The organism is Marinomonas sp. PE14-40 (assembly GCF_051623805.1).
Taxonomy (GTDB): domain Bacteria; phylum Pseudomonadota; class Gammaproteobacteria; order Pseudomonadales; family Marinomonadaceae; genus Marinomonas.
In genome coordinates this window covers 4,118,700-4,176,370 of the sequence record NZ_CP130700.1, presented here as the reverse complement: position 1 = coordinate 4,176,370, position 57,671 = coordinate 4,118,700, and the positions used below count along the sequence as shown (strand labels likewise).

Below are 57,671 nucleotides of genomic sequence, written 5' to 3'. Positions count from 1 at the left end.
CTTGAAAAAGCGCTTAACGTGCCACATATATCCTTTAGCCTAGAATTATATTGATATAAGTCATGGCATCTAACTTGGTATTTTAACTAGTCGACCATGAAAATTAGTTAAACTGCCTCTTATTAGGACTCTTTTGGCGGCCTTTATGAACTCTGTGTCTATCATTTCTGACTTTACTCACTTGTTACCAGCTTCAACCAGTGCCAACCAACTTGCCTGTATCAAGGTAACAGGCCCTGACAGCGTTAAGTTTTTACAGGGGCAAACCAGTTGTGACTTTACTCAGTTAACTCATGATCAGGGCTTACAAGGAGCGGTATGTAATATAAAAGGGCGAGTGATTGTTAACTTCTACGCCTTTTTACAGGGTGAAGATATTCTCCTTGTCATGGGGTCCGACCTTGTTGAAAGCAGCCTTAAACACCTACAGAAGTTTGCTGTTTTTTTTAAAACGCAGCTAACCAGTGCCCAAGATAACTTTAAAGTCGAATATGTCTTTAGCCAAGATTTCCTATTGACCCAGCAAGACATACCTTTTGCTTGTGAGATGGTTGCACCTTCTCATATATTAGCTAGCCTGTGCCAAGCTGAGATAAATCATTATCTTTATATTCGCCCAAGTGATGAGCAAAGCGCAGTTCAAATCCCAAACAAGAATGATGATTTATTTGGCCTAAGTTTACTCAGTGGCCAAGCCTTGATACTCGCGGAGAATACGGAAAAGTTCATTCCACAAATGCTGAATATGCAGCATACCCATGGGGTGAACTTTAAAAAAGGCTGTTATACCGGACAAGAGATTGTGGCCCGTATGCAGTACCGTGGAAACCTGAAGAAGCACCTCTATCTATTAAGTGCAACAGGTACATTAGACCTCTCTGCAGCAATGAAACTTGCTAACCAAGACGGCAAAGAAGTAGCTGAAGTTGTGAGCTCAGTTAACTTAGGAGAAAGTACTTTAATCTTTGCAATCATTGGTGATGAGTCAGCTCTAGCGCCTTTGTTTTATCAAGACACCCCTCTTAACCTTGAGCCACTACCTTACAGTAACTAGCATCACCTATAGACACCTTATCACACTAGAAAAGTGATAAGGTCTGGCCCTGCTGAGGTTGTGCTTTACCCTCAGGCAAACACCAATCTATTTCGGTTTTACCCTGCTTCTTTAAGTACTTATTTGCTAAAGAAAAATGCTGGCAACCCAAAAAGCCTCGGTATGCAGATAAAGGCGATGGGTGAACAGACTCTAAAACCAGATGCTTACCCCTATCAATCGCTTTCCCTTTTTTCTGTGCATAAGATCCCCAAAGCATAAACACCAAGCCTTGATGCTCATTGTTTAATAACTCAAACACTTTATCGGTAAAGGTTTCCCAACCCTTCCCTTGATGGGAGTTAGCTTTGGATTTTTCCACACTTAGCACACTATTTAGCAGCAACACACCTTGTTCGGCCCACGCCTCTAAATTGCCATGTGCTGCAATAGGAATATCTAGGTCTTGTTTCAATTCTTTATAAATATTGACTAAAGATGGCGGTACTTTTATTCCAGGTTTCACCGAGAAAGATAAACCATGAGCTTGATCTGGTCCGTGATAAGGGTCTTGCCCTAAGATAACTAACTTAACCTGTTCAAATGGGGTTAACTTAAACGCATTAAAGCAGTCTTTTTCGCTTGGGTAGATTTCAACCCCATCTTGTCTTTGTGAGGCGAGAAAAGCCTGTAAGGACTGCATATAACTTGTATCAAATTCAGTCGCTAATTTTTGCTGCCACAAGGCTTCCAAAGACATAATTACTCTTACTCAATTCTAAACATATTAATGGTTAAAGCGTCTTGGCAAGATTGCTTTGAGCAATATCTTCCAGCACTTCTTGTTTGAAAGCATGATAACACTGTATCGCTTCGACATCTTGCGCCGTTGAAGCATGCTTAAGTAACAACCAAGCCATTTCTCGAATTTTATAAAGCAATTGATAGTTATCAAAATCATCAGCTAATGCGTCTAATGTCAGAGTGTCATCATAATGAGCAAGGAAAAGTACTTTTTGAGGAGTCGAAAAGTTATGGGATGAGAAAATTAATGCTAAATCAAATAAGGCATCGCCGACACCCGCATACTCCCAGTCAATAATCCAAAAATGTAGTTCATCAGCAAGACAGTTTTTCGGATTAATATCGTTATGACACATAACAGGCAGATAAGGACGTATTTTGTTCAAGTAAGAAAATGACAAATCTTGCAAAAAACTCACTTCATGTCGTAATAAATTATCTTTTGATAACCTTCTCTCACAGGTTTTTAGATAAGTTTCGATCACATTTTTAACATCATAATGCGCCTGATTAGAGGGCATTTTATGGATTAATCGTGTGCTTTTAGCCAATCTTACTATATCTAAATCCGTGTGATTCACCTGCCACTCAAAGGGCTTTTGAGAAACAAATTGGTTCACCATCAGGCCAGATTCTTGATCAAAATAAAGACAAGAAGGAGAGATTACCGCCTCTTGGGCCCTAGTTAAGGCAATTTTTTCAGAAATTCGGGAGATCTGAAAGTCTTTCTCATCTAGTCCAGGCACACGTAATACCCACCTAGGCTGTCCTTGCCAAGAGAGACAATAGGCCTGATTTGAGTAGCCGCCTTCCAAAACATCAATGCTGAGTTCAGTTGCAGGCGGAATGAGATGTTTAATTTTATCTAAATGTTCTAATAATGTTGTCATTTTCAATCATTTTATTGCCAGATTTAGATACGGCTGTCAGAATGACTAATAGTCGTATCTGAGTCAATAGACAGGCATAAGCAGAGCAATGAATAAACACGAAGACATAATTCGTAAAATCCAGGACAAACTGGACACATTAAGTAAATCTGAACGCAAAGTTGCTGAAGCAATTTTATCAGACCCTAAATCAACCATTCACTCTAGTATCGCAAAATTAGCGGCCAGAGCTGAAGTGAGTGAGCCAACTGTTAACCGTTTCTGCAGAAGCTTGATCGGTAGTGGCTTTCCTGATTTCAAAGTTGCCTTGGCACAAAGCCTTGCAACGGGCACCCCTTATGTAAACTTAAACGTTGAACCTGACGATGCACCTGGGGCTGTCACAAATAAAATTTTTGAAGCGGCTAAAAACAACCTTACTCGCGCACAAGAATTGTTACCGCCTTCTTTAATTAGCCGTGCGGTGGATATTCTCGCTCAGGCACGTCGCATTGAGTTTTATGGTTTAGGGGCTTCTGGTCCTGTGGCTCAAGATGCTCACCACAAGTTCTTCAGGCTAAATATGCCTGTAGTTGCCTACATTGATATTCTAGTGCAACGCATGGCTGCAGCAGGAACTCATCCAGGTGACGCTGTGGTTGTCATTTCTTATACAGGTCGAACCCTACCCTTGATCGAAACTGCGCGTGTTGCCCGCGAAGCAGGTGCAACCGTAATAGGCTTAACCAATCCGAACTCACCTTTGACTGAGCATTGCTCTATTGTATTGCCAATTGAAGAAACAGAAGATACGGATATTTATACACCTATGAGCTCTCGTATTGTCTATCTTACTTTGATTGATGCATTAGCAACAGGCGTATTATTAAAACGTGGTCCTGAGTTTAACGCACATCTGCGTAAACTTAAGACCAGTGTGCAGGATACGCGTTTACCTAAAGAATAAATAAAAACCTAATTTAAAGCCCGCTAACAAAATTGTTTGGCGGGCTTTTTGTCGTCTTCACGATGCATTTTTTTGCCAAAGCCTCAATAGCGAATTACTAAATTAGTATTTTGCAAAGAATAAGAGCATTTCGAAATTTCGCCCTCGTTTTATGAAAGACAGTTCACTCGTCAACCACCTAGACTAAAGATGAAGGCTTTTATCAATATGCTTAGCTGGGAAAATATATCCTTTTTTCTCTCTAGCACTTCATTTTGTAACCCACGTCGGTGCAGTGGTTTTCAACTCACATAAAAAATAATCAAAAAAACTTATTAAAAGTTAAAAGAACCAGGAAATAAAATGATAGAAAACAATTTAATAATCACCTTTACCTTTCTAGTTTACCTTGCGGTGATGCTAGGAATAGGTTTATACGCTTACAAACTTACCTCAAGTTCTGAAGACTACTTCTTAGGCGGTAGATCTTTAGGCCCTTGGCCAACAGCGCTTTCCGCTGGTGCTTCAGATATGAGTGGCTGGTTACTACTAGGCTTACCAGGCTATGCTTTTGCAGCCGGCATGGAATCTATGTGGTTAGCAGGCGGCCTATTATTAGGAACTTGGCTAAACTGGTTAATCTGTGCAAAAAGACTACGTACTTACAGTATTCAAGTCGATAATGCGCTGACTATTCCTGAGTATCTGTCACGTCGATTTAAAGATAACTCTAAATTGCTGCAAACGATTTCAGCGTTTTTCATCTTGCTATTCTTCCTTTTCTACACAAGCTCTGGCTTAGTAGCTGGCGGTAAGCTTTTTGAAACTGTATTCGGACTAGATTATTCTACTGCGGTTATCATAGGTACAGTGTGTGTTGTTTCTTACACTCTATTTGGTGGTTTTTTAGCGGTTTCTTGGACTGACTTGGTACAAGGCTTATTAATGGCAGCAGCACTCGTTATCGTGCCTGTTATTGCACTTGATGGCTCTATCTCTGACCTTAGCGCTAACCTTGAAGCGAAAAATCCTGAGCTTTTAACTCTTTGGAACAATGCTAAAGGTGAACCTTTAACTTGGATCAGCATTGCTTCTCTTGCAGCTTGGGGTCTAGGTTATTTCGGTCAACCTCATATCCTAGCGCGTTTTAAAGCCTGTCGTTCTAACAAAGACATCACCACAGCACGTCGTATTGCCGTGTCTTGGACAGCCCTTTCTATGGCTGGTGCTTTGCTGATTGGTTTTGTTGGCATCATCTATGTTGATGCGAACCTAGGTGGTAGCTTGGCTGATGGCGAAACAATTTTCATGATCTTGGTTAATGCCGTTTTCCACCCAGTTGTTGCAGGTATTCTACTCGCCGCTATCTTGGCTGCCATCATGAGTACTGCTGACTCACAACTATTAGTATCTTCGTCTGCACTTGCAGAAGACTTCTACAAGCAGCTAATCCGTAAAGATGCTAGCAGTAAAGAAATCGTGATGGTTGGTCGTTTAGCCGTTATCGCTCTGTCTCTATTAGCATTGATGCTAGCACTTAACCCAGATAGCTCGGTACTTGGCCTAGTCTCTTATGCATGGGCAGGTTTTGGTGCAGGTTTTGGTCCAGCTATTTTGTTCAGCCTATTCTGGCGCAGAATGAACCGCAATGGCGCTCTTGCAGGTGTCTTGGTTGGTAGTATTACAATCGTGGTATGGAAACAGTTAAGCGGCGGTCTATTTGACCTTTACGAAATCGTACCAGGCTTTATCTTAGCCTCTATCGCAATCGTTGTTGTTAGCTTGATGTCAGCGTCTAATGACGAAATCGAAAACACTTTCGATGAATATGAGAAAAAATTAGATACCATGGCGTAAGCCAACTTTTATCAATGGTTCGCTTCTCCCCTCGAAGCGAACCATTTTTTACCTATCTTCTTATAACGCTTTTATTCTTTTCTTCTACCTCTTTTGTCTCTTCTACTCTTAACTCGCGAATAAATACACTGTGGTTATAAAAAGGTTTCAATCACAGACTGCTGCTGTTTTCTGCCTTCTGGGTCCGCCTGAGTTTTCAACTCACAAAAACCATTAGACCAATCAGAAGTGCGTACTCTCACAGGTGGTTTAGGGTTATTAACACAGTCTAAAACAACATCTGCAACCTCATCACAAGTTTGATATACCCCAGTATCACTACGGCCTTGAACACCACCAATATACTTTTGCAAAATGGGTAGGTATTCATCTTCTAGCATGCCACCAGACTGCTCTACTTGAGCCAGCACATTGTTCCCAAATTCAGAGTTTATGCCTCCTGGCTCAACCAGTGAAAATTTAATATTAAAGCTTGGCTGAATATAACTTGCCATGGATTCGGTATAACCTTCTACAGCAAACTTTGCGGCACAATAAATTTCGTTAAAGGGTTGGCCCACCAGCCCGCCCACAGAAGAAATATTAATAATATGACCAGATCTTGCGGCACGCATAAAAGGTAAAACGGCTTTAGTGCAACGAACAACTCCCATATAGTTAACGTCCATTACCCATTGAATATCTTCTTCGCTAGCCTGCTCCGTACTTCTTACAAAACCCGCTCCGGCGTTATTCACGAGTAAATCAATTTGACCTTCTTGCTCTATGATTTCAGCCACGCAATGATTCACACTGACACTATCTTGCACATCCAATTGCTTGATGGTCACCGTCATATCTGAGGTGATTTTTGATTCTAAAACGGACCTTTTCTTTAAGTTACGCATGGTGGCATATACATGAAAACCCTGCTTTGCCAACATCAATGTAATACTTAAACCTAATCCTGTTGACGTTCCTGTCACTAATGCAATTTTTCTCATTTTCCTGCCTCTATTTTTGACTCAATCGTTTAAACACTTAAAGTAAACCAATTAGTGCACTTTAAAATCAAAAGCTAAAAAAGTAAACTCATTGGTTTACTTTTTTGACAAAAAAAACCGGCTAAGCCGGCTTAAACTCTTGCTGTGTGAACAGGTTATTTACATCCGAGTAAAATGATCTAATTGATGATGAATTTTTTTCGCAGAAACCAAAATACTATTCCCCTCTAGCAAACCATCATTTTCTAGGAATCTATTAGTACTCCCACCAGCCTCTTGCACGAGAATCAGGCCAGCAAGGCAATCCCAAGAATTTATATGAGGCTCGTAATAGCCTATCAGACGCCCCGCAGCCACATAAGCCAACATCAAAGCACCTGAGCCATTACGAATAAACATTCCTCCCTCATCCAATAAACCTTGTAGGAAGTGCAGACAATGGGTTGAAGATACGCGATGAGAGGTGCCAACCCCCATTACACCGGCTTGTACAGAATCAATATTTAGCGCTTTCACCGCTTTGCCATTCACCTGGCAACCATTACCAGACAGCGCCGTAAACAATTCATCAGCATTGGGATCATAAACTAAACCAAAGGCGATTTTATCGGCTTGCATCAATGCAATTGAGATACACCAACTTGGCATTCCGTGAACAAAACACGAAGTACCATCAATCGGATCAACGACCCAAAGGTAATCATTATCACCCTTTAAAATACCTTGCTCTTCACCTAAAAAATTATCTTTAGGATAAGCCTCTTGAATTTGGCGAAGAATAATCTGCTCTACGTTTTTATCAGCAATACTGACAACATCCTGTGGCTCAGCTTTGGTTTCAATCACTAACTCTTCACGCCGTTCAAAGTAATCTAACGCCAGCTCACCAGCCGTTTTTATCACCTGTTTCGCCAAGTCAAAACGAGCGACAACAGCATCCTCTACTAAGTGTTTTTCTAAAAACATAATTTTGCTCCAACTTAATTCGCTTTAACCAATACCAATCCACGATCAGCAAAACTAATCTTCACATCAGAGCCTGCCACCAGACCTTGCTTGAGTTGATAATCCACCACAAACAAACTGCCTAGTTCACACTCAACATCATATTGCATCTGATTTCCGAGATAGGTTGCGTGGCGAATATTCCCTGTTATTCCAACTTGATTCGCAGCGCTAGCGTCTAATCGAATAGCATCTGGTCGAATCGCAAGCTTGGCTGCCCCTAAGCTAAACTCGCGCGCAGGAAGATACTTCTGCATCCCTCCAATATCCACATTAGCCATGTCATTAGCGCGGTCAATAATCTCCACATCAACCAAATTAGCATCGCCGATAAAGTCAGCAATAAAGCTTGAGTTAGGCTCTTCATATAAGGTTTTTGGGCTGCCTTCTTGCGCTATAATTGATTTATTCATCACTATGATGCGATCAGATACTGCCATAGCTTCTTCTTGGTCATGGGTCACATAAACAGCGGTGAGGCCAAGTTTTTGCTGCAATTCACGTATTTCTTCACGCACCTGACGCCGTAATTTCGCATCTAGATTGGACAAGGGTTCATCCAATAATAGAACTTCGGGCTCCAACACTAATGCCCTTGCAACCGCGACTCTTTGCTGCTGCCCACCCGAAAGTTCACTAGGTAAACGCTGCCCATAACCATGCAAGCCCACCAGCGCTAACGCTTCTTCACTTTTAGCATTGGCTTCTTGTTTATTCACACCACTTGCCACTAAACCATAAGCGACATTTTGCACCACGGACATGTGAGGGAATAAGGCATAAGACTGAAATACCATACTCACATCTCTATCTGTGGCAGGTAGCTGAGTGACATCCTTGCCACCAATTAGAATACGTCCAGCACTCGCATGCTCTAGGCCTGCAATCATGCGTAACGTGGTTGTTTTACCGCAACCACTTGGCCCTAAGAGTGTGACTAAATTCCCCGGTTCGACACTAAAAGAAACATCATTAATCGCGGTGACATCACCATAATTTTTAATCACATGATCAAATACAACACTGCCTTTATCGCCGTTAGACTTCATTACTCAGCCTCCTTTAATTTCAATGGTGCATTAGTATTTTTCTTAATCGCATTTGAAAGACGATTACTGCGCCTTAACTTGCGCTCACCCACCAATAAATTGATCGCTAAAATCACGGTCAACATGACTAGAATAAGCACACTGCAATAGGCAATCGCGATACCAAATTCGCCATTTTCAACTAAGCCAATAATGTAAGAAGTCGCCATATTATGATCCGCGCTCACTAGAAATATCACCGCACTAACCGAAGTAATTGCCCGTACAAAACTATAGGTTAGTGCGGCAATAATGGCGGGTCTAAGCAGAGGTAAGATGACATTTTTAAAAGTACTAAAGCTATTCGCACCTAATGTTAATGAGGCTTCATCTAGGCTTTTATCTAGCTGGCTCATGGCCGCAATACCACCACGTACACCTACAGGCATATTTCTAAAGACAAAGCAGATAATTAGAATGACGCCGGTGCCGGTCAACTCAAGCGGTGGCACATTAAAGGCCAATATATAACTGATCCCGATGACAGTCCCTGGAATGGCAAAGCTAAGCATGGTGCCGAACTCAAACCCAGATTTCCATTTGAAGGATTGGCGAACTAAAAGGTAAGCGGTTAATAAACCAACCGCGGCGGTTAAAGGGGCGGCGATAGCGGAAATACTCAGCGTGGTCCAAAAAGAATCCCAAGCAGCACCTTGCCAAACAAGGCCTAAATCAGTCCAACTTAAAGCAAAGGCATCTTCATAATGCTGCATGGTAAAGCTGTGATCATAACCCCAGCTCTTCACGAATCCTCCAAACATTATCATGCCGTAAATCACTAATGTCAGAAGAGCCCATGGGAGCGCAACGCTGTAACAGCTAATTTTTAACATAGGGTTTAATCCCATATGTGCACCAGAATCAGCTTTGCCTGAGACGGTGACATAGGATTTTTTACCTAGCCAAGCTCGTTGTGCAAAGAAAGCACTTAATGTGAAGGTTAACAATAAAATAGCCAAGACTGCGGCATAACCTTGATCATTTTGAGCCCCGACAATAGCGAAGAAAATCTCTGTGGACAGCACCTCAAAGTTACCTCCAAGCACCATAGGGTTTCCAAAGTCAGCCATACTTTCAATAAAGCTAAGCAGAAAAGCATTCGCTAATCCCGGACGCATCAAGGGTAAAGAGACATTTTTAAAGGTATTCCAACGATCAGCCCTTAAGGTTTGAGAGGCTTCTTCCATGGATGGACTCACGCCTTCAACCACACCAATTAGGACTAGAAAGGAGATCGGCGTAAATGATAAGACTTGTGCAAACAGCACCCCAGGTAGGCCATATAACCAGCGGCTGGCTTCCAAACCAAATAGATCAGCAAAGAACTCAGTGACAACACCAGAACGTCCGAATAACAGAATGAGGGCTAAACCGATAACAAAAGGTGGTGTAATGATGGGCAATACCGTTAATAACCTTAATTGTTTTTTCCAAACAAAGCCGGTGCGTGTAACGATAAGCGCGAAGGCCAAACCTAGCCCAGTAGTAATCGTGGCGGTTAGTAAAGCAAGTGTCAGTGAGTTCCAAGCAATACCGCAAGAGACAGAACTTGTCGTACAGCCTAAGCCCCAGATTTTCTCATCAAAAAATTTATTAATAAAAGAGGTGCTTGAAAAAGCGCCCTGATTATCTTGAAAAGCACTGATTAGTACTTGGCTCACTGGATAAAAGACAAACACACTGACAATCGCAATAATCAGTCCTATGCTACTGGTGACAAATACATCCCCTTTCATCACGCCTCGTGCAGCAAGCCCAGTGGTTAATATCATCAACATGGAAAGGCCATATAAGAGAGCGCCGTACCCCATTCCATATTGATTGAATTCTGAATCTAAAAAGAAGCTAGTAAACAGACTCAGCTGCCAACCACTTACACCAATAGCAAAGCCTTGTAATATTAAATAAGCCAAACCTAGTGCACCTGAGCAAATCAAGTATGATCCATAAGCTTGATCAGACTTTTTTAGTGACAGGGCTTTTAAAGGTAATAACAGACTTATGAGTAAGGGTAATAACCAAGCTTTATCAGCGCTAAACACTTGAATAAATGCTGGGCTATAATCCTCATCAAAGGGATAACCATCCAATAGCCAATCAAAGGAAAATAGGCCTTCTTCGAGTAAATACCAGGGCAATATAAAGTAGCCAACCCAGCCCACAAGCAGCCATAGAATTAATGATTTTTTCACACTCTTCCCCACAAAATAAGTGCCGATTAGGTGGTAAATCATCCCACCTAATCGGTAATACATAGCCAGTTCTAACGTGCTAAAGACTTAATTTCGTCATCCCAACGTTGTAACAAGTGCCGGCGAGTGGCGACCGAGCCATATTTGGCAAAATCGTAATCAATCAGTTTTAGCTCATCAAAATTCGGCGCTTCTGGGGGAATTGTAGATGCCTGATTTGAAGGCACCTGAAAAGCATTCACCGATTGAGCTAGCGATTGAATATCAGGCCTTAATGCGAACTCAGCCCACATTTTCGCCTCTTTAAGATGACGTGCACCTTTCACGATACTCATAGACCCCACCTCATAGCCTGTTCCTTCACAAGGCGCGACAATTTTAAGTGGGAAGCCCTTTTTAACCTGCTTCATAATGTCATGCATAAAGACAATACCAATAGCAGTCTCTCCACGTGCCGCAGCCTTAATCGGTGCTGAGCCTGATTTAGTATATTGGCTTACGTTCTTATGAAGGTCGGCCAGGTATTCAAAACTATTTTCTTCACCAAACAACTGCACAAAAGTAGCTAGCGCCGTGTAAGCTGTACCGGATGAATTTGGATTAGCGATCTGCACTTCCCCTTTATAAACAGGGTCAGCTAGATCCTTCCAACACTGAGGGACAGGTAATCCCTTTTTCTTGATAAGATTTTCGTTATAACCAAACCCTAATGCACCTGCGTATATGCCAACCGTGCGATTGTCTGACACTAAGGATTGGTTTTGTGCCCAAGCTAATAAATTAGGAAGCTCTTTTGCGCGATAAGCTTGGGTGAGGTTTTCTTTCGCTGCTTGTAAATGTGGGTCACCTGTTCCTCCCCACCAAACATCTATTTTTGGATTTTTCGATTCTGCTCTTAATTGGGCATAACCTTCCCCAGAGCTTTTTCGAATTAAAGAAACCTTAACGCCGGTTTCTTGCTCAAAACGCGTTTCCATCAAACTACACCAATCGGTATCTGCCGAACAAAGTACGTTCAATTTTCCTTTCGCTAACGCGCCTGAAGACGCCGTCGTCGCGAGTAGTGCAATAGCCATACTTGTTATAAGTGGAGATTTTTTCATTTTTATATTTACTCCTAAGTCAGTTGCAAGGTTGTGCATACGTATGAACAACTTATTTCATACTACCTATAAAATTTTATTTGTAAATATAAATTTCATTTCTAAATTTTTATGGAATATTTATTTCAATAATGGAATAGCTCTTTTCTCACAATTAAACTCGTAAGCATCGAGCACTTAAGAAGTCAATGTCTCTCGGCTTACAAACTCAACAGGAACCACCTGATACATGGCACTGGTAGTCGGTTTTTCCAGCCTTTTAACCAAACTGTCTACCACAGCTTTAGACACTAATTTAGGACACTGTTTAATCGTCGTAAGAGCATAGGATTGGTAGCTTGAGAGACGAATGTCATCAAAACCAATCAGGCTCATATCTTGGGGAATAGACAATTGGAACTCTTTGCGAGCCGCATCCATGAAGCCACAGGCAATATGATCCATACAAAAGAAAATACCATCAGGCATAATTTGCTCAGCAAGTAACTGACGAGCTAACTGGTAACCCCCCTCATAATCACCTGTTTCACATTCGACCTCAGTAACACTTAGGGTTTTAACGGCGCTATGAGAACTCACCGCCTGGATAAATCCCCTAGTACGCATCAGACTGGAATAGCTACTGGCTTTTGCTCTGACGACCATTACCTTTTTACAACCTGATCCTATCAAGGCTTCAGCAGCCAGCTCTCCCCCTTTAATATTGTCAATATTAACAATATCAACGCCTGACAAATCACTTTCTTGATCCGCACGGTTTACTAAAATCACAGGTACAGAACGGCTAACAAACTCTTGTACTATGCTTTCACTTGGCGACCCTGAGGTAATAATGACACCACTTAATTGATACTGCATCAAAGCCTGAAGGGAGTTATCTATGCCTTGAGTCTGGGTAACATCTATCACCATAGGACGAAAGCCTTGTTTCTGTACTTCAATCACCAGCTGGTTAAGAAACTCAGATCGAAAAGGGTCCTCTAACCCCGCTGTCACCAAGCCAACTAAGTCACTACGTTGCTTTATCATGGTTTGAGCAGCCTTGTTTATTTGATAACCAAGCTCTTTTGCTGCTGCAAAAACACGATGCCGTGTCGCCGCTGATATACGACTGTTTTCATCAAAACTGCGTGACACGGTTGATTGAGAAACCCCGGCCAATGCTGCAACATCAGCTGATGTTGCCTGTCGTTTATTCATCATTTTCTCTCAAGATTGTGAGCCTGCCATTCTATACAAAACACACCTCATAATGACAGTTAGCATTTATTTTAAGCAAAAAAAAGGCCTACAAACGTAGGCCTAAAACACCAGACACTAACACAAGTGTTAGTCGTCAGAGGAAAAGTTATGACAAGTTAAGAGAAGGGAACAAACTGCTTGCGCCTTCTTCTGCACCTGTCACCATGGCTCTTTGCGCCATAAATAATTCACGCCCCATACCTTGATGTGATGCATCAAGGTCATGTTTAGCTTGTTCGCGATGAGCAAGGTTTTGGCTATCAATTAATAAGCTTAGTTCACCCGTATTCGCATCAAGACGAACCATATCGCCATCTTGAATACGGCCAATTGCACCACCTGCCGCCGCTTCTGGCGTAAGATGAATCGCCGCTGGTACTTTGCCCGATGCACCGGACATACGACCGTCAGTTACCAGAGCAACCTTGTAACCTTGATCTTGAAGGTTTCCTAGGTATGGCGTTAGTTTATGTAGCTCAGGCATACCGATCGCTTGAGGCCCTTGAAAACGTACTACAGCAATACAGTCTCGTTTTAATTCACCACTGATAATGGCATCTGCTAACTCATGCTGGCTGTGGAAAACTGCCGCAGGTGCTTCAATCACACGGTTTTCTTCTTTCACGGCTGATACTTTAATCACAGCGCGACCTAAGTTACCGGTTAAAAGAGATAAACCACCCTCTTTACTAAAAGGTGCAGTGATAGGTCTTATGACCTCATCATCTAAGCTGTCTGGAGTGCCATCACGCCATACTAGCTTATCGTTATCTAAGAAAGGTTCTTTGGTGTAATGCGCCAAACCTTGGCCCATTATAGTGTTCACATCTTCATGTACTAAACCGCCCGCAATCAGCTGCTTAACAAGGAAAGCCATACCGCCTGCAGCATGGAAATGGTTAATATCAGCAGGACCATTTGGATAAATACGAGTCAATAAAGGCACCACTTTACTCAGTTCTGCAAAGTCATCCCAAGTCACTATGATGCCAGCAGCACGAGCGTACGCCACAATATGCATAGTGTGGTTAGTTGAGCCACCGGTTGCTAACAAACCCACAATTGAATTGACAATGCTGCGTTCATCCACAATTTCATACATAGGACGGTAGTCACTGCCTAACGCAGTAATTTTTGTTGATAGCTGAGCCGCATAAGTGGTTAATGCATCACGTAGTGGATCAGTAGGATTAACAAACGACGATCCAGGTAGCTGCAATCCCATTAATTCGACTAAAAGCTGGTTTGAATTAGCAGTACCATAAAAAGTACAAGTACCCGCACTATGATAAGAAGCCGATTCTGCTTCTAACAGCTCATCACGGGTCGCTTCACCAATGGCAAATTTTTGTCTTACTGCCGCTTTTTGTGCGTTGGTAATACCAGAGTGCATAGGACCAGCAGGAATAAATAGGCTAGGTAAGTGGCCAAAGCGTAACGCCGCAATTAAAAGCCCTGGTACAATTTTGTCACAAATACCAAGGTAAACAGCGGCATCAAACATATTGTGAGAAAGGGCTATCGCTGCGCCTTGCGCAATATTGTCACGGCTAAATAAGCTCAGTTCCATGCCATCTTGGCCTTGAGTCACCCCATCACACATAGCGGGTACACCACCAGCAACTTGAGCGACAGAACCCATCTCATGTACCGCTTGACGAATTTTATCCGGATAAGCTTCATAAGGTTGATGTGCAGACAACATGTCATTATAAGAAGTGATAATGCCAATATTGGCTTCATTCATCAGGGTTAGCTTTTGTTTGTCACCTGAATTACAGGCAGCAAAGCCATGCGCTAAGTTACCACAAGATAATTTGCCTCTATGTGGCCCTTTAGCACGAGCCTGTTCCATATCCTTGAGGTACTGAGCTCGTAATGTCTTACTGCGCTCTATAATGGTATTGGTAACTTTTAACACTGTGGGATTCATAAGGTCACTCTTCTTTGCTCACCCTGATAAAGAGGGATTGCCTGCTTAAATTCTCAATTTCGTAACTTTACTACAAAAAAATCATAATTTCTTTATTTTTTCAGAATAAAACCTTTGTTTTTGTAATTAATTTACGAAAAGAATTTATAATTGTCACATTTAGCGTATAATATGCCCCATTGAGTATGCTTATTTGATGACAGTCGTCTTTAATTAAATAAATAAAACGACAAAATAAGCGGTTTTTGTCAGCTATTTGCTAAAAATCGATTAAAATGTTGTATTTTTACATCAAAAATCAATAGAATTCGCACATATAGTTTTCGAAATCGAATTTATTTATAAATTTCACAACAAGTTTTAGAGGTGTGTATGACGATTAAAGTAGCCATCAACGGATACGGACGCATTGGACGCAATATTTTACGAGCTCTATATGAGTCAGATAAACGAGACCAGATCCAAGTTGTTGCTATCAATGACCTAGGTGACTCTAAAATCAACGCTCATCTAACAAAATACGATACGGTACACGGCCGCTTTAATGCCAAAGTAGATTTCGATGCTGAAGCACTTTATATCAATGATGATAAAATACTAACGCTTTCAGAACGCGACCCAGCAAACCTACCTTGGAAAGAAATTGGGGTAGATGTGGTTTATGAATGTACTGGTTTCTTTGCTGAAAAAGGCAAAGCAAGTGCTCACCTTGAAGCTGGCGCGAAAAAAGTAATTATCTCAGCACCAGGTAAAAACGTTGATGCCACTGTTGTATACGGCGTAAACCAAGATGTTTTAACGTCTGACATGACAGTCATTTCTAACGCTTCTTGCACCACAAACTGCCTAGCACCTATTGCTAAACCACTTAACGACCAACTGGGTATTGAAAGTGGCTTGATGACAACGATTCACGCTTACACAAATGATCAGCGTCTATCTGATGTTTATCACGAAGACCTTTACCGTGCCCGTGCAGCAGCAATGAACATGATCCCAACTAAAACTGGTGCAGCAGCCGCTGTTGGCCTAGTTGTTCCTGAACTAGCGGGTAAGTTTGACGGCATGGCAGTACGTGTACCAACAATCAACGTTTCTTTAGTTGATCTAACTTTCTTAGCACCTCGTGAAACAACGGCAGAAGAAGTTAACAAAATTATTGCAGACGCGATTGCGAACGACGCAACTTTGGCTCAAGTATTAGCGGTTAACAATGAACCTCTAGTATCTAGCGACTTTAACCACAGCACTTTCACTTCAAACTTTGATGCGACTCAAACCCGTGTTCAAGGCAAACTTGTGAAAGTAATGGCTTGGTATGATAACGAATGGGGCTTCTCTAACAGAATGTTGGATAACACCATCGCTTTGATGAATGCTAAGTAATTAGTTGAAGGGCTGCTGACGCAGCCCTTTCCCTATCTTATAATCCCCTCTTCTAATTTTTTATCTTGGTAATATTAATATGACTCGTAGAACAAAAATTGTCGCAACATTAGGTCCAGCTTCTAGCTCTCCAGAAATGATTGAGAAGCTGATTAATGCGGGCGCAAATGTTTTCCGCCTTAACTTTTCTCACGGTCAACCTGAAGATCATATTAATCGTGCCAATATCGTCCGTGAAATGGCGGCTAAAAACGGCAAACACGTAGCTATTCTAGGTGACCTTCAAGGCCCTAAAATTCGTATTGCCCGCTTTAAAAACACTAAAGTAAGCCTTAAAGATGGTGACACTTTTGTACTAGATGTAGGTTTTGATAAGAATAACGGTGATGAAACCCGTGTTGGTATTGATTACCCACAACTTGCGACAGACTCAGAACCAGGCAACATTTTGCTATTGGATGACGGTCGCGTAGTACTTGAAGTACTGGAAGTTAAAGGCCAAGAAGTCATTACCAAAGTCATTGTCGGCGGTCCATTATCAAACAATAAAGGCATTAACCGTCAAGGTGGCGGCCTCTCTGCTGCGGCACTGACAGATAAAGACAAAGAAGATATCAAAACAGCAGCGGCACTTAAGGCAGATTATCTAGCCGTTTCCTTTCCTCGTAGTGCAGAAGATATCGAAGAAGCACGTAGCCTAGCACTCGCTGCGGGTCTTGAAACCGGTATAGTATCAAAAGTTGAGCGCGCTGAAGCCGTTGCAGATAACGAAACACTAGACGCTATTATCCTAGCATCTGACGCTGTTATGGTTGCTCGTGGTGACCTAGGTGTAGAAATCGGTGATGCTGAGTTGATCGGTGTACAAAAACACATGATCAAGCGTTGCCGTCAATTGAACCGCCCAGTGATCACAGCGACGCAAATGATGGAAACCATGATCACAAGTGCTATGCCAACTCGTGCGGAAGTATTTGATGTTGCTAACGCCGTACTTGATGGTACTGATGCGGTTATGCTTTCTGCTGAAACAGCAGCAGGCGACTACCCTGAAGAAGTTATTCAAACCATGGTGCGTGTTTGTAAAGGGGCTGAGAAGCAACCTGCAATCAACCGCTCTAAGCACCGTTTAGATGTCACTTTCACTAGCATAGATGAAACCATTGCTATGTCTGCTATGTATGCAGCTAACCACCTTGAAGGTGTGTCTGCTATCATCAGTTTGACCGAATCTGGCACAACACCACTATTAATGTCTCGCATTAGCTCTGGCTTGCCTATCTATGCGCTTTCTCCAAATCAAGAAGCCCTTAACCGTGTAGCACTTTATCGTGGTGTAACACCGATTGCTTTCCCTTCTAAGGAATACAATCGTGACAACCTAAACCAAGGTTTGGTTGATGCTCTTAAGGCGCAAGGTTTAGTGAAAGATGGTGATCTAGTGATCCTCACCAAAGGCGACCACCTAGTAAGCTTTGGAACAACAAATGCGATGAAGATTGTTCGCATTGGAGACGTTCACTAAGCACAAGACGACGTTAGTTGTTATGATAAATAGCCCAGTTTGGTAACAAACTGGGCTATTTTGCTTTTAAGAGCGGAAACCTGCTGTGTTTGGAGAATAAAGATGCAAAAGAAACAAGCGACTACTAGTGCGATTAAAAACATTGCCCTAGTTGCCCATGACAATATGAAGGCAGAATTAATTGAGTGGGCTGACATCCATAAAGAGAAGCTGGTTAGCCATAAACTATTAGCCACAGGCACTACAGGAAACCTACTCCACAAGCAGCTTGGAGTTTCGGTTACTCCTTTAATCAGCGGCCCTCTTGGGGGCGATCAACAGCTTGGCGGCATGATTGCAGAAGGTAAAATCGACGTGCTTATCTTCTTCTGGGACCCCTTTGAACCTATGCCACATGACCCAGATATCAAGGCACTGCTTAGGGTTGCTGCGGTATGGAATATTCCAATTGCCTGCAGCGTGAGTTCAGCTAACTTTTTGATCTCTTCACCATTGTTAGCGAGTGAATATGAAAGAGCCGTACCTGATTACGACGCTTATCTTGCTGCTCGAATTGATGATTAGCTTTTGATGGTTTTTAACTTTACCTAGCTAATAGTAAATAGAGTCAATGACTAGCTGTCATTGACTCTATTTACTACCTATTCACTATCACGGCTCAGTTTTAAGTACACTCCTAAACCAGCAAGTAAGCCCACACCAGAGAATAGCATCCACACCCCATTCATCAGCTGCCCATTAGCAGGATTCAGCACAGACTTAAACATAAGTAAGAGCGCTTCAATCGATACCGCAATGATAATCGCCGACATAAAGCGCATTATGGTCCGTCTGGTGGAGTTATAGTGGTTAATATCCTTACTCACCAGCACTTCCTCTTCTAATATGGTTTTACCTAGGTCAAAAATAGCCAAACCTAAGGTAATCATAACCACTACACTAAATGAGTTGCCCGTCGTATCCTCCAGCAAAGAAAACCCTTTCACTAATGACATGAAAGCAGCAACTAAAAGCCATAGAGACACCAGAATCAAAGAGCCACCAATCAAACTATAAATAGCCTGAAAAAGAGGGTGCATCCGATTTCTAAGCCCGTCTCCTAATAAATAGGACAACAGCCGCATCAGGCTGAAATTGACCACTAGATAACCCATATCTTTACCATCAGCCGAAATGACATGCTGTACAGAAGAAAGCGCCAACTGATGTGTCGCTGAAGACAAATAAGGCTGAGTCACTACTACTTTACTTTGGCTTTCTTGGGCGGCTAAAAAGTAAGGCCGTCGACTACGGTCACTGCCCTTACTAAAAGAGCGTCGCCCTCTTGCACTCACCATTGGGCTATAAACCGTCTCTTGTTGCTGAATACCATTCGCATCCAGACAATAAATTAGCTCCACAAAGGGATAAGCACGACTCAACTGAGAAATGGTTTCAGCTTGAGACTTGGGTTCATTTAACAAGGCTTCACTATCTAAGCTAGTTAATATGGAGGCCAATAGATCGTGAATTACATCCTCATATGCACGATATTTATCTAATGATCGAAAATAGTTCTGTGTTGTCATTTCGCCCTACGCTTTTGCTAAGTTATTAATTCTATTTGCAAAATATAAACATCAATAAAATAAATATTCAACATTCATTTTAATGATATTTAATTTTTTTATGAATCAGACTTAAACTCCCTGTTTCTCTCGCCCACAAGCCCATAATCGGCTATATTAGCGCCGCAATATCCTTACACCTGAGCAGCAGCCGGCATTCACTGCTTTTTAGGCGTAAAACAGCTCGACCGAACAATCTATCTATCACATATAAACGTTTCGACTCAGTGAATAGAACCCCCACCAGGTTGGAAACGTGCTATAGGAGAATTACTTTGCAAGCTAAAGTTGCCCTCATCATGGGATCAAAAAGTGACTGGCCTACTATGGAAGGCGCCGCTCAAATCATGGACCAGCTTCAGGTCCCATATCATGTGGAAGTTGTCTCAGCCCATAGAACACCAGTAAAACTGGCAGAATTCTCTGAACAAGCAGCAGACAAAGGTATTCAAGTTATTATCGGCGGTGCAGGCGGTGCAGCACATTTACCTGGCATGGTAGCAGCACACACTCACCTACCTGTTTTAGGCGTACCAGTACAAAGCAAAGCACTCAGTGGCATGGATAGCTTATTATCTATCGCTCAAATGCCTAAAGGCGTCGCAGTGGGCACTTTGGCTATCGGTACAGCAGGCGCATTTAACGCAGGCCTTCTAGCTTGCCAAATTTTAGCCATTACAGATCCAGAGCTTACTGCTCGCATTCAAGCTTTCCGTGCAGAGCAAACAGAAACAGTACTTGCTAATCCAGATCCTAGGGAGGCCTAATGTCTAAGATATGGGTATTAGGTGCTGGTCAACTAGGCGCTATGCTGAAACAAGCTGCCAACCCGCTTGGGTTAGACGTTGAAGCTGTTGATATTGAAAGCCAAGCACAGCTTAACTTAGCGGCCGACGACATTGTTACCGCGGAGAGAGAAGAATGGCCTAGCACACCAGCAACTAACCAGTTAGCAACACATGCTAATTTTGTTAATTTGCAAACTTTTCCTCAGCTTGCAGACCGTTTAACGCAAAAGCAATTACTCGACAAACTTGAGCTTGCTACTGCGCCTTGGTTCCCGGTCACGGAAGAAACCAGTGCAGAGCAACTACACCAAGATTTAGGTGAGCGCGTTTTATTAAAACAACGCCGTGGTGGTTATGATGGTAAAGGCCAACATTGGCTAAAATCGTCTCAACCTAGCCCTGTTCCAAGTGATTGGAAAGGCTGTGCCATTGCTGAGCAAGGCATTAAGTTTGATGAAGAGGTATCTCTTGTCGGCGTAAGAGGCAAATCTGGTGAAACTTTTTTCTATCCTTTGACTCTAAACCTTCACATTGACGGCATTCTTTATGCCTCTATCGCACCTTTAAAGCGCTTAGTTGAGCTACAAGCTAAAGCAGAAGGCATGTTAGCTAAGTTAATGAACGACTTAGACTATGTGGGTGTGATGGCAATGGAGTGTTTCCGTGTTGGTGATCAGCTGATGATAAATGAGCTAGCCCCTAGGGTGCATAACAGTGGTCACTGGACTCAAGCAGGCGCAAGTACTGACCAGTTTGAAAATCATATGCGTGCGGTAGCAGGCTTACCACTTGCTCAAGCTCAGATTAAAAACCAAAGCATGATGGTCAATCTAATTGGCGTGCCCGTTAACTATAATTGGTTGGCAATCTCAGGTTTAGAGCTATATTGGTATAAGAAGGAAGTACGAGTGGGCCGTAAAGTGGGCCATTTAAACTTCTGTAGTGGTGATAACACAGCTCTTATAAAAGCACTAACAGAGCTTGAAGACTTACCTGCACCCTATGATCAGGCTTTAGCTTGGTTAACAGAGCATTTGTCAAAGTAATGAGGTTGGGACACATTAATTAGTAATGTATAATATACATTAATAACGTGCTCCCTTCTTTCGCCCTACCAAGCAGGTATAAGCTTGGTAGGCAATTGTAAGTTCGCCGTAAAGAGAATAACTTTTTCACTATAGGACGCTATTGGTCTTTATCTTTTACACTAAACCAGTAGAATCAAAAATAATGGAATAACTTATTGATTACAAAGCGAAGACAGTCACTTTGCTCAATATCTCTAAGATGTTAGTTTAGGAGAGTACATGCAAGCTATAGAACTTGACCATTATGATTGGAGACTTTTAAAGGCGCTGCAAAAGAACGCACGTCTATCAAATGTCGCCTTATCAGAAACAGTCAGCTTATCCCCATCCCAGTGCTCTAGACGATTACAGCGTCTTGAACAAAGCGGATTGATAGAAAATTATATTACTCACTTAAACCCTAGTAGTCTTGGCTTTAATGTTATGGCCTTTGTGAATGTCACCTTAGACAAAAAAGGTGATAAAACCGCCATGGCCTTCCAAAACGAAGTCAATAAAATAGATAATATTTTAGAGTGTTACTCTGTGACAGGTGATACAGATTATCTATTAAGAGTAGTCAGTGCTGATCTTAAAAGTTTTTCAGATTTCATGATGGATAAACTTGTCTCTCTTTCTGGTGTTAGCCAAGTAAAATCAACCGTTATACTTGATCAAATCAAACATCAAACTGTGCTTCCTCTCCCTGCGTAGCGAACATTTATATTCGCCATAATCCAAACTTGGTGTATGGCGATTATTCCTTCTTAGCAAACCCTCATTGAAGACTATTTTTACAGCTCTTTTTTTGATTATTTCGACATAGCGTCACTTGCGACTAAAAACGACCTCTACAGGTTAAAACAGATAAATTTACGTCGTTTTTGAACATTCCCATAAAAACCACTCAAAGCGAGAATTCACGCAGTCGCACACACGCTTTTAAAGCAACCAATTGACTCAAAAACAAACGTGTCAATATACAAATAATTACTATAATCGAGAGAAGGCGACGACGCTTTACACCTTTAATTTTGCTTGAACTCTAAGTCATTCAGGCCCCTATATTTAATGAGGAAGTCGCAATGGGTAACACAATAAAACTAACAGACATCACTAACCCTTCCCTCTCTCGAGAAGACGTAAAGGCGTTAATCGAAACTCGTAAACCGAATTACAGTTTAGAAGCCCCCTTCTATAATTCTCAGGAGATTTTCGACTTAGACATGTCCGAAATATTCTGTAAAAGCTGGATTTTTGCTGGCCTGACATGTGAAATTCCTAAAACAGGTAACTATATGACCTTGGAAATAGGTCAAAACCCTATTTTCTTGGTGCGCGATAAAGAAGGCAAAATTCAGGGCTATCACAACACTTGCCGTCACCGTGGCCACAAGGTAGTTCTTGGGGATGCTGGTAAAGTCGCTAAACTCGTTTGCCCATACCACCAGTGGACATATGAACTTGATGGCCAACTTCTTTTTGCTAACTCTATGGAGCAAACAGAAGGGTTTGAGAAAAAAGAATTCAGCCTACACCCAATTTCAGTCGAAGTTCTACAAGGTTATATTTTTGTTAGCTTGGCAGAAGACCCAGAACCATTTGGCGCATTTGCGGAAAAAGCGCAAGCACACATTGGCATCCATGACTTAGAGAATGCCAAGGTTGCAGTTGAAAGCCATATCATGGAAGACGCTAACTGGAAGTTAGTTGTAGAAAATAACCGTGAGTGTTACCACTGTAATGGTTCTCACCCTGAACTATTAAACTCTTTGATTGAGTTTGATGACACCACAGACCCAAGAGCGACTGATGAATTTAAAGCCTTATGTGCAGAAAAAGAAGCAAAATGGGAAAAGCTTGGTGTTCCTTATAAGCACATTGAAGAAGGCCTAAGAAACCGTATCGTCCGTATGCCATTACTAAACGGCGTGGTGTCTATGACAATGGACGGCAAACGTGCTTGTAGCAAACTACTTGGTAATATTCCAGATGAAGATATGGGCGCAATGCGTTTCTTGCACCTACCTAACTCTTGGAACCACTTCCAAGGTGACCACCTGATTACCTTTAGAGTATTGCCTTTAGGGCCACAAAAGACCTTAGTAACAACAAAATGGATTGTTCACAAAGATGCTGTGGAAGGGGTTGATTATGATGTGGAGCGTATGCGTCACGTTTGGGATCAAACTAACCAACAAGACAGAGACCTTGCTGAACGCTCACAAGAAGGCATCAATTCTATTGCCTATCAGCCTGGTCCATATCACCCAACTTACGAGTTTGGTGTTATCAACTTTATTGATTGGTATGCAGATCAGCTTGCTAAAGACCTATAACAATCACCTAGTAGGCATAGCTCTTTAGTAAAAGACTAGAACAACTAAGTAGATTGAAAAAACCGGAACTATTATGAATGGCTCCGGTTTTTTTATTCAACCAAAAATTTTATTCAACCGCATCATAGGCCGCTATTTCCCACTCTTCTTCTTGTGCTGCTCGCAACCATTCTTGCATAGCAGGTAATGCAAACATGGCCTCAGACCAAGCATCAAACTCATCACTGACAGATAGTCCATAGTTTCTAATACGCCACATAACAGGCGCATACATGGCATCAACAATTGAAAAGGCACCACACAAAAATGGCCCTTCACTTCGACTTGCCGACAACACCTCATCCGCTTGATAAAACTTTTTCCATAGAGCGGCTAATCGAGAAATGTCCTTCAAACTCTCTGCATTAGCAGTCACCTTAGTTTGACGACGACAATTCATCGGAAACTGGCTTCTTAATCCCATAAAACCAGAGTGCATTTCGGCAGAGGCAGAACGCGCGAGTGCTCGCCACCCCTTAGATTTAGGCCATAAATTTGCCTCAGGATAGGTATCAGCTAATACCTCCATAATTGCCATTGAATCCCAAACTATTTGATTATCAACTTTTAAAATAGGCACACTTGCAGGTATCGCCTCTTGCTTAGCAAAATCTGTTAATGATGTATCGTGATAAAAAGGAAAGATGGTTTCTTCGAAGGCTAATCCTGCCACCTTCATAGCCAACCAAGGCCTTAAAGACCAAGAAGAGTAGTTCTTATAAGCAATAAACAATTCCATTTATCAAACCTCTTTATTAAGTTTGTGATTAAGTAAAGTCTCATGCTAGGCTGAAAAAACATCACATAAAAGCGAATAATACCGAACATACTGTTCGTAAAAAGCGAAACATAGGCACTTATCATGACACCTAAGCAAGTACGTAGCCTGTTAACCGTGATTCAATATGGCAGCATTAATCAGGCTTCGAAAGTTCTACACTTAGCACCATCAAGTATTTCTGCTCAGTTAAAAGAGTTGGCAATTGAATTGGAGATCGACCTATTTGAAACGAAGGGGAGAAACATTCAGCTAACTCAGGCAGGACAATCTTTATTACCCAGCTTTCAGACATTCTGTGCCCAAGAACTTCAAATAAAGCAGCTTGCTCAAACCTATCAAACAGGTCTAAAAGGGAGTATCAGGCTCTTCGCTCCGAGCTCCTTATGTATTTACCGACTACCAGCGATTATCGAAACCTTACAAGTAAGTGAACCTGAGCTTGAAATTATACTCATCCATGAACCTTATGATTATGAAACTGCATTAAAGCAAGCAGACATTGATGCGGCCCTTATCATGACAGAAGTCTCTAATCTCACCAAAATACAAAAGGAATGGTCTTCAAGCCTGCATCTTGATGAACCAATTATTTATGTGGCACACCCTGCATATTTAACAACTCAAAAACAACTCTCATTAGAAGAGCTAAACCAATACCCTCTTATCACCACAGAAGAGGCCTGTAGTTATCGAAAATCTGCTGATAAACACTTTTATAAAGCAGGGTTAACGCTCTCCCCTAGACAGAGTTTTTCTAATGTAGAGGTGATAAAACGTTGCTTGATCGCTAAGATGGGAATCGGCTTATTACCTGAATGTGTTGTGTCCGAAGAGATCACTCAAGGTCGTTTAGTAAAAGTACCCGTTGCAGGTGCCCCTTATCTATTTCAATCCCATATTATTTCGTTAGAAACGCCTCTAATAAATAAGCGCTTAGAAAAGCTTATCAGTAGAATAAAATTAAGTTAGATCGCTAAGTGCTTGCTTTAAATTAGTAAATACTAACATTCATTTTTTATAGGTTGCATGTTTTAAAGCCTTGATCATTTCTTTTGCAAAAGGTTTAATGTGCGTTTTTTAGCCACTACATTAAATAAAAATAACATTCTCCTCTTTAAGGTGAGCTAAATTCACTTTTATTTTGATCGAAAATCAATCTAAAAGCGGAATATTAAGGTAAAAATCGATAGAAACTCCTGCTTTCTCCATCTTTTATGATGAGTAATCTAGAGTACTTTATTCTTTTTTTACATCAAGCAGTTACAATTTTAAGTACTAACAAAGAAAAAATAACCTAAAATAGCGCCACAAATTAACTTCCTATTTTTGCGGTCTAAAACCGCCTATTAGGCCCCCTAACAATCACAGGAATCATAATGTCAATTTTGAAGCGACTCACAATCAAACAACAGCTTGTTTTTGGCTTAGCTTTACTTATTTCCATCGTTATTGCTCTTGGCTCATTTTCCTTTTACCAGATATCTAATCTAAGCCATTTGACTGAAGAAGTATTTGATCACCCTTTCACCGTGACGCGTTCTTCATTAACAGCAGAAGTTGAATTAACACAACTTGAGCTACTCGTTGAAAAGAATCGCCATGCATTGATTCAAACACAAGAATCAAAAGACAAGATTTATCATTTAGAAGATCTCATCATGAAGGATCTCCAACTGGTTCAAGAACGAGCAATGGGGAATGAAGCACAAAGACAAATTAAAAGCAGTATTGAGCATTTCGAAGACTGGATTCAGTTGGAAGAAGAGATTCTTGCGATCAAAGACCTTTCAACAAAGTCTGCCCAAAACAAAATAGATTTAGCAGAAGACAAACTACACGACCTTGATAAAGAGCTGGAAAGAATCATCGCCTTCTCAGTCCAAAATGCTGAAGCTTATCGTAAAAAAGCAGGTCAAACTCGCGAAAGCGCCATTACAACAGGCATAATCATTGTTGCTTTTGCAGTTTCGTTTGGCGTTTTAATTGCTATTGTTTTGCTTAACAACATATTACGCCCACTCAATACACTAACTAGCAGCATTACGCGTATCGAGACAGAATCAGACTTAACAGCAAGAGTGACGATCAATAATAAAACCGAAATTGCCCAAACAGCTGATGCGATTAACAATATGTTAGGTAAGTTTCAGAATAGCTTACATCAGGTGTCTGATGTGGTATTGCAACTTTCGGCAACCTCACAGCAAACCTCTGCAATTACAGAACAAACCACAGCAGCAGTAAAAGACCAGTCAGATAAAACACAATTACTGGCCACTGCATCTCATCAAATGAGCCAATCCATTAAAGATGTTGCTCATAATGCTAACTCAGCATCAGAGTCAACCGTTGATATTAATAGTCGTACCCAACAAGGCCTTGAAGCCATGCAAGACACGATTGAAGAAATCAGTGTTTTATCTAAAAATGTTGGCGAAGCGGGCGTGGTGATTGCGCAGGTAGAGAAGAATAGTGAAGAAATTGGCTCCATTCTTGATGTGATTCAAGGCATTGCCGAACAAACTAACCTACTCGCCTTAAATGCTGCAATAGAAGCCGCACGTGCCGGTGAGCAAGGTCGTGGATTTGCTGTTGTTGCGGACGAAGTGCGTAACCTTGCCAGTAAAACACAATCATCTACTGAAGAGATTAATCAGATGATTTTGAAACTACAAACAGATTCTAGAGAAGCGGTATCTGTCATGGAACAAAGCCAATTAACAGCAGGCACAGCAACGGATAAAGCAAAAACAACCAGTGATATCTTGATGGGTATTAACAGCGCGATTCACGACATTAACGAGCAAAACTCTTTAATTGCCAGCTCTACCGAAGAACAAAGCGCCGTGACCGATGATATTTATCAGAATGTTAATCAGATCAGTGAGATGACAAAGCAAACAAACATAGGGGCCGAGCAAACCAAAGAAGCCAGTTTAAACCTAAACCAGTTAGCGCACGAACTGAAAGACCTTATCAAACAGTTCAAAGTCTCTTAATTAATAAGATCTATCATAAAAAAGGCAGATGCATCGCATCTGCCTTTTTTATGCCTCTTGTCCCACTCTAAATAAAAGTCATCACATTAATTTCAACAAAGCCCTCATTCACCTTGTTTACTCAGAACAGTGTTGGAGATGTAGCGGCTAAATGCCTGTAATAAAATGGCATACCTTTGTGCTTCAATATGGCCTTCACTTGGCATCAAATAAGTCGCATTCACCTCTAGCTGTAAAGTCGGCACACCTCTTTTACTCGCGAATTTGGCGATTGTTTGTTGTTTGCTGGCACTAAAACGATTGTATGAAATATTAAAAATCCCTTCTTTCGCTAAGGTATCAATCAGATCTGTGACTAGACCTGCCTGCCCTAACAAAGAGTCGCCGTTCATCGTTCCTATATCAAGATCATAAGAACGCATTGGATTACTGCCATGAATATCTAGCACTAACACTGGATTAACCTGCTCTATTAGGCCAGCCAGTTCCCGCTTGAATTCATTATCATCTTGGTAATTTGGATCCGTGCCATTTTCATAATTTGCATAGATAACGTGTGCACCAACAAGTTCAGCAAGTGCAATAGCATAAGCGGCTGTTGCGCCACCATCTGAAAAGCGATATTTACCATTGCGAAATGGTCTAACGGAATGAGGGGCGGTAATAATAATGGGCTGGGTGCCAGCGACAATTTTGACGCTTTCTTCCCCTGGTGGCATAGGTACGCCTTGCCTATCATTCAATTGCTTCTCAATTACGATAGAAGAGCGCACTAGCTTAGGTTCAATAATGGCAGCTGAGTAGCTTTCAAAATGAGGGATTTGCTGCACCTGAGTTGCAGCATTACTTTGTGTTTGAAGGTGACTACAAGCCGTTAAGGATACGCTGGCAATAATTAATAGCAGTTTGAATTTAAAAGATTGGTTGGACATGATCACTTCCTGTATTCCTGTCTAAGTTGTCTATCTAGCACGTTATCACATTCCTCCTTACGTGAGAAAGCGCTTCATATTTCATTCAATACTTAACCTGTTTCAGCAGATAAAATTGGTTCGTCTTTGTATTGCAATAATTGCAACACTATAATGAGAATATATCAATATACACAAGACAAAGCTTTCTGTAGAGTGAGCCCCATATTGAGGAAAAGTGATCTTCCCCAACACAAAACATTTACCATTTTTTAAATTTTTAGGATAGTTTCATGTCTAACAACTATTTCAATACTTTGCCGCTACGCGAGCAATTAGAGCAATTAGCAAAATGTCGTTTCATGTCTATGGACGAGTTCGGTGACGGCGTTGAAGCCCTTAAAGGCAAAAAAATGGTCGTTATCGGCTGTGGCGCACAAGGTCTAGCACAGGGTCTTAACCTACGTGATAGCGGTTGTGATGTTGCTTACGCTCTTCGTCCTGCGGCAATTGCTGAAAAACGTCAGTCTTGGAAAAATGCTTCTGAAAACGGTTTTGTTGTTGGTACTTATGAAGATCTTATCCCAACAGCGGATGTTGTTCTTAACCTAACACCAGATAAGCAACACACACCTGTTGTTAAAGCAGTTATGCCTCTAATGAAAGAAGGCGCTTGCCTTTCTTACTCTCACGGCTTCAACATTGTTGAAGAAGGCATGCAAATTCGTGATGACCTAACAGTAATCATGGTTGCACCTAAGTGCCCAGGTTCTGAAGTTCGTAACGAGTATGTACGTGGCTTTGGTGTTCCAACACTAATCGCTGTTCACGAAGACAACGATCCTAAAGGTGAAGGCCTTGCACTAGCAAAAGCTTACGCTGTTGGTACTGGTGGTCATAAAGCTGGCGTTCTTATGTCTTCTTTCATTGCTGAAGTTAAATCTGACCTTATGGGTGAGCAAACTATCCTTTGTGGTATGTTGCAAACAGGTTCTATCCTTTGCTTCGACAAAATGGTTGAAGAAGGTGTTGACGCAGGCTACGCATCTAAACTTGTTCAATACGGTTGGGAAGTTGTAACTGAAGCGCTTAAATATGGCGGCGTAACTAACATGCTAGACCGTCTTTCTAACCCAGCTAAGATCAAAGCATTTGATCTTTCTGAAGAGTTGAAAGTAATCATGCGCCCTCTATACAACAAGCACCAAGATGACATCATCAACGGCACTTTCTCTCGCGTTATGATGGAAGATTGGGCTAATGATGACGTTAACCTACTAGGCTGGCGTGCAGAGACTGCTGAGACTAACTTTGAAAAGACTCCAGCTGGCGATGTTGAAATCACTGAACAAGAATTCTTCGACAATGGCATCTTGATGGTTGCTATGGTTAAAGCGGGTGTTGAACTTGCTTTCGAAACTATGACAGCTGCTGGTATCGTTGCTGACTCTGCTTACTACGAGTCACTGCACGAAACACCACTTATCGCTAACACCATTGCGCGTAAGAAACTTTATGAAATGAACGCAACTATCTCTGATACTGCAGAGTACGGTTGTTACCTATATAACCACGCTTGCCTACCTCTTCTTGCTGACTTCATGAAAGACATCAAGACTGACGTAATTGGTCGTGGTCTAGACTCAAGCGAAACGGGTGTTGATAACGCTCGTTTGATCGAAGTAAACAAAGCACTTCGTTCACACCCAGTTGAAGCAATTGGTGATACGCTACGTGGCCACATGGCTGACATGAAGAAAATCGTTTAATCGATTTCTTTAAGTAGATTAAAAAAGCCAAGACCTAGGTCTTGGCTTTTTTTTGCAAAAATTAATTCGCATCAATCACGCTTCGTCTTTCTTCTATTTTATTCCCTCTTAGACATCAGGGCTCATTGAAAATAGCCACAACGGCTATCCAGCCAATAAACAAAACGAAATGAAGCTTTCTACTTAACTCCATATAACGCCAATACTTATTCGTTAGTTGGTGCGTGGCACATATATTTTTATATTCTTGCAACTGTTCTTTCTGCTTAACAGGGCTAAAGTACTCCTGATAATCTGCGCCATACTCTTTTAATGTCGGCACAATAATTTTTTTTCGTATATAAATCACACGCCCGAATGCTGCTGCAAACAAGAGGCAGTAAGCAAAGATGATAACGTCAGTATTCATAATAAACTCGTCTTTAAATTTAACGCTATTCTAGGGATCTGCTTATAAAGAGAAAACAACTTTCACAGTTATCATCTCATAAGGCAAAAAACCACAAGCAAATAACAAAATGAGAATCCACTCAGAGCGCTAGCATAAAGCGCTCAAAAACTTTCATATCTTGATTTTAAACCACTATATGAAATCGAGATTTGGGATAAGAGTTATGATTACATACCAATTAAGACCTAGTTTCACTAAAATGAAGCCATTATTGATGAGCTGTAAAGGCTCTAAGCTAGGAGATAAAAATGCAATATAATGTTTATTTATCCGGTGAGATTCACTCGGATTGGCGTGATCAGATTAAAAAAGGCATCGCTGAAAAAAATCTTCCTGTTACCATTTTTGCCCCTAACTGCCATCATGAATCAAGTGACGAAGTGGGATCTGTCATTTTAGGCGAAGAAGATAAAGCCTTCTGGAAAGACCATAAAGCCGTCAAGATTAATGCAATTCGTATTAATAATATGATCAAACAATCAGACATTGTTGTGGTACGTTTTGGTGATAAGTACAAACAATGGAATGCGGCATTTGATGCAGGCACAGCCGTTGCACTGGGTAAGTCTTTAATTACCATGCATTCTGCGGAGTTAACCCACCCACTCAAAGAAGTGGATGCACAAGCGTTAGCGGTCACAGAAACACCAGAACAAGTTGTCAGCATACTGGAGTACATTTGCCAGCCTTCATAAGCTGATAGCAATACCTACCCATAAAAAAGGAAGCCAAGCTTCCTTTTTTATGCTAGATATCTGATAACTAGATTCTGACTAATGGTGGAGTCATAAGGCTTTAAATACTTAGGCTATATTAAAATTGATCAACAACCTCCCTTACCTCCTGATAATAATTTGATGCCAGCTCTTTTTTAAAGCTAACATTTTATATGTCCTTTATGGTCTCTCGCTATTTTTAGCGCTTTATTTGATAACGCAAACCTTTAAGCCTTCTGGCTAAACAATGATGCTAGGTAAATTGTAAATTAAGATCTGGGTTAGCCGGTAAAACGGGGTAACGACTAGAAATAGCAACTCTGTTCCAAGTATTTATAACAATACTAAGCCACTCTATTGCGGCAATTTGTGCTTTTGTTAATACCTTGGTAGCAGCTTTGTAGACAGTATCAGGCACTTGGCCTTGAGAAATTAATGTGATGGACTCTAGCAACCCTAAGGCCGCCTTTTCTTTATTATCAAAATAAAGAGATTCCCTCCATGCGGAGACTAGACTAATTCGTTCAATAGGTTCACCGCTATCTGAAGCATCTTTACTGTGCAACCGGATACAGAAAGCGCATTGATTGATTTGAGAAGCACGTAATTTTAATAGATGACTAAAGCCCTCATCTATTCCCGCATCTTCGATGAACTGAGTTGCAATGCAATCGAGCTGCACCACAGACTTATACATAACAGGACTTGCTTTACCTAAATTGACTCGATCTTCCATTTTCTACCTCAACATATTCTTCAGTTAAATAAATGAATACGAAACCATATAAAGTTAGTACTATTTACGTTAATTTACATAATCAAATATTTAAAAAAATTCAGTTAGCAGAAAAATACGTTACCACCAGCCCATTTTTGTATCAACTAACTAGCAGACATTGAGCTTTTTGCGAGTAACATCTACAAACAACCTGTAAAATTATAGTCAAAATACCGAAAGTATTTAGAAAACTATTTCTTAATATAACTCAGGGTAATTACGCTAATCTTATTATTCGTGATTTCCCTTCTTTTCAATAAAATTAGCATAGCATTCAGTTTTTATTTTTCAACTTACACATAGAGCAAGAACTAAAAGATAAAATGTATAAAAATATGTCATATATGGCTGTTTTTTTCTATTACATTCCATTATCACCGTAAGTGATTCCTATCTCAAAAAGTATAAAAACGCGAAAAAGAAGGTCATAAGGTGACTTAAAGTGAAGCCATCTAGATAAAATCTCGTTGTACCAAGAGGTATAGCCATGTTATAAATTTTTATCTTCAGACGGTCTGAAGCCTTAAGAGAAGAATCAATTACAATGTTACTTGTCACTCTTTTAATCACATCTTTAGCGCTTCCACGCCCTGTCTGGAAGAACTACCACCTGCAACAACGTCAGCGATAACCCTCTTATCGCGCAATCCTGCTCGCCTAACGAGTTGAAATAATCTTTTAGTTTTTCTATATCCCGTTAAGTTAGCGCTTTTTTTTCTTACCCCAATTTCAACATTTTTGATGTATATCAGCCTATAAAAGCATCTTAATTATGCTGTTTATAAATGGGGAAGTTACTCACAATTTTATACGGATAGACAATTATGACTTGGATAACCACCCTCTCCTTTGAAGAAGCTACTGGCAAAGTTAAAAAGCTCTACGAACGTATTAAAGGGCCGGATAATAATGTTGATAATATTATGATGGCTCACAGTTTAAGACCTCACACCATGGAAGGTCATATGGCTATCTATAAAAATGTCATACATCACCCCCGCAACACCTTACCTAAGTGGCTATTAGAAGCGATAGGAGTCTATGTCAGTTTATTAAATCACTGTGAATATTGCATAGAGCATCACTATGTTGGTATGGCCAGACTCCTTGGCGATGAAGAGCATGCCTCTAAAATACGTCACTCTTTAGAAACTCACACCCCTTCAAGTACGCTACAAGGCCGTGATTTAGCTGCATTGAATTATGCCAAGGCATTGACTCAGGCGCCCTCTTCAATCACACAAGATGATATAAATGAGCTCAGGTTGTCAGGCTTAGAAGAGGGTGAAATACTCGAAATAAATCAAGTCATAGCTTATTTTGCTTATGCCAATAGAACGGTTCTGGGACTCGGCATTAACAAAGAGGGCGATATTATTGGACTATCACCCAGTGATGGTGACGATATAGATAACTGGAATCACCAATAGCTTAATTAAATAGGACTAGCTCAATAGAGATAAGTAAGCTCTATTGGGCAACTTAATCGACATGACTGAAGCAATTTGCCTGCAATAATGACTCCCCTTGTTATTGTCTTAGATAACAAACACGTCACTATTAAAGCTCATCCTGATCTGAGGCAATTTAACAGATCACTATATTGCATCTTTAGTCTAGAGATCATTGTTTTATGGTTCCCTTCATACATCCAAGCACTTTATTTCGCCATCTAATCAATCTCTATCCTCCTTATCTTTTTACTGGAATTAAGGTGTCTTCAATTAGTCGTGACTTTCAGCTCTTACAAGTTGATATGTCACTTCGTTGGTACAACAGGAACTATGTCGGCACACATTTTGGCGGCAGTCTGTTTGCGATGACGGACCCGTGGTTTATGCTGATGTTAATGCAAATACTAGGAAAGGATTATCTCGTTTGGGACAGCAAAGCTGAGATAGACTTCATCAAACCTGGAAAAGGTAAAGTGTCTTGTCGCTTTCATATTAGCCAAACCATGCTAGATCAAATAAAACAAAATACAGATTCTGGCGCTAAGTATTTACCAGAATATGAGGTGCATATTAGAGATGAATCTGGCGAACTTGTGGCTAAAGTAAAAAAAGAAATCTACATTCGAAAAAAGCAAAGAAAGTAACCAATAAAACGTCCCTACCAAACGGCTACCTGATTAAGCAGATAGCATCGAACAAGCATTTTAGAATATAGAGATGTCGCTTTTAGATAAAACATAATAAATATTGTCGTTATTTAGTACGCCTTAATTAAAGTACTCAAATTTACACCAATAGAATTAAACCCTGAACAAACCGAGTCTACTAAAAGAAATGACTGTTATTTAAGACAAATACAACAACTGTTACTGGTAGGTTTCGGGCTACAATAGGTTATTTGAATTTTTTGATTAAAGAGAGATAAATGTACACCATTAAAGCTCGCGACCTATCTGTTCAATTCGACAATGACTTTACATTAAACACCATAAACTGGACGATAGAACCAGAGCAACACTGGGTTATTACAGGAAGCAATGGAGCAGGAAAATCAGCACTTGCAGCCAGTTTATGTGGTTACGGAGATATCCGTTCAGGTGAGCTATCAGGTTTACCAGAGAAAGTTGCGATAGTCTCATTTGAAGCACAGGCTGAGCTGATTGCAGCAGAACTAAAAAAAGATGATGCTGACATCATGGATGTCGTTGCCCTTGGTACGCCAGTTAGAGAAATATTGGAGGGAGAGCAAGCTAAGCCGACAAACCCTGTTTTAGTAGAACGCTTAGTTAATGAGTTCAAACTTGATTACCTACTTGATCGCGCGTTTCGCAAGCTTTCTACTGGAGAAAGCCGAAAGGTCATGTTAATTAGAGCTCTAGCAAGCGAGCCAGATTTACTCGTTTTAGATGAGCCTTTCGACGGTTTGGATGCAGATACATTAGAAATGCTTCAAGGTTACCTAGATCAAATTAAAGATAAAATTCAAATTGTCATGGTGCTCAATCGTTTTGACGAGTTTCCAGCCTTTACCAGCCATGTGGCCTATATCGAAAATGCTCAACTCACTCACCAAGTAAGCACCCAAGATAAAGAGGCCTATGCCGACCTTTATCAATTGATGCATTTAAAAACGACAGAACTTAGCATTCCACCCGCTAGCAGCGCTTCTCTATTAGAAAATTTAGATCCTACAGAACCTCTTGTGGATCTAAACAAAATTCAAGTGAAATACGCTGATACCACCATCCTCGACGGTATTGATTGGCGTATAAAACAACAAGAACATTGGCAATTAAGTGGCCCTAACGGCAGTGGTAAAACGGCCCTCTTATCTCTCATTACTGGCGACCATCCTCAATGTTATGTGAATGATATCTTTGTGTTTGGCTTTAAACGAGGCAACGGCGAAAGTATTTGGCAAATCAAACAGTATATAGGGTATGTTTCAACCGCCTTGCAATGGGAGTACAGAGTAGGTACTAGCCTCAGAAATGTCATTATCTCAGGCTTTTACGACAGTATTGGTTTATACAATAAAAGTAGTGATGTGGAAAAAGACATCGCCAACAAATGGTTAGCCCTTCTCGGTATGAGCCACAAGGCAGATCAGCCTTTTAACCAGTTATCCTATGGTGATCAAAGACTTATTTTGATTGCCCGTGCCATGGTTAAACACCCACCTCTACTAATTCTTGATGAACCTTGTCTTGGCTTAGATGATATCAATAGACAACTTGTATTAGCTCTCATTGAAAAGATTTGCGCAGGCAGTGAAACCACTGTTATTTACGTCAACCACCACGCTGAAGACAAGATCAAAGGTATCAACAGACACCTTAAATTAGATAAAAAGCAGAGCTAGTCTCTCAGGAAGGTACAATTACCTTGTGCCTTCCTTCTATCACTCCAGTAGCCACAAGGCACGATAACTTTCATCTCGCCGATAACTTTAATGTCAACTTTTGCGACAAAGGGGTAATCATAAAAGAGATCACCATGGCTAACGGCCAAGCAAAAGAAAACGCTTTAAACCAGCTAAACACAAAAACTTCAGTCCAGCCTAAATTGAACCAAGTCACCCAAAAACTCATTAATAATGACAATTGAAAAGACATAATTAGGGTAAAGATTAAGCGCTCTTTCATTGTTTTTTCCTAACAATTTGAACAGGCTTAAAGTATATTTATTTGCATTAATGTTTTATATAGACAAAATTAGAACTACAAATTTCATATTTGAAATCATAAATATTACCTGAGCCCCATATGTACGATGACCTCAACCTTTTTATCCAAATTGTTCAGCACCAAGGTTTGGCAAAAGCCGCGATAAAGCTGAACATGTCTGCCGCCACTATCACTAGGCGCTTACAGAAGCTTGAGCAAACTCTCAGCACCCAATTGGTACATCGTTCAGCAAGACAGTTTGTCTTAACACCAGAGGGACAAAACTATTATCAAACCTATGCCCCTTTATTCGAACAGTTAGAAGCCTCTAAAAATGCCCTTGATATAGAGAGCCAAGAAACCTTCGGCAGTTTAAAGGTATTCACGCCTACAAATATTTCATTAGGTTTTTTACAGCCCATGTGGTCAGCCTTTATCAAACAATATCCAGATATTCGATTAGAACTCCAACTAAACAACCAAAGAGAAGATTTACTCTCTGCTAAAGCTGACATAGCTCTGCGTGTTGGCCCTCAAAATGACTCACAACTTTATCAGAAAAAATTGGGAAGCCTGTCTACTCTATTTGTTGCGGCGCCCAGCTATTTAGAGCAAAAAGGTGAGCCCCAAACATTAGAAGATTTAGAAGAGCACACCTTACTTGCCACCCATACTTTACCTAACTGGCAACTAAATCAAATTAGCACAGGAAAAAGCTGTGTATATCATCCTAAAATATCCACACTGACAAACGATATCAGCCTGATAACACATTTTGTCTGTGATGGACTTGGTGTTTCACTTTTGCCCATTAATGAAGCAAGAGACCATCTAGCATCGGGACGTATGGTTCAAATATTAAAAAACTGGAAAGGACCAGAAAGAGAGTTATATGCGGTTTGGTCAACAGGGCGCTTACTTAACCCTAGAGCCAAGCGCCTTAAAAAATATATGCAAGACTATATTCAGCTAAAACTCAGTGAACTTACCTTAGAAAAATAGACAAAATACTTTTTTAGATCCGTGAGGAGGAGACGCTATTCGCGACGACTCTAGCTTGTTATTATGCGCCCACAATTATAATGGGAAGTTAAAGTGCATACTCTAGAGCAATTAAAAAATGGTGAACTAAAAGGGACTGTTCATTTAAACCTAAGTGAAAACCTAAGCCAATTCCCCAGTGAAATTTTTGACCTTGCAGATAGCCTAGAAGTACTGGACCTATCCAATAATCAACTAAGTGAACTCCCCCAAGATCTAAATAGATTAAAGCATCTAAAGATTCTGTTTTGTTCAAATAACCAATTCACTTGCCTACCTCCTATGTTATCTCTTTGCCCAAAGCTTGAGATGATAGGCTTTAAATCGAATAAAATTGAACACGTACCAGCAAGCTCATTACCACTAAAGACTCGCTGGTTAATTTTGACCGATAATAAAATCTCAGAGTTACCTGAGTCATTAGGCCAGCTTGTGAACTTAGAAAAGCTTATGTTGGCAGGAAACCTGCTCACTAAGTTACCGCAATCTATACACTCATGTCATAAACTCGGATTGATTCGTTTATCCGCAAACCAACTCACTGAATTCCCTGATTTAATCTTAGATTTACCTAAATTGGCTTGGTTGGCTTTCTCTGGCAACCCTTTCTGCCAAGGGGATAAAACTCACTCTCAAATCCAGAAAATGAGTTTAGATAGCTTTAAATTACATGAAGTTTTAGGGCAAGGGGCCTCTGGTATTATTTCTAAAGCCAGCAGCTCTGATGAGAATAATCTTCCAATCGACGTTGCTATCAAAGTGTTTAAAGGTGAAGTCACCAGTGATGGCTACCCTGAAGATGAATTAGATGCTTGTTTATCTACAGGGCTACACCCTAATCTTGTGAAGCCCTTAGCACACATTAAAGAAGTTGATTGCTCTGCCCTTGTGATGGAGCTAATACCTGCGGACTATATAAATTTAGGCCAACCACCTAGCCTTAAAACCTGCACCCGAGACACATTCACACAGGGACAAAGCTTTAGTATTAAACAGATTGAGCACATAGTGCAGCAATTAGAAAGTTTAGTAGATCACCTAATTAAGCATAAAGTTAGCCATGGTGACCTTTATGCTCACAATGTCCTTATCAATCATCAAAGCGATATCTTATTTGGTGATTTTGGCGCCGCATCAAAATATCAGATGCTTGAGGACTACCAGCAATCTGGTATCCAAGCGATAGAAAAACGCGCACTAAACTACTTTATCGACGATATGTTAAGCCTATGCCAACCACAGGATCGCGACACTCAGCCTTACCTTCAGCTAAAAAATAAACTGTCCCTTATCACAGAGTAAACCTTCCTAGCTTTAATCTTAATCGTTACTCACCAAAATGCTCTTTTGGCCTTTAAATGATTCATATAAGGCCATATGAGCTACTCTGGAAAAACAATCTGTACGGGTATCGTAAGCTTTCATCCATTCAATCAAAAAGTTTAGATTGTTATCTTGAGCTTGCTTGCTCTCATACTTATGGGGTTCCCAAGGCCTATTTTTAGCGTTTTCAATACACTCGTTCAAAGGCAAATTCAAAAAGAAAGCTTGATTCGCTTCATGGCTAATCAAAGATAATAAGTCGCTATAACAACCTTCAATTATCCACTCATCATGTTGTTCTATAAAAGTATCTATCATTTTTTTGGATTCATCGAGAGGGCGTCTTTGAGGTGTTTCTCCTCCCTCTTGCCAAGCTAATGTATCCAAATCTAAATGGGCCAATTTATCGATCACACTTAACTTTTTTGCCAAGGTCGACTTGCCCGATGAAGAGTTTCCAAACACTATAATTTTTTTCATAAGTCCCGCCTTCAAGTAAAACTTCTGTAAACATAAAAGCAAGCTCAATCGCTATCCCTTAATATAACCTTAAGCTTACGTCTTTAAGATGTTGAGAATTTCATAATGGTCTTGGTAAATTAACTATGTTTATTGCTATATGCATCCTTATCACAACTTGCTTAATCATACCCGGTTTAGGTGTGATGCAAAGCTATTCTGGTGTGCCCATGGATGCGGCTTTCAGTCAATATTTAGGACTCGTGGCATTATTAGGTATGTCCTACTGTTATATTTTAGCGACTCGCTTTAAGTTAGTGGAAAGCTTATTTGGCGGCTTAGACAAATCTTATGTATTTCACAAATGGCTAGGCCTTGGATCACTCGCCGTCATTTTTTTACATGACCAAATAGATGCTAAGATCAAAAGCCTAGGCTCCCCAAGTATGGGTGAACTGGCAGAGGATTTAGGTGGACTTGGGTTTGATGGTCTACAAATTTTACTGCTAATTACCGTGATTACTCTCATTCCTTACGCACTATGGAAGTTTACCCATAAATTTATTGGCGTACTCTTTGTTTTATCTGTTTTGCACTTTGCTTGGATGCCAAAACCCTTTGACCTCACATCTCCGCTTGGTCTGTATATTTTAAGTATATGTGGTTTAGGTATCCTATCTTATCTTTACACCCTGACATCTGGCTTTGCCAGAGGCTCAAAAAGCCAGAATCCTTTAAAGGGCACTCGTCCATATAAGGTGATCAATAAAGAGCTTACAGGAGACATAGTTAGCTTCGAGTTAGCACCAATACAAAAAGGCATTCGCCATCAGGCTGGCCAGTTTTCTTTCATTTCTTTTGATCACACTAAACTGAAAGAAATTCATCCTTTTACGATTAGTAAAGCGCCTAACAAAGAGGGAAACCTCAGATTCAGCATTAAGGCTTTAGGAGATTACACTAAAGCTCTGCCTAAGCACTTAGAAGTTGGCATGACTGCTAATGTCAGTAAAGCTTACGGCCATTTTGGTAAGAAGCTAGGAAAACGTAATGAAATCTGGATTGCAGCAGGCATAGGTATCACGCCTTTTATTGCTATGGCTCAAGCTTTATCAGAGCAACAAGATTCAAGCGATAAAGAGACTCATCTTTTCTATTGCGTTCCAAACAAGGAACAAGCAGTTCACCTAAAAGAGTTACAACAAATTTCGACTCAGTGCTCACGCTTTCATGTGCACCTCTGTGAGTCATCACTAGGCAAACGCATTAATCTTAAGCTCATTAAAGAAAGTATTAGCTTCGAGCTTCAGAAAGCATCCATTTCTTTCTGCGGTCCAAGTAAGCTAAGAAAAACCTTACAAGACTGGTTTAAAAGCGAGTCAGTACCGAGTCGTAACTTCCATTATGAAGTATTCGAAATTCGCTCTGGTATCGGATTGAACCCTATTATCAGCTGGATATTAAAAGTTCTGCTCGCACGTTTCCCAAGAGTTAAACAAGCTTGGGCTAAATTGCCTTTCACTCAACAATAATTTTTGGATGAATAACAACCTCTTTTGTTAATACTCCCTTCAGTTATTAACAGAGCATCAGCCAAAGCAGAACCTGCTTTGGCTGATTTTTTTACATCCACCCTATGACACCAATTCTTTGACACCTGACTTAGTGAATAAGTCCTCATAGCTTCGTTGACCTAAGTTAGCGGCTTAACGCCAGCTATTTAACTTCTTATGAATATCCTTTTTAGACGTCTTACAAAGTAACTGTATTTGCTCAAAACTCAAATCGAATAAGCCATAGCGTTCACCAATACTTTCAAGCATCGCCAGCCAAACTTTGGCTGTCATTTGCGCATCATATAAGGCTCGGTGAAAGTCACCTTCAACCGGAATATTAGCGAAACCCACCAAGCTTCCCAATTTATGATTAGGTGCGTCTTGAAAAATTCGTCGAGCTAATAATAATGAGCAAGCAAACTCACCTTGATAGTCTAAAGATAATCGTGCGAGTTCTGCGTCTAAAAAACGACGGTCAAATGAAGCGTTATGAGCAATGAGGTTATCCTTGCCAATGAAGTCTGTGAAGTCACTCATAACCTCAGCACATGGCGCCGCCTGAGACAAAAGACGGTTACTAATACCCGTATAGTCTTCAATAAAAGAACTCACCCTAAAGCCTGGATTCATCAGTGCTTGAAACTCAGCGACGACCTGTCCCTCAGACAGCTTTACCGCACCAATTTCAATGGCTCTGTCACCCTGATCGGGCGACAAACCAGTGGTTTCAAAATCTAGAATGACAAGTGTATCTGCGCGCATTTAGCCCTCATAAGCAAGCCATTCGGTCTCGCTATTCAAAAATCACTAGCCTAACAGACTTAGTCAATTAAAGACCAAACTATGTTGGAGATTTAAAGCCGATTTAAGAGAAGAAGTAATTACAAATACGTCGATACATAGAGATAGATTCAGGCGGGGTTATACCTTGCTTGGTAATTTGATGGCCCTTACCAATCTGCGCGTACATAAGCTTGCTTACGGCACTCATAGCGGCAACCTCAGCTTTAGTAATTGTCAGGGAACGACCCTGATTTTTAACAAGTCTTGCTATCATGATGCGCATAGTGATTAGGTATTGTCGTGTCATAGGCGCCTTAGTACCGACAAACTTAAACCAATCCTCATTCATCTTGTTCATTACTGGCTTTAGTACCTCGGGATTATTAACGGTAAACCCAGCACCATTAAGAGTGCCTTTAGGTGCAGCTCGCATTAAGTCATAAATTAAATGCTCTTTTTCTTTAGCCACCAGCATACCTTTAGTATTCAACTGGAGTTCACCTATGATGCCGTTGTCCATGGGAAGGAAGAACTTAACATCTTGATAACCCGATTTAAGTGCGCCGGAATTATGAGGGTCACTTTCATCACCACCTGATGAAGTTCCATAACGGTTCTTTAGAGATTTGGCATATTGTCGAATTTTTTTAAATTCATCACTGCCTTCTACCTTTTGACGGGCCATATTCATATCAAATTCATTATCAAATTCGACCGTCATTCTGGCGATATCTTTTAGGTCGCCAAAGTCAGACTCTCTTTCTCGATTGGTAATTTTATCAAGTGCGCCATTAAAACTTTTAAGTCCTTGAAACGCACCTGGTGGACAGGAAATACGACCGTGAAACTCAGCAGCGAGATCTTTGGATAAAGAGACAAGCTGAGCCTGTGCTAACTTCATTCGCTCAAATTGCATAAAAAGAGACTTCATTTTGAACTTAGTATTGGCCACATAACGCCTATCACGGCTAGTAAGCGCGTAACCTTCTTGTAATCGCTTGCGGGTTTCATCTGGCACATAATTTTCAATGGCACTTGGGTCCGTCAGCATAATCAGAATTTTTCGATCTGCTTCAATATCCACTTGAGGGCCAAATAAAGACAGCCACCTGGCACAAACACTATTATCATGACCACGGATCTTTTCTTGCAGCATTTTAACTGCTGAAGCATAAGCATCTTGATTAAGTAAAGGGTAACCCTGACTGAGGTGGGCACTTAAATCTAAACGCTTCATTACTTTGCCATGACTTTTACGTGCAGCCACTTCGATTTCATCCAATCTTAATGACTGTTTAATCAATTCCTCAGGGGACTTTTTTTGCAAATATGCCCTTTGCCCAGAGTATTTTTTTCGCATGGAAGCATTTAGCTTCTGCTGTAGCGCGTCCTCTTTTTGCGAGGCCAATACACTACTGGTAATTGTCATAATTGGCTGCCCTTATTACTCACTCACAGTCACCTGCAATCCTTGAATTAAATCTGACTAAATCTGGCTAGATTGTCTCTATTAAGCACTGGACTAAGCTATTAGAAAGCTTGATAAACTTGCCCATTTTCATTGTATTAGAAGTTTATGGATTAAATGTGCAGTTGACTAGGGAAGCAGAAGTTTAACTAAAGAGTTTTGTAACTAGGATGTAGAAATTTAACAAGTGATTAACTGTCAAAAGTATATTTGACCTTTGGCAGTTAATCACTTTAAGAGCTAGGGGAAAAAATAGCTCGATACTTTAACATACATTGATGCTGAGCTTGGTTTCTTGGCATCTGAGCTAGGCGGCTTTTCACCTTTACCTATAATGGCATACATTCTTGTGCTCACTATATTCATTGCTTCTAACTCTTTCTTATTAATTGTAAAGCTAGTTAATGAATTGGACATTTTCTTCATCATTGCTTGCATTATGCCTAGTTCGGCTTCAATTCCAAAGGTTCTTACTTTAATAAAGTCAAACCAACTCTTATCAAGTTTCTCTACAACGTGCTTAAGTACCGCTGGGGTTGAAATAACAATACTGCCTGTCCCCTCGTCCAATTTTCCAGCTCTTGTTAAATCATAAATGAGATGCTCTTTCTCTTTGGCAATTAACATACCTTTTGTATTTAATTGAAGCTCTCCAATAATGCCATTGCTTAACTGTAAAAAGAATTTAATATCCTGATAGCCAGAATCTAAAGCTGAAGAGTTATGTTTATCTTGAGATGGGGAGGTACCATATCGGTTTTTAAGCGATTTTTTATACGATTTTAACTTCTTAAATTCTTCACTGCCCTCTAATCTGACACGTGCCATATTCATATCAAATTCATTATCAAACTCTACGGTCATTCGCGCAACATCTTTTAAATCCCCATAATCAGAGGACCTTTCGCGATTGGTAATTTTATCCAAAGACCCAGAGAAGCTCTTTAATCCTTGAAAAGCACCAGGAGGGCAAGATATTCTGCCATCAAACTGAGCAGCAATATCCTTTGACAGTGAGACCAACTCAGCCTGCGCAACTTTCATTTTTTCAAACTGCATAAAAATGCTTTTTAACTTAAATCTAGAGTTCGCAATCAATCTTTTATCTGTATAAGTTAAGCTAGCAGGATTAGCCATACGGGCCCTAGTTTCTTTAGGAACAAAGTTCTTTATAGCACTAGGATCAGTTAGCAATTGCAGAATCTTACGATCAGCTTCAATATCAGTATAAGGACCAAATAGAGTTAAGAATTTTTTACAAATGCTACCATCATGAGCATTAATTTTTTCTTGCAAGGCTTTGACCGCTTCAGAATATGAAGCAGGGTTGATTAGTGGGTAACCTTGAGTCAAATATTTTGTTTGATTTAATCTTTGTATTGCCTCGGATTTCCTATTAACAACATCACTTCTCATTTCAGCTTTTAAATTAAGTAACTCTTTAATTTCTTTAACTGTAAGGCCTTTATCAATATCATTATTAGACATATCAACATGCCACTTTTTACCTTTATAAGTTTTCGCTTTGGATGCTTCAAGCTTCAGTTCTAATGCAGTTGGCATAATTCATTCCTCTTCAATAATGGGCTCTGACCGTAAACACCACACTCTAGATATACAGATTGAACGGTCGACTCACACCAGTTTTCATCACAGTGTCATTTTCTTAATGAAACAGACTCTAAGCCTGATTTGTGGATTTAAAGTGCAATTAGCCAAAAAATAAAAAGAATCGTTATCCATTAATTAGATAATGATTAATTAAAAGAAAATCGTTTAAAAACATTCGCTTTTTTAACCTCATTGAGAGGTCTAAAAAATATAAAAGTAAATAAAACACTTAAATTCGCCTACCAAACACCTACCGCACTAAAAAAAAGCACAAACGCCCCTCTCCCTAAGCACAAGCCATAAAGTGCACCAATAAAGCGCCATTAGTACAAACATGTTCAATCAGTTTTATTTGAAAACACTAACCTGGTGCGCTAAACACTCGCTATCGCTAACAAGGATACAAAAATTTCAAGTTTTATATATGTTGGAATATTAATTGCTAATAACAGCCTATCTAACGATTTACTTTCGCAAGGATAGTTACAGCTGAATGAGTTTAACCTTAGTAAATACAGACGATACTCAGTATCAAGATAATGCAGTTGAAGTGAGTGGAAAAAGCAGCCAGTGGCATGCCTTTCTTGACCTTAAATTGGCATTAACCCAACGAGGTGTAGCCTTAAAGTCTTGTGCACATCAAGGCCCTCTTTATGTACAGAAGCCGTTTTATCCTGAAGGAAAGGATCTCGCCCACCTTTATATACTGCACCCACCCGGTGGTTTAGTGTCTGGCGACACGCTAAATTTTAGCTGCCATCAAGAAGCAAATGCTCACTTGCTTTTAACAACACCTGGCGCAGGGCGAGTTTATCGAGCCAGACAAGATAAAAGCTTACAGTCACAAAACAATCTCTTCCATGTTAGCGAAAATGCCAGCCTAGAATGGTTACCTCAGGAAACCATTCTTTACCCCGAAGCCAATACCAAACTCATGACTCGCGTTGATCTCGCTGCTAACGCTCGCTTTATAGGCTGGGAAGTCACTTGCTTTGGTCTCCCTGCAAGCGATCAAGCCTTTAGCAGCGGGCAAGTCTGTCAAACATTCGAGATTCGTCAACAAGGCCAAATCAAGTTCAGAGAAAAGAACTTAATCAACAAAAATTCATTTCATTTATTAAGCCAACATGCAGGTTTTAATAAACAAAGCGTTAATGCCCTTATGGTGGCAGGCCCTTGTTTGGATAGCGCAATCAAACAACAAAACACAGACGCTTTAGACAAGGTTATTGCTCTATTACAGCAAGATTGTGAGCAGCTAAACCAAATAGAGAGCCATGCCATGGCAAGTGTCAGTTTAACCGGTGACTTTTTATTAATTCGTTACCTTGGCGACTCATCAGAACAAGCTAAGCAACTTTTTCTAAGCTGCTGGCAAAAAATACGCCCTTTGTTATTAAACAGAGATGCCTGCATTCCTCGCATTTGGGCCACTTAATAAGGATAACAAGATGGAATTACTTCCTAGAGAAAAAGATAAATTATTAGTCTTTACTGCAGCTTTACTGGCAGAACGCAGGCTTAACCGAGGTTTAAAACTTAATTATCCAGAAGCCATGGCTTACATCACGATGGAGATCATTGAAGGTGCAAGAGATGGACAAACCGTTGCCCAGCTCATGAGTTTTGGCAAAACTTTATTAACAGCAGAACAAGTGATGGACGGTGTCATTGAGCTTATTCCAGAGGTGCAGGTTGAAGCGACATTCCCGGATGGGACCAAGTTAGTCACTGTACATAACCCCATCAATTAGCGGCGCTGTTAACTGCACATAAAGGAGGACACATGATTCCAGGTGAAATTAAAGTCGGTCAAGACAAGATCATCCTAAATGAAGGCCGTAAGAAAATAAAAATCACAGTACAAAACACAGGCGATAGACCGGTACAAATTGGCTCACACTATCACTTTTATGAAGTTAACCCTGCACTGTCCTTTAATCGCGAGGTGACTAAAGGTTATCGCCTGAATATTGCATCAGGTACAGCAGTCAGGTTTGAGCCAAGCCAAGCCAGAAGTGTAGAGCTAGTTGAATATGCTGGCAGTAAAACTATTTTTGGCTTTCGTGGCGAAATCATGGGACCGCTTGCAGAAAGCCATTCAAACACCTTTGGGAATGAGCAAATAAAAGACTATGCCAGCGACCATGAAGCGAGTATGGATAGAGAAAGTTATGCTCAGATGTTTGGTCCAACCACTGGCGACCAAGTCCGTCTAGCTAATACCGATATCTGGATTCAAGTTGAAAATGATCTAACCACTTATGGAGACGAAGTTAAGTTTGGTGGTGGTAAAGTTATTCGAGATGGCATGGGTCAAAGTCAGGTTACAAGAGAGCATAGTGTTGATCTCGTCATTACCAATGCTTTGATACTAGATTACTGGGGGATAGTAAAAGCTGACGTTGGAGTGAAAGATGGCCGTATTTATAAAGTCGGTAAAGCAGGTAACCCAGATATACAAGACGATGTCACTATCAACATAGGCCCAGGAACAGAAATCATCGCTGGTGAAGGCTCTATTTTAACCGCCGGCGGTATAGATGCACATATTCACTTTATCTGCCCCCAACAAATAGAAGAAGCTCTCACCTCTGGTGTCACCACCATGATAGGTGGCGGTACAGGTCCAGCGACTGGCACCAACGCCACCACAGTAACGCCTGGGGCTTGGAACATGCATAAAATGTTGCAAGCAACCGATAACATGCCGATGAATTTAGGCTTTTTAGGAAAAGGAAACACCAGCCTCCCCGATGCATTAGAAGAACAACTAAAAGCCGGTGCTTGTGGCCTTAAGCTTCATGAAGACTGGGGCACAACACCTGCCTCTATCGATAACTGTTTAACCATTGCCGATAAATATGATGTGCAAGTGGCTATACACACGGACACCTTAAACGAATCAGGCTTTGTTGATTCAACCTTAGGCGCTTTTAAAAATAGAGTCATTCACACTTATCACACAGAAGGAGCTGGTGGTGGTCATGCACCTGATATTATTCAAGCTTGTGCTCATGCCAATGTACTACCTTCTTCGACCAACCCAACACGTCCTTATACACATAATACGGTTGATGAACATTTAGACATGCTGATGGTTTGCCACCACCTTGATTCAAGTATTGCTGAAGATGTTGCCTTTGCAGACTCTCGAATTCGCAAAGAGACCATAGCAGCAGAAGATATTCTGCATGATAGAGGGGCATTCAGCATGATTTCATCCGACTCCCAAGCAATGGGACGAGTGGGTGAAGTTGTTACCAGAACATGGCAAACCGCCCACAAGATGAAACAGCAATTTGGTTTTTTAAAGGAAGACTCAGAACTGGGCGCTGATAACTATAGAGCAAGACGCTATATAGCTAAATACACAATAAACCCAGCGATTACTCATGGTATTGCCCATGAAGTGGGGTCAATCGAAGCTGGAAAACTGGCTGATTTGATATTCTGGAAACCCGCTTTTTTTGGAATAAAACCTTCTCTTATTATCAAGGGAGGCATGATTGCTAATGCACCAATGGGCGACCCGAATGCATCTATCCCGACACCTCAACCTGTGCATTATCGCCCTATGTTTGGTTCATTTGGTAAAGCCAGTGCTAAGACTTCTCTCACCTTTGTCTCACAAGCAGCACTTGATAATGGTATTCAAGAGGAACTGCAATTAGATCGCTCATTAGTTGCTTGTAAAAACACCCGTAACCTTTCCAAAAAAGACATGATATTAAACGATTGGTTGCCAAACATTAGCGTAGATTCACAAACCTATGAAGTAAAAGCAGATACTGAATTGCTTACCTGTGAACCCGCTAAAGAGCTGCCATTGGCTCAACTCTATTGCCTATTTTAAGGAACTAAACATGTTAGAAATTTATCAAAGACTAGGCACTCATTGCCACCAGCCACTTCATACTCAAGTTGAACTAAGCCATGAACAAAGAACAAAAGGACGGTTGAAACTATTTGGCAAAAATGGCGAGGAAGTTCGTATTTTTTTAGAAAGAGGCAAGACCTTAGAAGTCGGTGAATATTTAAAATCCGAATGCGGTAAATACATTCAGGTGCAAGGTATGGTTGAAGAGGTTTGTCATGCAAGATGTGACGACTGGCTTACCTTTAGTAAAGCCTGTTACCACTTAGGTAATCGTCACGTCAAAATAGAAGTTGGTGAGCTGTGGCTACGCATTAGCCCAGACCATGTACTGGAAGAAATGCTGCAAAACCTTGGCCTTAACACAAGCCGAAAGCATGTCATATTTGTACCTGAATCCGGAGCCTATAAAGATGCTCACCACGGACACTAGCTTACTCAGGTTACTGCAATTAAGCAGTGCCAGCCTGCCAGTTGGTGGTTATGCTTTCTCTCAAGGTATGGAGTTCGCAATTGATTTAGGTCTGGTTAAAAACCAAGAGCAAGTACATGACTGGATCAAAACACAATTAGAGCAAAGTGTTAGTCAGCTAGATTTGGCCGTCTTACAACATGCAATGAAAGCGATAAAAACTGAAGACTGGCGCACTCTTTTAGAGCTGAATCAATTATCCCTTGCTTGTCGTGAAAGCAAAGAATTAAGACTCACAGATACGGCTATGGGCGAAGCCTTGGGTCGTTTACTGACTAGCCTTAAGATTGATACTCACTTTAATCGGGGCGATGAAGTCAGCTTTGTCAGCCTATTCGCTATCGCATGTGTCCATTGGCAAATAGATTATCAGCTTGCCGCACTTGGCTTTAGTTGGTCTTGGTTAGAAAACCAAGTTGCTGCCGCCACTAAACTTGTGCCATTAGGACAAACCCAAGCACAAGTCTTACTAGGCCAACTGCAAGCTTATATCCCAGATGCAATCAATCATGCACAGACACTTGCTACACAAGATATCGGGGCAGGCTTACCTATGCTTGCCATTTTAAGCGCTCGACATGAGCGACAATATTCAAGGCTATTTAGATCCTAAATTAGCCAGTTAACACATTTAAAAGGAAAGACTATGTCAGCAACAAACAAACAATGCTTAAGAATTGGCGTGGGTGGTCCGGTAGGTTCAGGAAAAACGGCATTATTAAGGTCTTTATGTAGCGCTCTACGAGAGCATTATGATCTCGCTGTGGTGACCAATGATATTTACACCCAAGAAGATGCTAAATTCCTCACTCATCACGAAGCCCTATCCGCAGATAGAATTATTGGCGTAGAAACTGGCGGTTGTCCTCATACAGCCATTCGAGAAGATGCTTCAATGAATCTAGCAGCCATAGATACCTTAATGGAGCGTCATGGCGAACTTGATCTAGTCTTTGTTGAAAGTGGTGGAGACAACCTCAGTGCGACTTTTAGCCCAGAGCTTTCTGACCTTACTATTTACGTTATCGATGTCTCTGCGGGTGATAAAATCCCACGCAAAGGCGGCCCAGGAATAACCAAGTCTGACTTATTGATTATCAACAAAACAGACTTAGCCCCTTTAGTTGGCGCTTCATTAGAGGTGATGGATACAGATGCGAAAAGAATGCGTGGTGATAAGCCTTTCATTTTTGCCAACTTGAAAAAAGCAGAAGGCTTAGACGATATAATTCAACTCATCATTCAGCTAGGCATGTTAGAATCTAAAACCATTCCCGCTGCCAAGGCTGTGGTCTAATTTAACACTTTATTATGGAGAATCTCCCAATGAGAAAGAGTCACTTTCTTGTGGTTGCTGCGTTAGCCAGCTTAACGTCTGGCGCTTTTGCTCACTCAGGCCATGAGGCTAGCATGCCTTTTATATCTGGCTTCCTACACCCTATGATGGGCTTTGATCATCTAATTGCCATGTTTGCAGTCGGCCTTTGGGGTGCTCGTTTAGGTGGAAAAGCCATTTTTGCCGCGCCTTTTGCCTTTGTTGCAACCATGATTATTGGTTTTAGTTTAGCGATTGCCGGTATGAGCATTCCTTACATTGAACAAGGCATCATAGCGTCTGTTATCTTTTTAGGGTTAGTACTCGCCTTCTCTGCTCGCCTTCCTTTGGTATTTAGCAGTGGTTTAGTTGCTGTATTCGCTTTTTTCCACGGCGCAGCACATGGTATGGAACTTCCTGCTGATGCACATGCAACAGGCTTTGCAATGGGATTTGCCGCCGCATCAATCTTCTTCCACCTAATTGGCGTTGCTTTCAATAAAGCGATTGAGCCACTTAATCAAAAGATTGTTTCTCGCATGACAGGCAGTTTGATTGCTTTATCTGGTGTTTTCCTTGCTATTGGCGCTTAACACTTAAGTAAAACCAGAAAATCCTCCATAAATCCATAATAATGCTAAGTTTATAGGCATTATTATGGATTTTTTTTCGCTAAACTAATGTTCATTATCCTCATGGATAAACTGAAGCACTTATATCGAAACCTGCCCCCTTTTAGGACACTGTATGCATCGCAAAGTTGAAAGCTCTATATTAATTGTTGATGATGTATCTTCGGTTAGACAGTTTCTAAAACAGTCACTGCATCATTTAGGCACCTATGAAATCCACGATGCAGCCGATGCCAAGCAAGCGCTTCGCACTATGACCTATTTAAGGCCTGATATCATTTTTCTCGACATCGACCTACCAGATCAGCAAGGCACCACGCTTATTCCTAAGTTTTTACAGCTTTCTCCTAGCACCAGCATCGTCATGTTTTCTGCTAACAATACGGTAGAGAATATTGTTAAAGCCAAAAAACTCGGTGCAAAAGCCTTTCTAGTAAAACCCTTTACCCTGAATAAAATTGATTTTATTTTGAAAAAATATGGCAGGAAGTAATCCTTATGGCAAGCAAGATTCTTGAGATTTTAGATAAATGCGAAAGACGTCTGAGCAAGAAAGCGAAACGTGCAGATATCGAACTAGACATAAGTGGGCAAAGTGTTTTTAACTTATGTGAAACCACCCAGGGAGATGATTGGCAGAGGCTTTTCATTGCGATTATACAAGTACACTTAGAAAGCTATTCAGTCACTGCTAACAAACTCCATTTTCAGTCAATCACCTCACAACATACACGCCTTAGCATTGAAAATTTATCAGCCGCGATCTGGCAAGGCGAAAACATGGAGAAGCTAACACAAAGCAGCGCAGTTATAGATGCACTTACAATCACAAAATGTGAAACAAGCATCGAGCTAAACTTTAATTTAGATATCCTATCTGAAGTCAAAAACCATAAACTCATACTCTGTGCCGATGACAACCCAGATAATCGCCAAATCATGCAATTATTGTTAGAAAAAATGGGTCATAAGGTATGCACAGCAGAAAATGGTGAGCTTGCATTGCAAGCAACGCTAGAGCAAGAATTTGACTTAATTTTCCTCGATATTCAAATGCCCGTAATGGATGGCATAGAAGCATTAGAACTGATTCGCTCAACCGCCTGCGAAACGCCTATTATCGCTTTTACTGCCCAAGTGTTTGATCATGAAGTGAGTCACTTATTGGATTTAGGCTTTAATGCCTGGCTAGCTAAACCTATCGATAGACATAAATTGGACGAGATTTTAGAGCAATATCTTGATAGTCAAAGTCCTCAGGAAAGCATTGAGATAGACTCAGCTGAACTAGATGCATTAACTCATACCTATCAACAAAGTCTGCCGCAATATATCGACGATATTAATACCGCGTTAGAGGCACAGAATTCCTCTGAGTTAGCCCGTCTAGCCCATGCACTAAAAGGTAGTGGAGGCAACTTTGGTTTCCACGATATTACCCAAACCGCAGGGCAATTAGAGCAAGCCTGCTACGCTACTCCTGACATAATCCCCACAGAACTGACAGAGACATTAACTGCACTGTTAAAAAAGTACAAAAAATGATCAAAAGTTTCTTAAAATACTGAATATAACGTCATTTTCTCTGCAAATGCTCAAAAACTAAGCACTATCCTCTAGATAGATGTTGCTTATTAGAGGTTGTTTTTGAAATAATCGCCGTCCTGCACATTAAGCCCCCCATAAAGGGTGCTAAAAACAGCGTGTCATGTGGGAATGTCACACCTTGATTTTAGCTTTAGCTGATTTGCTGCAACCTTAAAAACTCATATATAAAAATGAGATAACTGATAATAAGTTGAGATAACTATGCAAGAAAAACAATCTATACACGGCACATGGGCGAGCCGTTGGATCTTTATTTTAGCAGCAACAGGTTCTGCTGTTGGCCTAGGTAATATCTGGAAATTCCCTTACATCACAGGTGAGAATGGCGGTGGCGCATTCGTACTTATGTACCTAGTATGTATTCTTCTGGTGGGCGTGCCTATCATGATGGCAGAAGTTTTTATTGGCCGACGCGCTCGTAAAAGCCCAATCAATGCAATCACTGAACTAGCACAAGAAGCTAACAAGTCTACCAAGTGGTCTATTCTTGGCTTAATGGGTATGCTAGCGGGTGTTATGATTTTCTCCTTCTACTCTGTTGTAGCAGGTTGGGTTCTTCATTATATCGCCCTTATGGGAAGTGGTGAGTTTGTTGGTGCAAGCTCTGATAAAGCCGGTGAAATCTTTAACGGTTTACTAGGCGATCCAAAAACCATGCTACTTTGGCACACAGTGTTTGCCATTATGACAGTTGTGGTTGTAATTGGTGGTGTAAATAAAGGTCTAGAACGTGCAACACGTATCTTAATGCCTGCATTGTTTGTACTACTTGTTATCTTGCTTGGCTACTCAGCAACGACGGACGGTTTCGCTGAAGGTTTTGACTTCATGTTCCATTTTGACGCGAGCGAGTTGTCTTGGGATGCTGTTCTGATTGCCCTTGGTCACTCTTTCTTCACCTTATCGCTAGGTATGGGTACCATCATGGCATACGGTGCGTACATGCCGAAAAAAGCCTCTATTGGTAGTACTGTTATTACCATAGCTGTACTTGATACTGTTGTTGCTTTGATTGCGGGTCTAGCTATCTTCCCAATCATCTTCGCTAACAATATGGATCCAGGCGCAGGCCCAGGTTTGATGTTTGTAAGCTTACCAGTTGCCTTCGGACAAATGCCTGGTGGCCAAATATTTGGTTTCATGTTCTTCTTGTTAGTGGGTGTAGCGGCATGGACATCAGCTATCTCTCTACTAGAGCCAACAGTTGCTTACCTAGTTGAAAAACTAAAATGGTCTCGTGTTAAAGCATCAATTATTCTTGGTGTAATCGTGTGGGCAATTGGTATTTCTTGCCTACTAGCCTTTAACGAATGGTCTGAGTTCAAACTGTTTGGTAAGAACATGTTTGACCTACTTGATTATGCAACTGCTAATATCATGTTACCGCTAGGTGGTATCTTAACTGCTCTATTTGCAGGTTGGGTTGTTTCTAAGAAAGTCAGCCTTGAAGAAACAGCAATCTCTGAAAACCTTCATACAGTATGGATGTTTACAGTACGCTTCGTAGCGCCAATTGCAGTAAGTATCGTATTTGTTTTAAACCTTAAATAAATACCTGATACACATATTAAAGCCCCAAGCTTGTAAAAGCTTGGGGCTTTTTTGTTTCTAAAAAATGCCCATGTCTATAGTATAAATACAGGATCATTTCATGGCATAGCTTTCATAGCTTTGTATTAACACATCCACTAAACCATTTAAAAATCTGAAGCCTTCGTGCTTGGTTTCTTGCTCTGTTCGTTTTAATTCCATTATCACTTACTCCTGCCGATGCCTGTAATAATTAATACTAGTAGACAAAATGCTATATGGATAATGGATTTTTTTAATCGGCCTAATAGCCTGATTAGCTTACAAAATTAGTATAAAGCTCAAGTTAAATTAGCAGGAATGATTAAATGTTATTTACATTTTATCCGCATTTGAATAAATTTAGTTACGACTATAATATTTTGATATCTAATCATTAGTATTGAATGCTTTTATTAGTTCTAAAACCTATTGCACCGTTCGCACAAAACCCTATAATCCGCGAACTATTTTTAACACTCATCTTAAGCTGTATAGAAAGTAATTATGCCTGATTCACAACAATTACATGATGTGCTTATTAACTTACGCCGAGTAATAAGAGCAACTGATTTACAATCCAAGCGGGTTGTTAAAAAGTGCGGCCTAACCATACCTCAAATTATGGTATTGAGTGCTATTCATGAATTAGGAGATGTAACAGTAAAACGCATCTCCGATAATGTCTCATTAAGCCAAGCGACTGTGACAACCATCCTTAATCGCTTAGAAGACAGGGTGTTAGTGGAGCGTGTTAGAGCACAAAAAGATAAACGTATCGTCAATGCGCGCCTAACAGAAGAAGGTCGCTGCATGTTAGACAATGCACCACCACTTCTAAATGAAAAATTTATAGACCGCTTTGAAGACTTAGAAAGTTGGGAAAAAAACCAAATTCTTTCTACCTTACAAAGAATTGCCAGTATGATGGATGCGGAAAATATCGACACAGCTCCACTGAGTGAAGTTTCAAGCGATACTTTTTAATAGCATCTCTCCTTTCTAGACTCAACAAAAAAGCCCTTATTTTTAAGGGCTTTTTTTTATTTGATCAAAACTTACCCAATCACGACTAACCTTTAACAAACAACGTCTTGCCCGTTTACTGAATTAATTTGCGCACTAATAATTAGAGATGTAAACTATTCAATGTTTTGAACACTAATCATCTCCTTAAATAGAACAATTAAACAAAAAGGTACCCCTCTATGCATAAACAAACTTTTGTCGCTGGAGCTATGGTCTTATTAAGTTCTGCAAGTTTTGCTGCCGATTCATGTGGTGCGATCTCTATCGCTGATATGAACTGGAACTCAGCCTCTTTGATGGCGAATATTGATAAATACATCCTCGAAGAGGGTTTTGGTTGCGAGATCGAGCTTATCCCTGGCGATACTATGCCGACAGGGGCTTCCATGATTGAAAAAGGCGAGCCTGATGTAGCACCAGAAATGTGGAGTAACGCGATGCGTGATGCCCTACAAAAAGGTGTTGATGATAAGCGTTTACGTTTTGCAGGTAACTCATTATCAGACGGTGGTGAAGAAGGTTTCTGGGTACCTAAGTATCTAGTAGAAATGGACAGCTCATTAGCAACCATTGAAGGTGTGTTGAAAAATCCTCAACTATTCAAACACCCTGAAGACGATAGCCTAGGAGCTCTATATAGCTGCCCTGCTGGCTGGAACTGCCAAATTTCAACTAACAACCTTTATGTTGCCTTAGGCATGGAAGAAGCAGGATTTGATATTATTGATCCAGGCTCTTCTGCTGGTTTATCAGGTTCGATTGCTCGTGCCTATGAGCGTGGTCAAGGTTGGTTAGGTTACTACTGGGCACCAACAGCCGTACTGGGTAAATATGAAATGGTTAAAGTTGACTTTGGTTCAGGCATCGATGAAGAGCACTTCACAACATGTTTGACACAAGAAGACTGTCTTGATCCTCGTCCAAGCATGTGGCCACCAGCACCTGTTAAGACAATGACAACAGAAGACTTCGCTAACCGTGAACCTGCTGCTTATGATTACTTCACTAAACGTTCATTTACCAACAATAAAATGAATATATTGTTAGCTTGGATGGAATACAACCAAGCAGATGGTGAGATCGCAGCTGAGTACTTCCTTAAAAACAATGAAGAAATGTGGACTACATGGGTATCTGCCGATGTAGCTAACAAGATTAAAGCTTCATTAAACTAATCTTCCATACGCAAGTCCCCCCTATCTAACTTGGTTAGGTAGGGGTTTATAAATAGATTTTTTTGCAACAAGATAAACGAGGCGACATTCACTATGTCAGATACTTCTTGGTTAAGTAAGTTTCCACAACTAGAACGTGGCGATCTGATTGCCATCCGTAAAACTCTCGATGGTGCTTATAGGGAATTCTCTCGCAACTACGGCGACACGATTGAAAGCCTTTTCGACCCTTTACTTACATTTTTAATTTGGTTCGAAAAGCTTCTCATTGCGTCACCTTGGTGGCTTACCATAGGCGTAATCCTTGCGATCGTATATGGCGCTAGTCGCTCTTGGAAACTTTGCACAGGTGTTCTTGCATCTCTATTAGCCATTGGCGTATTAGGCATGTGGGACGACACTATGCGAACACTCAGTATTATTACTGTCTGTACCCTACTCTCCATTGGTATAGGCATACCAACAGGCATACTCATGTCTCGTTCTAACAAAGTGCAGGCTATTGTGACGCCCATACTCGACGTCATGCAAACGATGCCAGCATTCGTTTACCTCATTCCTGTCGTTATGCTATTAGGTATAGGTAAAATACCAGGCGTTATCGCGGTAATCATATATGCGGTACCACCTGTTATTCGACTTACAAACTTAGGCATACGCTTAGTTAATAAAGAAACCCTTGAAGCGGCGACTGCATTTGGTGCTACAGCTAAACAAAGACTCTTTGGTATTCAGCTTCCTCTTGCGATGCCAACTATTATGGCTGGTATCAACCAAACCATTATGATGGCACTTGCCATGGTTGTTGTTGCTTCTATGATAGGTGTTAAAGGCCTTGGGCAACCGGTTCTAAAATCTATCACTAACCAATACTTCACCCTAGGTTTATTCAATGGTTTAGCCATTGTCGCATTGGCAATCATATTTGACCGAGTATCCCAGACTTATGCAAAACGCACTCAAAAACACCTAGGAGGCATGAACAATGACTGATTTAAATAAGGCCTCAACAGAAGACAACGAAACTCTGATCGAAATTAGTGGTTTGTATCAAGTATTTGGCAACAAAGCTAAGTCTGTATTGCCTATGGTTAAAGCAGGCAAAAGTAAAGATGAAGTGCTTGCTGAAACAGGCCATACGGTCGGCCTAAGAGATATTAATTTAGATGTAAAACGTGGTGAGATTTTCGTAATTATGGGCCTATCTGGCTCGGGTAAATCGACCATGATACGACACTTCAACCGCTTAATTGACCCGACAGAAGGGCAAATTAAAGTTGAAGGTGAAGACATCATGAAGCTTTCGGATGATGAATTGATTCAATTTCGTCGTCACAAAATGTCTATGGTATTCCAACACTTTGGCCTAATGCCACACCGCACTGTACTTGATAATGTTGCGTATGGTTTGGCCATTCAGAA

54 protein-coding genes (2 of these 54 cut by a window edge) are annotated in these 57,671 nt (G+C 40.8%); 35 read left to right on the top strand and 19 right to left on the bottom strand.

All coding sequences use genetic code 11. The features are described 5' to 3' along the window. A protein-coding gene (locus tag Q0A08_RS19265; protein WP_438463087.1) for an EAL domain-containing protein crosses the window boundary here: on the top strand, window positions 1-5 show its final stretch. The gene continues 2,500 nt to the left of window position 1, outside the view; the window shows 5 of its 2,505 coding nt (coding positions 2,501-2,505); its start codon lies beyond the left edge, outside the window; it ends in the stop codon at window positions 3-5. Window positions 6-145: 140 nt separating this feature from the next. Continuing rightward, the gene (gene ygfZ / locus Q0A08_RS19260; protein ID WP_438463086.1) at window positions 146-1,054 is read left to right on the top strand and encodes a CAF17-like 4Fe-4S cluster assembly/insertion protein YgfZ; all 909 of its coding nucleotides are present in this window, start codon (window positions 146-148) and stop codon (window positions 1,052-1,054) included. A gap of 25 nt (window positions 1,055-1,079) precedes the next feature. On the opposite strand, the gene ung is transcribed toward ygfZ, so the two are convergent. Both ung and Q0A08_RS19250 read right to left on the bottom strand, forming a co-directional pair. Further along, window positions 1,080-1,793 (bottom strand): uracil-DNA glycosylase, encoded by a 714-nt coding sequence (gene ung, locus Q0A08_RS19255; RefSeq protein WP_438463085.1) that lies wholly within the window; start codon window positions 1,791-1,793, stop codon window positions 1,080-1,082. Window positions 1,794-1,827: 34 nt separating this feature from the next. Beyond that, window positions 1,828-2,727, bottom strand: coding sequence for a phosphotransferase (locus Q0A08_RS19250; RefSeq protein WP_438463084.1), 900 nt, complete (start codon window positions 2,725-2,727; stop codon window positions 1,828-1,830). Between the two features lie 88 nt (window positions 2,728-2,815). Here Q0A08_RS19250 and hexR point away from each other — a divergent pair, with 88 nt between their 5' ends. Together hexR and putP are read left to right on the top strand one after the other, a co-directional pair. Further along, a complete protein-coding gene (gene hexR, locus Q0A08_RS19245; RefSeq protein ID WP_438463083.1) occupies window positions 2,816-3,673 on the top strand; it encodes a transcriptional regulator HexR in 858 nt (285 codons plus the stop codon). 342 nt (window positions 3,674-4,015) lie between these two features. Then, window positions 4,016-5,509 carry a sodium/proline symporter PutP gene (gene putP, locus Q0A08_RS19240; protein ID WP_438463082.1) on the top strand — a complete coding sequence of 498 codons (1,494 nt, stop codon included), beginning with the start codon at window positions 4,016-4,018 and terminating at the stop codon, window positions 5,507-5,509. 134 nt (window positions 5,510-5,643) lie between these two features. On the opposite strand, the gene Q0A08_RS19235 is transcribed toward putP, so the two are convergent. The 7 genes from Q0A08_RS19235 to edd form a co-directional block, all read right to left on the bottom strand. Further along, complete coding sequence (locus Q0A08_RS19235; RefSeq protein WP_438463081.1) at window positions 5,644-6,492, bottom strand: SDR family oxidoreductase; 849 nt, start codon at window positions 6,490-6,492, stop codon at window positions 5,644-5,646. Between the two features lie 159 nt (window positions 6,493-6,651). Beyond that, the gene (locus Q0A08_RS19230) at window positions 6,652-7,458 is read right to left on the bottom strand and encodes an inositol monophosphatase family protein (RefSeq protein ID WP_438463080.1); all 807 of its coding nucleotides are present in this window, start codon (window positions 7,456-7,458) and stop codon (window positions 6,652-6,654) included. A 14-nt stretch (window positions 7,459-7,472) separates the two neighbouring features. Continuing rightward, window positions 7,473-8,546, bottom strand: a complete 1,074-nt coding sequence (locus Q0A08_RS19225; protein WP_438463079.1) for an ABC transporter ATP-binding protein — start codon at window positions 8,544-8,546, stop codon at window positions 7,473-7,475. Beyond that, window positions 8,546-10,777, bottom strand: a complete 2,232-nt coding sequence (locus Q0A08_RS19220; RefSeq protein WP_438463078.1) for an ABC transporter permease — start codon at window positions 10,775-10,777, stop codon at window positions 8,546-8,548. The genes Q0A08_RS19225 and Q0A08_RS19220 overlap by 1 nt, the downstream gene beginning before the upstream one ends. Window positions 10,778-10,848: 71 nt before the next feature. After that, on the bottom strand, window positions 10,849-11,880 hold the full coding sequence (locus Q0A08_RS19215; protein ID WP_438463077.1) for an ABC transporter substrate-binding protein: 1,032 nt from the start codon (window positions 11,878-11,880) through the stop codon (window positions 10,849-10,851). A 177-nt stretch (window positions 11,881-12,057) separates the two neighbouring features. Further along, window positions 12,058-13,080, bottom strand: coding sequence for a LacI family DNA-binding transcriptional regulator (locus Q0A08_RS19210; protein WP_438463076.1), 1,023 nt, complete (start codon window positions 13,078-13,080; stop codon window positions 12,058-12,060). Window positions 13,081-13,228: 148 nt separating this feature from the next. After that, on the bottom strand, window positions 13,229-15,055 hold the full coding sequence (gene edd, locus Q0A08_RS19205; protein WP_438463075.1) for a phosphogluconate dehydratase: 1,827 nt from the start codon (window positions 15,053-15,055) through the stop codon (window positions 13,229-13,231). 372 nt (window positions 15,056-15,427) lie between these two features. Here edd and gap point away from each other — a divergent pair, with 372 nt between their 5' ends. The 3 genes from gap to Q0A08_RS19190 all read left to right on the top strand — a co-directional run bounded on the left by gap (window position 15,428) and on the right by Q0A08_RS19190 (window position 18,530). Then, entirely contained in the window at window positions 15,428-16,441 is a 1,014-nt protein-coding gene (gene gap / locus Q0A08_RS19200) for a type I glyceraldehyde-3-phosphate dehydrogenase (protein ID WP_438463074.1), read from the top strand. 79 nt (window positions 16,442-16,520) lie between these two features. Then, a complete protein-coding gene (gene pyk, locus Q0A08_RS19195; RefSeq protein ID WP_438463073.1) occupies window positions 16,521-17,966 on the top strand; it encodes a pyruvate kinase in 1,446 nt (481 codons plus the stop codon). Between the two features lie 102 nt (window positions 17,967-18,068). Beyond that, window positions 18,069-18,530 (top strand): methylglyoxal synthase, encoded by a 462-nt coding sequence (locus Q0A08_RS19190; RefSeq protein WP_438463072.1) that lies wholly within the window; start codon window positions 18,069-18,071, stop codon window positions 18,528-18,530. Window positions 18,531-18,607: 77 nt separating this feature from the next. On the opposite strand, the gene Q0A08_RS19185 is transcribed toward Q0A08_RS19190, so the two are convergent. Beyond that, the gene (locus Q0A08_RS19185) at window positions 18,608-19,534 is read right to left on the bottom strand and encodes a hypothetical protein (RefSeq protein WP_438463071.1); all 927 of its coding nucleotides are present in this window, start codon (window positions 19,532-19,534) and stop codon (window positions 18,608-18,610) included. A 314-nt stretch (window positions 19,535-19,848) separates the two neighbouring features. Here Q0A08_RS19185 and purE point away from each other — a divergent pair, with 314 nt between their 5' ends. The 4 genes from purE (at window position 19,849) to Q0A08_RS19165 (ending at window position 23,767) form a co-directional block, all read left to right on the top strand. Continuing rightward, window positions 19,849-20,340 (top strand): 5-(carboxyamino)imidazole ribonucleotide mutase, encoded by a 492-nt coding sequence (purE, locus tag Q0A08_RS19180; RefSeq protein ID WP_438463070.1) that lies wholly within the window; start codon window positions 19,849-19,851, stop codon window positions 20,338-20,340. Next, the gene (gene purK, locus Q0A08_RS19175) at window positions 20,340-21,407 is read left to right on the top strand and encodes a 5-(carboxyamino)imidazole ribonucleotide synthase (RefSeq protein WP_438463069.1); all 1,068 of its coding nucleotides are present in this window, start codon (window positions 20,340-20,342) and stop codon (window positions 21,405-21,407) included. The genes purE and purK overlap by 1 nt, the downstream gene beginning before the upstream one ends. Window positions 21,408-21,668: 261 nt before the next feature. Then, window positions 21,669-22,142 (top strand): Lrp/AsnC family transcriptional regulator, encoded by a 474-nt coding sequence (locus tag Q0A08_RS19170; RefSeq protein WP_438463068.1) that lies wholly within the window; start codon window positions 21,669-21,671, stop codon window positions 22,140-22,142. A 371-nt stretch (window positions 22,143-22,513) separates the two neighbouring features. Next, a complete protein-coding gene (locus tag Q0A08_RS19165) occupies window positions 22,514-23,767 on the top strand; it encodes an aromatic ring-hydroxylating oxygenase subunit alpha (RefSeq protein ID WP_438463067.1) in 1,254 nt (417 codons plus the stop codon). 109 nt (window positions 23,768-23,876) lie between these two features. Here the strand turns inward: Q0A08_RS19165 and Q0A08_RS19160 are convergent, their stop codons facing one another. Further along, window positions 23,877-24,545 carry a glutathione S-transferase gene (locus Q0A08_RS19160; RefSeq protein WP_438463066.1) on the bottom strand — a complete coding sequence of 223 codons (669 nt, stop codon included), beginning with the start codon at window positions 24,543-24,545 and terminating at the stop codon, window positions 23,877-23,879. 123 nt (window positions 24,546-24,668) lie between these two features. Here Q0A08_RS19160 and Q0A08_RS19155 point away from each other — a divergent pair, with 123 nt between their 5' ends. Continuing rightward, window positions 24,669-25,556, top strand: coding sequence for a LysR family transcriptional regulator (locus Q0A08_RS19155; RefSeq protein ID WP_438463065.1), 888 nt, complete (start codon window positions 24,669-24,671; stop codon window positions 25,554-25,556). A 407-nt stretch (window positions 25,557-25,963) separates the two neighbouring features. Then, window positions 25,964-27,586, top strand: coding sequence for a methyl-accepting chemotaxis protein (locus tag Q0A08_RS19150; protein WP_438463064.1), 1,623 nt, complete (start codon window positions 25,964-25,966; stop codon window positions 27,584-27,586). A 104-nt stretch (window positions 27,587-27,690) separates the two neighbouring features. Here Q0A08_RS19150 and Q0A08_RS19145 read toward each other — a convergent pair whose 3' ends face one another. Beyond that, window positions 27,691-28,518, bottom strand: coding sequence for a ketol-acid reductoisomerase (locus tag Q0A08_RS19145; protein WP_438463063.1), 828 nt, complete (start codon window positions 28,516-28,518; stop codon window positions 27,691-27,693). A gap of 272 nt (window positions 28,519-28,790) precedes the next feature. Here Q0A08_RS19145 and ilvC point away from each other — a divergent pair, with 272 nt between their 5' ends. Then, entirely contained in the window at window positions 28,791-30,266 is a 1,476-nt protein-coding gene (gene ilvC, locus Q0A08_RS19140; protein ID WP_438463062.1) for a ketol-acid reductoisomerase, read from the top strand. 115 nt (window positions 30,267-30,381) lie between these two features. Here ilvC and Q0A08_RS19135 read toward each other — a convergent pair whose 3' ends face one another. Then, window positions 30,382-30,675, bottom strand: a complete 294-nt coding sequence (locus tag Q0A08_RS19135) for a hypothetical protein (RefSeq protein ID WP_438463061.1) — start codon at window positions 30,673-30,675, stop codon at window positions 30,382-30,384. Between the two features lie 290 nt (window positions 30,676-30,965). On the opposite strand from Q0A08_RS19135, the gene Q0A08_RS19130 reads away from it, so the two are divergent. Next, entirely contained in the window at window positions 30,966-31,412 is a 447-nt protein-coding gene (locus Q0A08_RS19130) for a YtoQ family protein (RefSeq protein ID WP_438463060.1), read from the top strand. 274 nt (window positions 31,413-31,686) lie between these two features. On the opposite strand, the gene Q0A08_RS19125 is transcribed toward Q0A08_RS19130, so the two are convergent. Continuing rightward, window positions 31,687-32,169, bottom strand: a complete 483-nt coding sequence (locus Q0A08_RS19125; protein WP_438463059.1) for a carboxymuconolactone decarboxylase family protein — start codon at window positions 32,167-32,169, stop codon at window positions 31,687-31,689. An 866-nt stretch (window positions 32,170-33,035) separates the two neighbouring features. Here Q0A08_RS19125 and Q0A08_RS19120 point away from each other — a divergent pair. The 3 genes from Q0A08_RS19120 to modF all read left to right on the top strand — a co-directional run bounded on the left by Q0A08_RS19120 (window position 33,036) and on the right by modF (window position 36,027). Then, window positions 33,036-33,641: a carboxymuconolactone decarboxylase family protein gene (locus Q0A08_RS19120; RefSeq protein WP_438463058.1), complete on the top strand. Its 606-nt coding sequence runs from the start codon at window positions 33,036-33,038 to the stop codon at window positions 33,639-33,641. A 203-nt stretch (window positions 33,642-33,844) separates the two neighbouring features. Next, entirely contained in the window at window positions 33,845-34,309 is a 465-nt protein-coding gene (locus tag Q0A08_RS19115; protein ID WP_438463057.1) for a DUF4442 domain-containing protein, read from the top strand. 281 nt (window positions 34,310-34,590) lie between these two features. Continuing rightward, window positions 34,591-36,027 carry a molybdate ABC transporter ATP-binding protein ModF gene (modF, locus tag Q0A08_RS19110; protein ID WP_438463056.1) on the top strand — a complete coding sequence of 479 codons (1,437 nt, stop codon included), beginning with the start codon at window positions 34,591-34,593 and terminating at the stop codon, window positions 36,025-36,027. Between the two features lie 70 nt (window positions 36,028-36,097). Here the strand turns inward: modF and Q0A08_RS19105 are convergent, their stop codons facing one another. Next, window positions 36,098-36,310: a DUF2798 domain-containing protein gene (locus Q0A08_RS19105; protein WP_438463055.1), complete on the bottom strand. Its 213-nt coding sequence runs from the start codon at window positions 36,308-36,310 to the stop codon at window positions 36,098-36,100. Window positions 36,311-36,430: 120 nt separating this feature from the next. Between Q0A08_RS19105 and Q0A08_RS19100 the strand changes: the two genes are divergently transcribed. Both Q0A08_RS19100 and Q0A08_RS19095 read left to right on the top strand, forming a co-directional pair. After that, window positions 36,431-37,333 carry a LysR family transcriptional regulator gene (locus tag Q0A08_RS19100; RefSeq protein WP_438463054.1) on the top strand — a complete coding sequence of 301 codons (903 nt, stop codon included), beginning with the start codon at window positions 36,431-36,433 and terminating at the stop codon, window positions 37,331-37,333. Between the two features lie 93 nt (window positions 37,334-37,426). Next, window positions 37,427-38,674 carry a protein kinase domain-containing protein gene (locus Q0A08_RS19095; protein ID WP_438463053.1) on the top strand — a complete coding sequence of 416 codons (1,248 nt, stop codon included), beginning with the start codon at window positions 37,427-37,429 and terminating at the stop codon, window positions 38,672-38,674. An 18-nt stretch (window positions 38,675-38,692) separates the two neighbouring features. Here Q0A08_RS19095 and Q0A08_RS19090 read toward each other — a convergent pair whose 3' ends face one another. Then, window positions 38,693-39,175 carry an AAA family ATPase gene (locus tag Q0A08_RS19090; protein WP_438463052.1) on the bottom strand — a complete coding sequence of 161 codons (483 nt, stop codon included), beginning with the start codon at window positions 39,173-39,175 and terminating at the stop codon, window positions 38,693-38,695. Window positions 39,176-39,300: 125 nt separating this feature from the next. Between Q0A08_RS19090 and Q0A08_RS19085 the strand changes: the two genes are divergently transcribed. Beyond that, a complete protein-coding gene (locus Q0A08_RS19085) occupies window positions 39,301-40,686 on the top strand; it encodes a ferredoxin reductase family protein (RefSeq protein ID WP_438463051.1) in 1,386 nt (461 codons plus the stop codon). 174 nt (window positions 40,687-40,860) lie between these two features. Here Q0A08_RS19085 and Q0A08_RS19080 read toward each other — a convergent pair whose 3' ends face one another. The 3 genes from Q0A08_RS19080 to Q0A08_RS19070 form a co-directional block, all read right to left on the bottom strand. Continuing rightward, window positions 40,861-41,472 carry a 3'-5' exonuclease gene (locus Q0A08_RS19080; protein WP_438463050.1) on the bottom strand — a complete coding sequence of 204 codons (612 nt, stop codon included), beginning with the start codon at window positions 41,470-41,472 and terminating at the stop codon, window positions 40,861-40,863. 103 nt (window positions 41,473-41,575) lie between these two features. Further along, window positions 41,576-42,922 (bottom strand): hypothetical protein, encoded by a 1,347-nt coding sequence (locus Q0A08_RS19075; protein WP_438463049.1) that lies wholly within the window; start codon window positions 42,920-42,922, stop codon window positions 41,576-41,578. A 279-nt stretch (window positions 42,923-43,201) separates the two neighbouring features. Then, on the bottom strand, window positions 43,202-44,524 hold the full coding sequence (locus tag Q0A08_RS19070) for a hypothetical protein (protein ID WP_438463048.1): 1,323 nt from the start codon (window positions 44,522-44,524) through the stop codon (window positions 43,202-43,204). 541 nt (window positions 44,525-45,065) lie between these two features. On the opposite strand from Q0A08_RS19070, the gene Q0A08_RS19065 reads away from it, so the two are divergent. The 14 genes from Q0A08_RS19065 to Q0A08_RS19000 all read left to right on the top strand — a co-directional run. Next, complete coding sequence (locus tag Q0A08_RS19065; RefSeq protein WP_438463047.1) at window positions 45,066-46,010, top strand: urease accessory protein UreD; 945 nt, start codon at window positions 45,066-45,068, stop codon at window positions 46,008-46,010. 13 nt (window positions 46,011-46,023) lie between these two features. After that, a complete protein-coding gene (locus tag Q0A08_RS19060) occupies window positions 46,024-46,326 on the top strand; it encodes an urease subunit gamma (protein WP_046017634.1) in 303 nt (100 codons plus the stop codon). Window positions 46,327-46,358: 32 nt separating this feature from the next. Then, window positions 46,359-48,428, top strand: a complete 2,070-nt coding sequence (ureC, locus tag Q0A08_RS19055; protein WP_438463046.1) for an urease subunit alpha — start codon at window positions 46,359-46,361, stop codon at window positions 48,426-48,428. A gap of 10 nt (window positions 48,429-48,438) precedes the next feature. Then, the gene (ureE, locus tag Q0A08_RS19050; RefSeq protein WP_438463045.1) at window positions 48,439-48,882 is read left to right on the top strand and encodes an urease accessory protein UreE; all 444 of its coding nucleotides are present in this window, start codon (window positions 48,439-48,441) and stop codon (window positions 48,880-48,882) included. Then, window positions 48,863-49,534 (top strand): urease accessory protein UreF, encoded by a 672-nt coding sequence (locus tag Q0A08_RS19045; protein ID WP_438463044.1) that lies wholly within the window; start codon window positions 48,863-48,865, stop codon window positions 49,532-49,534. The genes ureE and Q0A08_RS19045 overlap by 20 nt, the downstream gene beginning before the upstream one ends. 33 nt (window positions 49,535-49,567) lie before the next feature. Further along, on the top strand, window positions 49,568-50,218 hold the full coding sequence (gene ureG / locus Q0A08_RS19040) for an urease accessory protein UreG (RefSeq protein ID WP_438463043.1): 651 nt from the start codon (window positions 49,568-49,570) through the stop codon (window positions 50,216-50,218). 29 nt (window positions 50,219-50,247) lie between these two features. Then, entirely contained in the window at window positions 50,248-50,829 is a 582-nt protein-coding gene (locus Q0A08_RS19035) for a HupE/UreJ family protein (protein WP_438463042.1), read from the top strand. A gap of 154 nt (window positions 50,830-50,983) precedes the next feature. Continuing rightward, the gene (locus tag Q0A08_RS19030) at window positions 50,984-51,361 is read left to right on the top strand and encodes a response regulator (RefSeq protein ID WP_438463041.1); all 378 of its coding nucleotides are present in this window, start codon (window positions 50,984-50,986) and stop codon (window positions 51,359-51,361) included. Window positions 51,362-51,366: 5 nt separating this feature from the next. After that, entirely contained in the window at window positions 51,367-52,413 is a 1,047-nt protein-coding gene (locus Q0A08_RS19025; RefSeq protein WP_438463040.1) for an Hpt domain-containing response regulator, read from the top strand. 264 nt (window positions 52,414-52,677) lie between these two features. Continuing rightward, a complete protein-coding gene (locus Q0A08_RS19020) occupies window positions 52,678-54,027 on the top strand; it encodes a sodium-dependent transporter (protein WP_438463039.1) in 1,350 nt (449 codons plus the stop codon). 525 nt (window positions 54,028-54,552) lie between these two features. Further along, entirely contained in the window at window positions 54,553-55,032 is a 480-nt protein-coding gene (locus tag Q0A08_RS19015) for a MarR family winged helix-turn-helix transcriptional regulator (RefSeq protein ID WP_046017642.1), read from the top strand. Window positions 55,033-55,253: 221 nt separating this feature from the next. Next, window positions 55,254-56,249 (top strand): ABC transporter substrate-binding protein, encoded by a 996-nt coding sequence (locus Q0A08_RS19010; RefSeq protein ID WP_438463038.1) that lies wholly within the window; start codon window positions 55,254-55,256, stop codon window positions 56,247-56,249. 93 nt (window positions 56,250-56,342) lie between these two features. Continuing rightward, on the top strand, window positions 56,343-57,242 hold the full coding sequence (locus Q0A08_RS19005) for an ABC transporter permease (RefSeq protein ID WP_438463037.1): 900 nt from the start codon (window positions 56,343-56,345) through the stop codon (window positions 57,240-57,242). Beyond that, window positions 57,235-57,671, top strand: partial view of a quaternary amine ABC transporter ATP-binding protein gene (locus tag Q0A08_RS19000; RefSeq protein WP_438463036.1) — the start only. Its footprint extends 775 nt past the window's final position; 437 of the gene's 1,212 nt are visible here — the first part of the coding sequence; it begins with the start codon at window positions 57,235-57,237; the stop codon falls past the right edge of the window. Before Q0A08_RS19005 ends, Q0A08_RS19000 begins: the two co-directional genes overlap by 8 nt.

Excerpts from the sequence above, each read along its gene's own strand:
- ygfZ (WP_438463086.1), top strand. The coding sequence starts at position 146 with ATGAACTCTGTGTCTATCATTTCTGACTTTACTCACTTGTTACCAGCT.
- ung (WP_438463085.1), bottom strand. The coding sequence starts at position 1,793 with ATGTCTTTGGAAGCCTTGTGGCAGCAAAAATTAGCGACTGAATTTGAT.
- Q0A08_RS19250 (WP_438463084.1), bottom strand. The coding sequence starts at position 2,727 with ATGACAACATTATTAGAACATTTAGATAAAATTAAACATCTCATTCCG.
- hexR (WP_438463083.1), top strand. The coding sequence starts at position 2,816 with ATGAATAAACACGAAGACATAATTCGTAAAATCCAGGACAAACTGGAC.
- putP (WP_438463082.1), top strand. The coding sequence starts at position 4,016 with ATGATAGAAAACAATTTAATAATCACCTTTACCTTTCTAGTTTACCTT.
- Q0A08_RS19235 (WP_438463081.1), bottom strand. The coding sequence starts at position 6,492 with ATGAGAAAAATTGCATTAGTGACAGGAACGTCAACAGGATTAGGTTTA.
- Q0A08_RS19230 (WP_438463080.1), bottom strand. The coding sequence starts at position 7,458 with ATGTTTTTAGAAAAACACTTAGTAGAGGATGCTGTTGTCGCTCGTTTT.
- Q0A08_RS19225 (WP_438463079.1), bottom strand. The coding sequence starts at position 8,546 with ATGAAGTCTAACGGCGATAAAGGCAGTGTTGTATTTGATCATGTGATT.
- Q0A08_RS19215 (WP_438463077.1), bottom strand. The coding sequence starts at position 11,880 with ATGAAAAAATCTCCACTTATAACAAGTATGGCTATTGCACTACTCGCG.
- Q0A08_RS19210 (WP_438463076.1), bottom strand. The coding sequence starts at position 13,080 with ATGAATAAACGACAGGCAACATCAGCTGATGTTGCAGCATTGGCCGGG.
- edd (WP_438463075.1), bottom strand. The coding sequence starts at position 15,055 with ATGAATCCCACAGTGTTAAAAGTTACCAATACCATTATAGAGCGCAGT.
- gap (WP_438463074.1), top strand. The coding sequence starts at position 15,428 with ATGACGATTAAAGTAGCCATCAACGGATACGGACGCATTGGACGCAAT.
- pyk (WP_438463073.1), top strand. The coding sequence starts at position 16,521 with ATGACTCGTAGAACAAAAATTGTCGCAACATTAGGTCCAGCTTCTAGC.
- Q0A08_RS19190 (WP_438463072.1), top strand. The coding sequence starts at position 18,069 with ATGCAAAAGAAACAAGCGACTACTAGTGCGATTAAAAACATTGCCCTA.
- Q0A08_RS19185 (WP_438463071.1), bottom strand. The coding sequence starts at position 19,534 with ATGACAACACAGAACTATTTTCGATCATTAGATAAATATCGTGCATAT.
- purK (WP_438463069.1), top strand. The coding sequence starts at position 20,340 with ATGTCTAAGATATGGGTATTAGGTGCTGGTCAACTAGGCGCTATGCTG.
- Q0A08_RS19170 (WP_438463068.1), top strand. The coding sequence starts at position 21,669 with ATGCAAGCTATAGAACTTGACCATTATGATTGGAGACTTTTAAAGGCG.
- Q0A08_RS19165 (WP_438463067.1), top strand. The coding sequence starts at position 22,514 with ATGGGTAACACAATAAAACTAACAGACATCACTAACCCTTCCCTCTCT.
- Q0A08_RS19160 (WP_438463066.1), bottom strand. The coding sequence starts at position 24,545 with ATGGAATTGTTTATTGCTTATAAGAACTACTCTTCTTGGTCTTTAAGG.
- Q0A08_RS19155 (WP_438463065.1), top strand. The coding sequence starts at position 24,669 with ATGACACCTAAGCAAGTACGTAGCCTGTTAACCGTGATTCAATATGGC.
- Q0A08_RS19150 (WP_438463064.1), top strand. The coding sequence starts at position 25,964 with ATGTCAATTTTGAAGCGACTCACAATCAAACAACAGCTTGTTTTTGGC.
- Q0A08_RS19145 (WP_438463063.1), bottom strand. The coding sequence starts at position 28,518 with ATGTCCAACCAATCTTTTAAATTCAAACTGCTATTAATTATTGCCAGC.
- ilvC (WP_438463062.1), top strand. The coding sequence starts at position 28,791 with ATGTCTAACAACTATTTCAATACTTTGCCGCTACGCGAGCAATTAGAG.
- Q0A08_RS19135 (WP_438463061.1), bottom strand. The coding sequence starts at position 30,675 with ATGAATACTGACGTTATCATCTTTGCTTACTGCCTCTTGTTTGCAGCA.
- Q0A08_RS19130 (WP_438463060.1), top strand. The coding sequence starts at position 30,966 with ATGCAATATAATGTTTATTTATCCGGTGAGATTCACTCGGATTGGCGT.
- Q0A08_RS19125 (WP_438463059.1), bottom strand. The coding sequence starts at position 32,169 with ATGGAAGATCGAGTCAATTTAGGTAAAGCAAGTCCTGTTATGTATAAG.
- Q0A08_RS19120 (WP_438463058.1), top strand. The coding sequence starts at position 33,036 with ATGACTTGGATAACCACCCTCTCCTTTGAAGAAGCTACTGGCAAAGTT.
- Q0A08_RS19115 (WP_438463057.1), top strand. The coding sequence starts at position 33,845 with ATGGTTCCCTTCATACATCCAAGCACTTTATTTCGCCATCTAATCAAT.
- modF (WP_438463056.1), top strand. The coding sequence starts at position 34,591 with ATGTACACCATTAAAGCTCGCGACCTATCTGTTCAATTCGACAATGAC.
- Q0A08_RS19105 (WP_438463055.1), bottom strand. The coding sequence starts at position 36,310 with ATGAAAGAGCGCTTAATCTTTACCCTAATTATGTCTTTTCAATTGTCA.
- Q0A08_RS19100 (WP_438463054.1), top strand. The coding sequence starts at position 36,431 with ATGTACGATGACCTCAACCTTTTTATCCAAATTGTTCAGCACCAAGGT.
- Q0A08_RS19090 (WP_438463052.1), bottom strand. The coding sequence starts at position 39,175 with ATGAAAAAAATTATAGTGTTTGGAAACTCTTCATCGGGCAAGTCGACC.
- Q0A08_RS19085 (WP_438463051.1), top strand. The coding sequence starts at position 39,301 with ATGTTTATTGCTATATGCATCCTTATCACAACTTGCTTAATCATACCC.
- Q0A08_RS19080 (WP_438463050.1), bottom strand. The coding sequence starts at position 41,472 with ATGCGCGCAGATACACTTGTCATTCTAGATTTTGAAACCACTGGTTTG.
- Q0A08_RS19075 (WP_438463049.1), bottom strand. The coding sequence starts at position 42,922 with ATGACAATTACCAGTAGTGTATTGGCCTCGCAAAAAGAGGACGCGCTA.
- Q0A08_RS19070 (WP_438463048.1), bottom strand. The coding sequence starts at position 44,524 with ATGCCAACTGCATTAGAACTGAAGCTTGAAGCATCCAAAGCGAAAACT.
- Q0A08_RS19065 (WP_438463047.1), top strand. The coding sequence starts at position 45,066 with ATGAGTTTAACCTTAGTAAATACAGACGATACTCAGTATCAAGATAAT.
- Q0A08_RS19060 (WP_046017634.1), top strand. The coding sequence starts at position 46,024 with ATGGAATTACTTCCTAGAGAAAAAGATAAATTATTAGTCTTTACTGCA.
- ureC (WP_438463046.1), top strand. The coding sequence starts at position 46,359 with ATGATTCCAGGTGAAATTAAAGTCGGTCAAGACAAGATCATCCTAAAT.
- ureE (WP_438463045.1), top strand. The coding sequence starts at position 48,439 with ATGTTAGAAATTTATCAAAGACTAGGCACTCATTGCCACCAGCCACTT.
- Q0A08_RS19045 (WP_438463044.1), top strand. The coding sequence starts at position 48,863 with ATGCTCACCACGGACACTAGCTTACTCAGGTTACTGCAATTAAGCAGT.
- ureG (WP_438463043.1), top strand. The coding sequence starts at position 49,568 with ATGTCAGCAACAAACAAACAATGCTTAAGAATTGGCGTGGGTGGTCCG.
- Q0A08_RS19035 (WP_438463042.1), top strand. The coding sequence starts at position 50,248 with ATGAGAAAGAGTCACTTTCTTGTGGTTGCTGCGTTAGCCAGCTTAACG.
- Q0A08_RS19030 (WP_438463041.1), top strand. The coding sequence starts at position 50,984 with ATGCATCGCAAAGTTGAAAGCTCTATATTAATTGTTGATGATGTATCT.
- Q0A08_RS19025 (WP_438463040.1), top strand. The coding sequence starts at position 51,367 with ATGGCAAGCAAGATTCTTGAGATTTTAGATAAATGCGAAAGACGTCTG.
- Q0A08_RS19020 (WP_438463039.1), top strand. The coding sequence starts at position 52,678 with ATGCAAGAAAAACAATCTATACACGGCACATGGGCGAGCCGTTGGATC.
- Q0A08_RS19015 (WP_046017642.1), top strand. The coding sequence starts at position 54,553 with ATGCCTGATTCACAACAATTACATGATGTGCTTATTAACTTACGCCGA.
- Q0A08_RS19010 (WP_438463038.1), top strand. The coding sequence starts at position 55,254 with ATGCATAAACAAACTTTTGTCGCTGGAGCTATGGTCTTATTAAGTTCT.
- Q0A08_RS19005 (WP_438463037.1), top strand. The coding sequence starts at position 56,343 with ATGTCAGATACTTCTTGGTTAAGTAAGTTTCCACAACTAGAACGTGGC.